This window comes from Thermomonas haemolytica (assembly GCF_004346265.1).
Taxonomy (GTDB): Bacteria; Pseudomonadota; Gammaproteobacteria; order Xanthomonadales; family Xanthomonadaceae; genus Thermomonas; species Thermomonas haemolytica.
Map to the genome: position 1 here is coordinate 1 of NZ_SMAP01000001.1, position 57,671 is coordinate 57,671.

Annotated in this window: 52 protein-coding genes and 1 pseudogene (1 of these 53 running past the window's edge); 33 read left to right on the top strand and 20 right to left on the bottom strand. The window is 63.9% G+C overall.

What is annotated here, in order from left to right; genetic code table 11:
• Positions 1-227: 227 nt before the first annotated feature.
• A complete protein-coding gene (locus EDC34_RS12505) occupies positions 228-410 on the top strand; it encodes an antitoxin Xre/MbcA/ParS toxin-binding domain-containing protein (RefSeq protein ID WP_425477429.1) in 183 nt (60 codons plus the stop codon).
• A 196-nt stretch (positions 411-606) separates the two neighbouring features.
• Here EDC34_RS12505 and EDC34_RS00010 read toward each other — a convergent pair whose 3' ends face one another.
• The 4 genes from EDC34_RS00010 to EDC34_RS00025 all read right to left on the bottom strand — a co-directional run bounded on the left by EDC34_RS00010 (position 607) and on the right by EDC34_RS00025 (position 4,453).
• The gene (locus EDC34_RS00010) at positions 607-1,791 is read right to left on the bottom strand and encodes a glutathionylspermidine synthase family protein (protein WP_114958823.1); all 1,185 of its coding nucleotides are present in this window, start codon (positions 1,789-1,791) and stop codon (positions 607-609) included.
• Positions 1,791-2,357 (bottom strand): DUF1190 domain-containing protein, encoded by a 567-nt coding sequence (locus tag EDC34_RS00015; protein WP_114958824.1) that lies wholly within the window; start codon positions 2,355-2,357, stop codon positions 1,791-1,793. Before EDC34_RS00015 ends, EDC34_RS00010 begins: the two co-directional genes overlap by 1 nt.
• Before the next feature lie 288 nt (positions 2,358-2,645).
• Positions 2,646-3,977 (bottom strand): Y-family DNA polymerase, encoded by a 1,332-nt coding sequence (locus EDC34_RS00020; protein WP_114958825.1) that lies wholly within the window; start codon positions 3,975-3,977, stop codon positions 2,646-2,648.
• An 8-nt stretch (positions 3,978-3,985) separates the two neighbouring features.
• A complete protein-coding gene (locus tag EDC34_RS00025; protein WP_114959241.1) occupies positions 3,986-4,453 on the bottom strand; it encodes a LexA family protein in 468 nt (155 codons plus the stop codon).
• Between the two features lie 338 nt (positions 4,454-4,791).
• Between EDC34_RS00025 and EDC34_RS00030 the strand changes: the two genes are divergently transcribed.
• Entirely contained in the window at positions 4,792-5,766 is a 975-nt protein-coding gene (locus tag EDC34_RS00030) for an SOS response-associated peptidase family protein (RefSeq protein WP_114958826.1), read from the top strand.
• Positions 5,767-6,453: 687 nt separating this feature from the next.
• Here EDC34_RS00030 and EDC34_RS00035 read toward each other — a convergent pair.
• Positions 6,454-7,404 (bottom strand): integron integrase, encoded by a 951-nt coding sequence (locus EDC34_RS00035; protein WP_114958827.1) that lies wholly within the window; start codon positions 7,402-7,404, stop codon positions 6,454-6,456.
• Between the two features lie 627 nt (positions 7,405-8,031).
• Between EDC34_RS00035 and EDC34_RS00045 the strand changes: the two genes are divergently transcribed.
• From EDC34_RS00045 to EDC34_RS00095, 11 genes are all read left to right on the top strand, one after another.
• On the top strand, positions 8,032-8,502 hold the full coding sequence (locus tag EDC34_RS00045) for a hypothetical protein (RefSeq protein WP_132982808.1): 471 nt from the start codon (positions 8,032-8,034) through the stop codon (positions 8,500-8,502).
• 59 nt (positions 8,503-8,561) lie between these two features.
• Positions 8,562-8,810 (top strand): hypothetical protein, encoded by a 249-nt coding sequence (locus tag EDC34_RS00050; RefSeq protein WP_132982809.1) that lies wholly within the window; start codon positions 8,562-8,564, stop codon positions 8,808-8,810.
• 507 nt (positions 8,811-9,317) lie between these two features.
• Positions 9,318-9,809, top strand: coding sequence for a hypothetical protein (locus EDC34_RS00055; RefSeq protein WP_132982810.1), 492 nt, complete (start codon positions 9,318-9,320; stop codon positions 9,807-9,809).
• A gap of 57 nt (positions 9,810-9,866) precedes the next feature.
• Complete coding sequence (locus EDC34_RS00060) at positions 9,867-10,406, top strand: hypothetical protein (protein WP_132982811.1); 540 nt, start codon at positions 9,867-9,869, stop codon at positions 10,404-10,406.
• A 90-nt stretch (positions 10,407-10,496) separates the two neighbouring features.
• On the top strand, positions 10,497-10,937 hold the full coding sequence (locus EDC34_RS00065; protein ID WP_132982812.1) for a hypothetical protein: 441 nt from the start codon (positions 10,497-10,499) through the stop codon (positions 10,935-10,937).
• Between the two features lie 1,260 nt (positions 10,938-12,197).
• Positions 12,198-12,785 carry a hypothetical protein gene (locus EDC34_RS00070; protein ID WP_132982813.1) on the top strand — a complete coding sequence of 196 codons (588 nt, stop codon included), beginning with the start codon at positions 12,198-12,200 and terminating at the stop codon, positions 12,783-12,785.
• A 194-nt stretch (positions 12,786-12,979) separates the two neighbouring features.
• A complete protein-coding gene (locus EDC34_RS00075) occupies positions 12,980-13,276 on the top strand; it encodes a hypothetical protein (RefSeq protein WP_114958830.1) in 297 nt (98 codons plus the stop codon).
• Between the two features lie 121 nt (positions 13,277-13,397).
• Positions 13,398-13,868, top strand: a complete 471-nt coding sequence (locus EDC34_RS00080) for a hypothetical protein (RefSeq protein ID WP_132982814.1) — start codon at positions 13,398-13,400, stop codon at positions 13,866-13,868.
• 60 nt (positions 13,869-13,928) lie between these two features.
• Positions 13,929-14,234 (top strand): hypothetical protein, encoded by a 306-nt coding sequence (locus EDC34_RS00085; RefSeq protein WP_114958831.1) that lies wholly within the window; start codon positions 13,929-13,931, stop codon positions 14,232-14,234.
• A gap of 95 nt (positions 14,235-14,329) precedes the next feature.
• On the top strand, positions 14,330-14,734 hold the full coding sequence (locus EDC34_RS00090) for a lysozyme inhibitor LprI family protein (protein ID WP_114958832.1): 405 nt from the start codon (positions 14,330-14,332) through the stop codon (positions 14,732-14,734).
• A gap of 343 nt (positions 14,735-15,077) precedes the next feature.
• The gene (locus EDC34_RS00095) at positions 15,078-16,313 is read left to right on the top strand and encodes a hypothetical protein (protein WP_240311019.1); all 1,236 of its coding nucleotides are present in this window, start codon (positions 15,078-15,080) and stop codon (positions 16,311-16,313) included.
• Between the two features lie 35 nt (positions 16,314-16,348).
• On the opposite strand, the gene EDC34_RS00100 is transcribed toward EDC34_RS00095, so the two are convergent.
• The 13 genes from EDC34_RS00100 to EDC34_RS00160 all read right to left on the bottom strand — a co-directional run bounded on the left by EDC34_RS00100 (position 16,349) and on the right by EDC34_RS00160 (position 34,158).
• Complete coding sequence (locus EDC34_RS00100) at positions 16,349-17,452, bottom strand: acetate/propionate family kinase (protein WP_162797638.1); 1,104 nt, start codon at positions 17,450-17,452, stop codon at positions 16,349-16,351.
• Positions 17,453-17,471: 19 nt separating this feature from the next.
• Positions 17,472-19,547, bottom strand: coding sequence for a heavy metal translocating P-type ATPase (locus EDC34_RS00105; protein WP_165921002.1), 2,076 nt, complete (start codon positions 19,545-19,547; stop codon positions 17,472-17,474).
• A 115-nt stretch (positions 19,548-19,662) separates the two neighbouring features.
• Positions 19,663-21,192, bottom strand: a complete 1,530-nt coding sequence (locus tag EDC34_RS00110) for an ABC1 kinase family protein (protein ID WP_223809477.1) — start codon at positions 21,190-21,192, stop codon at positions 19,663-19,665.
• Positions 21,193-21,280: 88 nt separating this feature from the next.
• On the bottom strand, positions 21,281-23,746 hold the full coding sequence (locus EDC34_RS00115) for a phosphoketolase family protein (protein ID WP_240311020.1): 2,466 nt from the start codon (positions 23,744-23,746) through the stop codon (positions 21,281-21,283).
• Positions 23,743-25,134: an MBL fold metallo-hydrolase RNA specificity domain-containing protein gene (locus tag EDC34_RS00120; RefSeq protein ID WP_114958835.1), complete on the bottom strand. Its 1,392-nt coding sequence runs from the start codon at positions 25,132-25,134 to the stop codon at positions 23,743-23,745. Before EDC34_RS00120 ends, EDC34_RS00115 begins: the two co-directional genes overlap by 4 nt.
• A 79-nt stretch (positions 25,135-25,213) precedes the next feature.
• On the bottom strand, positions 25,214-25,633 hold the full coding sequence (locus EDC34_RS00125; protein ID WP_132982815.1) for a hypothetical protein: 420 nt from the start codon (positions 25,631-25,633) through the stop codon (positions 25,214-25,216).
• A 125-nt stretch (positions 25,634-25,758) separates the two neighbouring features.
• Positions 25,759-26,424, bottom strand: coding sequence for a methyltransferase family protein (locus tag EDC34_RS00130; RefSeq protein WP_114958837.1), 666 nt, complete (start codon positions 26,422-26,424; stop codon positions 25,759-25,761).
• Position 26,425: 1 nt separating this feature from the next.
• A complete protein-coding gene (locus tag EDC34_RS00135) occupies positions 26,426-26,734 on the bottom strand; it encodes a DUF2933 domain-containing protein (RefSeq protein ID WP_114958838.1) in 309 nt (102 codons plus the stop codon).
• A 118-nt stretch (positions 26,735-26,852) separates the two neighbouring features.
• Positions 26,853-30,005, bottom strand: coding sequence for an efflux RND transporter permease subunit (locus EDC34_RS00140; protein WP_114958839.1), 3,153 nt, complete (start codon positions 30,003-30,005; stop codon positions 26,853-26,855).
• 1 nt (position 30,006) lies between these two features.
• On the bottom strand, positions 30,007-31,536 hold the full coding sequence (locus EDC34_RS00145; RefSeq protein WP_114958840.1) for an efflux RND transporter periplasmic adaptor subunit: 1,530 nt from the start codon (positions 31,534-31,536) through the stop codon (positions 30,007-30,009).
• A complete protein-coding gene (locus EDC34_RS00150) occupies positions 31,533-32,855 on the bottom strand; it encodes a TolC family protein (RefSeq protein WP_240311021.1) in 1,323 nt (440 codons plus the stop codon). The genes EDC34_RS00145 and EDC34_RS00150 overlap by 4 nt, the downstream gene beginning before the upstream one ends.
• A gap of 125 nt (positions 32,856-32,980) precedes the next feature.
• The gene (locus EDC34_RS00155) at positions 32,981-33,400 is read right to left on the bottom strand and encodes a hypothetical protein (protein ID WP_114958841.1); all 420 of its coding nucleotides are present in this window, start codon (positions 33,398-33,400) and stop codon (positions 32,981-32,983) included.
• A gap of 131 nt (positions 33,401-33,531) precedes the next feature.
• Entirely contained in the window at positions 33,532-34,158 is a 627-nt protein-coding gene (locus EDC34_RS00160; RefSeq protein ID WP_240311022.1) for a CopD family protein, read from the bottom strand.
• Positions 34,159-34,465: 307 nt separating this feature from the next.
• Between EDC34_RS00160 and EDC34_RS00170 the strand changes: the two genes are divergently transcribed.
• The 11 genes from EDC34_RS00170 (at position 34,466) to EDC34_RS00220 (ending at position 44,323) form a co-directional block, all read left to right on the top strand.
• Complete coding sequence (locus EDC34_RS00170; protein ID WP_114958842.1) at positions 34,466-34,894, top strand: CopL family metal-binding regulatory protein; 429 nt, start codon at positions 34,466-34,468, stop codon at positions 34,892-34,894.
• 112 nt (positions 34,895-35,006) lie between these two features.
• Positions 35,007-36,896: a copper resistance system multicopper oxidase gene (locus EDC34_RS00175; RefSeq protein WP_114958843.1), complete on the top strand. Its 1,890-nt coding sequence runs from the start codon at positions 35,007-35,009 to the stop codon at positions 36,894-36,896.
• On the top strand, positions 36,893-37,999 hold the full coding sequence (locus tag EDC34_RS00180) for a copper resistance protein B (RefSeq protein WP_114958844.1): 1,107 nt from the start codon (positions 36,893-36,895) through the stop codon (positions 37,997-37,999). The genes EDC34_RS00175 and EDC34_RS00180 overlap by 4 nt, the downstream gene beginning before the upstream one ends.
• A 15-nt stretch (positions 38,000-38,014) precedes the next feature.
• On the top strand, positions 38,015-38,899 hold the full coding sequence (locus EDC34_RS00185; RefSeq protein WP_114959247.1) for a c-type cytochrome: 885 nt from the start codon (positions 38,015-38,017) through the stop codon (positions 38,897-38,899).
• A gap of 17 nt (positions 38,900-38,916) precedes the next feature.
• Positions 38,917-39,399, top strand: a complete 483-nt coding sequence (locus EDC34_RS00190) for a YybH family protein (protein WP_114958845.1) — start codon at positions 38,917-38,919, stop codon at positions 39,397-39,399.
• A 17-nt stretch (positions 39,400-39,416) separates the two neighbouring features.
• On the top strand, positions 39,417-39,926 hold the full coding sequence (locus EDC34_RS00195) for a DUF411 domain-containing protein (protein WP_114959248.1): 510 nt from the start codon (positions 39,417-39,419) through the stop codon (positions 39,924-39,926).
• A 92-nt stretch (positions 39,927-40,018) separates the two neighbouring features.
• Positions 40,019-40,417, top strand: coding sequence for a heavy metal-responsive transcriptional regulator (locus EDC34_RS00200; RefSeq protein ID WP_114958846.1), 399 nt, complete (start codon positions 40,019-40,021; stop codon positions 40,415-40,417).
• Positions 40,414-43,029, top strand: coding sequence for a heavy metal translocating P-type ATPase (locus EDC34_RS00205; protein WP_114958847.1), 2,616 nt, complete (start codon positions 40,414-40,416; stop codon positions 43,027-43,029). The genes EDC34_RS00200 and EDC34_RS00205 overlap by 4 nt, the downstream gene beginning before the upstream one ends.
• Positions 43,030-43,056: 27 nt before the next feature.
• On the top strand, positions 43,057-43,335 hold the full coding sequence (locus tag EDC34_RS00210) for an EF-hand domain-containing protein (RefSeq protein WP_114958848.1): 279 nt from the start codon (positions 43,057-43,059) through the stop codon (positions 43,333-43,335).
• A 54-nt stretch (positions 43,336-43,389) separates the two neighbouring features.
• A complete protein-coding gene (locus EDC34_RS00215) occupies positions 43,390-43,944 on the top strand; it encodes a DUF305 domain-containing protein (RefSeq protein WP_114958849.1) in 555 nt (184 codons plus the stop codon).
• A gap of 10 nt (positions 43,945-43,954) precedes the next feature.
• Positions 43,955-44,323: a hypothetical protein gene (locus EDC34_RS00220; RefSeq protein WP_132982816.1), complete on the top strand. Its 369-nt coding sequence runs from the start codon at positions 43,955-43,957 to the stop codon at positions 44,321-44,323.
• A 408-nt stretch (positions 44,324-44,731) separates the two neighbouring features.
• On the opposite strand, the pseudogene EDC34_RS12510 reads toward EDC34_RS00220, so the two are convergent.
• Positions 44,732-44,818, bottom strand: a pseudogene (locus tag EDC34_RS12510) (hypothetical protein); the annotation flags it as partial.
• 37 nt (positions 44,819-44,855) lie between these two features.
• On the bottom strand, positions 44,856-45,296 hold the full coding sequence (locus EDC34_RS00230) for a MerR family transcriptional regulator (RefSeq protein ID WP_114958852.1): 441 nt from the start codon (positions 45,294-45,296) through the stop codon (positions 44,856-44,858).
• A gap of 188 nt (positions 45,297-45,484) precedes the next feature.
• On the opposite strand from EDC34_RS00230, the gene EDC34_RS00235 reads away from it, so the two are divergent.
• The 9 genes from EDC34_RS00235 to lspA all read left to right on the top strand — a co-directional run.
• A complete protein-coding gene (locus tag EDC34_RS00235) occupies positions 45,485-47,455 on the top strand; it encodes a cytochrome c/FTR1 family iron permease (RefSeq protein WP_165921003.1) in 1,971 nt (656 codons plus the stop codon).
• Positions 47,456-47,523: 68 nt separating this feature from the next.
• Positions 47,524-49,830 (top strand): heavy metal translocating P-type ATPase, encoded by a 2,307-nt coding sequence (locus EDC34_RS00240; RefSeq protein ID WP_114958853.1) that lies wholly within the window; start codon positions 47,524-47,526, stop codon positions 49,828-49,830.
• Positions 49,831-49,939: 109 nt separating this feature from the next.
• The gene (locus EDC34_RS00245; RefSeq protein ID WP_114958854.1) at positions 49,940-50,326 is read left to right on the top strand and encodes a hypothetical protein; all 387 of its coding nucleotides are present in this window, start codon (positions 49,940-49,942) and stop codon (positions 50,324-50,326) included.
• Positions 50,327-50,390: 64 nt separating this feature from the next.
• Positions 50,391-51,671: a TolC family protein gene (locus EDC34_RS00250; protein ID WP_114958855.1), complete on the top strand. Its 1,281-nt coding sequence runs from the start codon at positions 50,391-50,393 to the stop codon at positions 51,669-51,671.
• A gap of 11 nt (positions 51,672-51,682) precedes the next feature.
• Positions 51,683-52,828, top strand: coding sequence for an efflux RND transporter periplasmic adaptor subunit (locus tag EDC34_RS00255; RefSeq protein WP_162797639.1), 1,146 nt, complete (start codon positions 51,683-51,685; stop codon positions 52,826-52,828).
• A 40-nt stretch (positions 52,829-52,868) separates the two neighbouring features.
• Positions 52,869-55,994 carry an efflux RND transporter permease subunit gene (locus EDC34_RS00260; RefSeq protein WP_114958857.1) on the top strand — a complete coding sequence of 1,042 codons (3,126 nt, stop codon included), beginning with the start codon at positions 52,869-52,871 and terminating at the stop codon, positions 55,992-55,994.
• Positions 55,994-56,314, top strand: coding sequence for a P-II family nitrogen regulator (locus tag EDC34_RS00265; protein WP_114958858.1), 321 nt, complete (start codon positions 55,994-55,996; stop codon positions 56,312-56,314). The genes EDC34_RS00260 and EDC34_RS00265 overlap by 1 nt, the downstream gene beginning before the upstream one ends.
• 22 nt (positions 56,315-56,336) lie before the next feature.
• Positions 56,337-57,584, top strand: coding sequence for a sodium/calcium exchanger protein (locus EDC34_RS00270; RefSeq protein ID WP_240311023.1), 1,248 nt, complete (start codon positions 56,337-56,339; stop codon positions 57,582-57,584).
• Positions 57,577-57,671, top strand: partial view of a signal peptidase II gene (gene lspA, locus EDC34_RS00275; protein ID WP_425477422.1) — the 5' end (the start) only. It continues 415 nt past the right edge of the window; the window shows 95 of its 510 coding nt (coding positions 1-95); the start codon lies at positions 57,577-57,579; its stop codon lies beyond the right edge, outside the window. Before EDC34_RS00270 ends, lspA begins: the two co-directional genes overlap by 8 nt.

Below are 57,671 nucleotides of genomic sequence, written 5' to 3' on the forward strand. Positions count from 1 at the left end.
CACGACGCCCTCGACGGCATGACGCCCATCGAATACCGCAACCAACCCGCCAGATGTTCTACTTTTGAAATGTCCGCTTGACGGGGGAGCTTACGGTTGCGTTGGGGGGCGGGCTGTACTTGAAACGCGAGGCCATCCACGAGCGCGACCGCTTACGCGCTTCACGCGCGGCCGACGAATCTACCCGGTTTCAGGCGGTGGCCGAATCGGCGGCGGCCGGCCAGCTGGTGGCTACACGCGCCGTCGCTGTCTTCGAGGATGCGAACGCGGCTTGGCGATGGTTGGCTGCTTCCAGTCCGGTGTTAGGCGCCCGTCCGCTGGACTTGCTGGGCACCACGGCCGGCGTCGCGGCAGTTCTGGACGAACTGCATAGGATCGAGGTAGGAGACCTCGCACGAGCGCCCTCGTAGTTTTCGTCTTGCTTGTTTAGGCGGTATCGAACTACTTACGCCATGTATCAATGGCAGCCCTCGCATGGCAGGCTCACGCCTCAAGGTGTCCGCCAAGTGATCAGGTCAAGCCGATTAGCTCGAGGACGTGAGGCGGTATGTTTGCCGCGGATAGGTAGGGTGCACTCTTGGCTCACCCAGAGCGGAACGGCAGGGCCTAAGCTTCGATGGTGATGGGCCCGACTACCTCGTCGACGATCGCATGGGGCACGAACCGCGCCGAGTCACGCGTAATCGGGCTGGAGTCTTCGCGAATGCCGATGCCACTAGCCGCGTCTCCTATCACCCAACTGCCGATCAAGGGATAGTGTCCCGAAAAAGACGGCAGCAAATGCAACTGCTGCCGAATGGCCGTACCGCTGTATGGCCCGGCTTCGTGCAGGAACCGCCCATTGGCCAAGTGCATCTCCACGTTCGCTCCCTCGCGTGAGAACAGCGGTTTGCGCACCCATCCCGGCCTGAGCGGGGCGCCATCGTCGAAGTAGGCCTCAAGCAGGTTGGGGTGGCCGCGATGGCGTTCCCACAACAACGGCAGCACGCCCTTGTTGCTCAACACGAGCTTCCACGCAGGCTCCAGCAGCTGGAGGTTTGACCGTAGCAGCTCAAGACCAAACGGATCCGAAAACAGGTCTTCCAACGGATAGAGCTTGAACAGCGAACCGATGGCGATATCGTCCAGGTCCGTAAATCGTCCGTCCGAAGCAACGCCAATGTCTTCGAGTGCTATCGCGCCGGCGGACAGCCCGGCTTGAGTGGCGCAGTCACGCAGGTAAGCCGCCGTGCCCTGATCCTCTGCGCTGAGACCCACCGCGGCAAAGTAAAGCGGTGGATTCAGTCGCATTGCGAGTTCGGCGAAACGTTCCACAAGAGCTTCGTGCAGGCTGTTGAACTGATCCGCCTGGGCAGGCAGGGCACCACGCTTGCGCTGGTTCTCCAGCCACTCCCACTGGAAGAGCGCGGCCTCGTAGAGCGAGGTAGGGGTGTCATAGTTGAGTTCGTACAGCTTCGCGGGCCCATGACCGTCGTAGGCGAGGTCCATGCGTCCGTACAGGTGCGGATCCCGGCGGCGCCAGCTCTGCGCAACGTAGTCACGGAACGCCTCCGGTATGGCCAAGTGCTCCATCAGGGCGTCGCTGGCCATTACTTCGTCCACCAGCGCGAGCGCCATCTGGTGCAACTCGATGGTGGGTGATTCGAGGTGCTGTTCGATCTGCTCTAAGGTAAACGCGTAATACGCGCTTTCGTCCCAATAGGGCGCCCCGTCGATGGTGTGGAACTGGAAGCCGCAGGCCTCCGCGCGTCGTCGCCAGTCCGGCCGCGGGGCGATGGGAACGCGGCGCATCAGCCGCCGAAGCTGCCGGAGCGACGAGCAGCGGTGGTGCCGAAGCCACCACGGCGCACCGTCATGGCACGGTCGGGCTGGGCATCGACCCGGGTAAGAGCAGCCGCCCCGGCACCACCCGTCGATGGACCTGGCTTCAGCCAGTCGTTGTGCGCGGTGCGAAACGCGGGTTCGCCTTTGATCGTTCCCGGCGGCGGTGCGGAGCCAGCGGTCTGTGCCAAGCCTGCGCTGCGTCCGTTGAGCATCTGCGAGAGAAAGAAGCCGGTCATGAGCGGGCCGATGAACGACTGGCCGCCCGTCGTCTGCTGCGTGCCGCACTGTCCGTGCCCGAATTGGTTTTCGCATTCGAGCACGGACGAGAACTGAGGGGCCGCTCTTGCGGCCTGCTGTTGGGCCTGGGTGAAGGCCTGGTTGCACATGTAGGGGTTCTGGGTCTTGTCGATGCACGCCTCGACCGAGGTGAATAAGCCTTCCGCGGTCTGAAGCTGCGGCTCCTGCGAGCAGGCAGTCAGAAGCAGGGGCGCGGCACCCATTAGCACAAGCGCCGTATGGCGGGAGCGTTTCATGGGGGGAACTGGGCGGCGTGTCATGGGATCAAGGATAAGCGATGCGCGAAGGGTACGCGCGAACACGCAGAGGGGTACACCGTGCTTCCGAGCTAGCGCTGACGATCGATGCACAACACTCATGGGCGGGGTGGCACGACTGGCTTCCTCTAGCCGACGCACCCTTGAAGAAACCGTCGCGTGCGACCAAAACTAGGTGATCCCCGTCAAATTCGAACCCCGGTCAGGGCCCAATGCGTGGGGCTAAATCCTGGCCGCGGCGTTTACCTACTGCTCGTGAGCGGACGCCTACCTCACCGCCAACAAGTCTCCCCACTTCGTGGTGTAACTGGGCGACAAGGCCTGCAACGTAGGACGCCACTGAGCATCCTTTGACCCCATACGCCGCTCGCCAGCCATCGCGCCACCTACGCGCCAGCCCACGGTGCCAACACCTAAGGTGCCGCGGCCGAACTTGGCGTTGATCTTATCCAGCACTGCCATCCCTCTCTCGGCCTTTTCGTTGGGCCTGAAGAACAAGTCCGCTTGCCGGTCCTCGGCCCCGACGAGATCGGTCAGGCCGACACCGCCGCGTTTATATGCTTGAACGCCACGGCTTTTGCCTGTCTGGCGCATGATGGACATGGCAAGGAACCGCACGGCACGCAACACCTCGGCCGTGTCCTGCGTGGGAATGGGGAACGGCGCTGCACGGCTTGCATGGAAGCTATCGCCTTTGAACGGGTTGCCGTCCAGCCACACCCATAGCGCGCCGGCGGCCAGGCCGCGTTTGCGCAGCTTCTCGCAGGCAACCGTGGCAAAGGTCGCCAAGGCCTCCATCGGGTCCACCACGTCTCGTCCGAAAGTACGGCTCACCACCAACTGCTTGCGATCCGGCTCTTCGAGTTCCAGATCACCACAGGGCACGCCACGAAGTTCCATGTGGGTACGCGCCAGTACCACGCCGTAGCGGGCACGCACATGGTCAGCAGGGAGCGCGGCGAGCTCGGCGGCGGTCGTCACCCCTTCGGCATTCAGGCGGGCGGCGTAGCGTCGCCCAACACCCCATACGTCCTCGACTGCCAAGGCGTCCAGTTTGTGTGGAGTGGCATGGAACACTGACAGCGCACCGGCATTGACCGCGCGCTTGGATTGATCCTTCGCCAGCTTGTTGCCGGCTTTCGCCAAGGTTCTGGTCGCACCGAGACCAGCACAGCAAGGGATACCAATCCACTTCAGGATCCGTTCGCGGGCTTCCAGCGCGGCACCCACTGGATCTTTCATGCCCGCCACATCCACGAAATTCTCGTCGATCGAGTACACCTCGACCCGCGGAAACAGGTCATGCAGGATCGACACGATCCTCGCGGACAGGTCCCCATACAGCGCGAAGTTGGCAGAGCGCACTTGGACCTGGGTACGGATGTCTTTTGGCACCTGGAAGATGGGCACGCCGATTTTCAAGCCCAGCGCTTTGGCCTCCGGGGACAGGGCGATGCAACAGCCATCCCCATTGCCCAGCACGACCGTGGGCTTGCCACGCAATCGGGCATCGAACACCCGCTCGCAGGACACATAGAACGTGTTCCCGTCGATCAGGCCAAAACGTGGAGGTTCAACCTCTGAAGGGCGCCGCACCATGGCCGGGCTCAGAGGTGAAAGTGGATATTGCTCCGCACCACGCCCCAGATATCGAGTTCGATGTCCTCGGGGACGATGATGGGCGGGTAGCCAGCGCTTGAAGCCAGCACGATCCTGTTGCCGCGCACGTAGAGCTTCTTGCACACGAAGCCCCCTTCCCACAGAGCCACCACCGTGTGCCCTGGGCGCGGGGAAACGGATCGGTCGACAACGAGCAGGTCGCCGTCCTGGATCCCGTAGTCGACCATCGAGCCGCCACAGTCTGCCTTCATGAGGAAGGTGGCCGGAGGGTTGGCGATCAGGCGCTCGTTGAGGTCCAGCCGGTCGTCCTCCTGGAAGAAGTCTTCGGCCGGACTGGGGAACCCACAGGCGGCACGCGCAAGCAGCAGTGGCAGGACAGGGGCGCCGAGCGATGGCACCGGACCCAGCAACGTGGGAGGGGTGGGAAGGGGGCGAGAAGAGACGGGGATCAACATGGAGGCGAGCTTCAGGGGTCGGTGACTCACCCGATGAGATCGCAGCCCCTCAGCAGGAATGCTGGGGGCGCGCACCGGGGAGACAGGATAGCCGCGCAGGTAGTAAAAATACTAACAGGAGTTCCTGAACAGGGGTGTCGACCAGCCGGGGCCCAGACCGGCGATTGCGCCGCACCGAGCGAGGAGGCCCGAAACAGGCCGAATTCCGACTTTGGGCGCTCGACCGCATGTGCCTGCCACCCCATCACGTGCGTGTTATAGGCTTTTCCAGGATCGCGTCGGGATGCGACATCGCGCACTGGTTCGCGCCCAGCGCCCATCGACTTGAGGAAGATCGCATGTGCTACAGCGCAGAAGCTTGGACCCTCTACGACGGCTACGTGAAACGGTTCGGTGCCGACATCGACATCAAAGCGTTCTGGGAGTTATACCTGGGCCGGGAAGAGCGGTATCGAGTCAGGAACAAGCTGTCGGACGGCACCAAGATCCCCAAAGGGATGGATCTGAACTTTCTGCGTCCCCAGACCGACTTGGAGCGCTCGATCCAGGATCTGGTCGCCACTTGGAACGGTCGTAAGTTGGGAGAAAGTGAGACCGAGCTGGAAAAGCAGCAGGCACGGTTGGCTGCGGCCGAGGCCAAGCTGGCCACCAAGCCGACGAAGACCGCGGCCAACGAACAACGGATCGCTACCAACAAGATCAAGCAGATGGAGCGCTGGATTGCCGACGCCAAGCGGACGAGCCACAAGCCGACGCAAGACGATCGTATCTTCCCTCTGTGGTATGCCCCGGTCCTTCTGGTGGAGGACGGCAAGCCCATCGTTCGGCCGATGCGCTACCTGTGTCGGCCCCAAGGCATGGATCCCGGGACCGACTACACGAAGACGGGGCAGGTGTCGGGCAAGTACAACGCCCGAAGGGACAATCTTCAGAAGTTCTGGCGTCCACAGTTCGGGCACACCCATGCCCTCATGCTCGCCGAAACTTTCTACGAGAATGTGGATGACGGGCAAGGTGGGTCGAAGGAGATCCACTTCCAGCCCAGTACCGGCGAGACGATGTTCATCGCCTGTCTGTACTCCCACTGGACTGATCCCAGCGGGAAAGAACCTGACTTGTGGTCGTTCGCCGCCATTACCGACGAGCCTGAGCCCGAAGTGGCCGCGCAGGGCCACGACCGCACCGTCATCAACATCAAGCCAGAGCATGCAATCGCGTGGCTGACGCCTCAGGGTCGTTCAGACGAAGAGTTGTTCGCCATCTTCGACGACAAGCGTCATCCGTACTACGAACTGGTCCAGGAGGCCGCATGATTGATCCACGACTTCAAGCGTTGTCCGACTACATGGCACGTACAGAGGTATCGACCACGTATGTCGATTTTTGGACCGGTTGGGACGCGGTAGCGGGAGACTTGGCCTCACATGCTTGGGCCGATGGCGCATCGCCCGAACTTCGCGAGGCGTACACGGAACTGTTGGCCGAAGCAGATGATCGAGGCTGGGCGGTGCCGTTGGAACAGTGCCAGCCCTGAGCTATCAGCGAAAATCGCGCTAGCTTGAACATTAGACCTGCCGGATGGAATTTTGACATCAGGCCAGCGCGGCCGGCAGCCCCATCCTCCCAGACGGGGCGCGCAACGGGTGGATGTCCTGGCCAGATGGCTGGTCCCGTGCGTTGCCGACAGGGCCAGACTACGCAATGAGCCTCATGCTCGCGATCAGGCAACTTCGTACCGTCGCGTCAGAAAATTCCGAAACGTGAGTCCGACGATTAGCGCTTGGCTGGCCGGCTTGGATTAGAAGTTTTTCCGAGCAGATGCCACTTCGTTGCGTCGCACGGGTTCACGCTGGCGGATAGCAGACCGCTTGGGTCGGGAGGGGACTGTCAAGAGTCTGAGATTCGTGCACGTTGTTGATCGTGCCCGGGTTTGCAGGTGGCCGATCACCGTCGCTATGCGACCCGAAGCGGACATCCGTTGGATGTCCGCTTCGGCGGCTTCAGTCGAAGTCCAGATAGTCCAAGGGACTGGTGGTCTTGCGCGCAGCCTGCTCGACATGTGTGTAGATCATCGTCGTTTTGAGGTTGCGGTGACCCAACAACAGCTGAATCGTTCGGATATCGGTCCCTCCAGCTAGGAGGTGAGTCGCGAACGAATGGCGAAGTGTGTGGACTGACGCCTGCTTGATGACCCGCGCATCCTGAAGGGCTGTCTTGAAGGCCATCTGGACGCCGGATTCGGATGCGTGCCAGCGAAGCCACCGTTCAGTGCTAGGACAACGCCGCAGAACGCGCGATGGAAATACGAACTGCCACGCCAGACTACGGCTAGCACTGGGGTACTTGCGTTCCAATGCATTGGGCAGCGGAGCAAAGCCTGCGCCTCTTGCTACGTCTTGGCGGTGTCTACTCGCCACGCGAAGCAAATGACGCTGCAGCGGCCGCTGCAGCCGTGTCGGCAAAATGGTGGTCCTGTCCTTGCCCCCTTTTCCTGCACGGACATGGATCATCCCGGCCTTCATGTCGACGTCCTTGATTCGCAACGTCATGCATTCCGTAACACGCAGACCCGAGCCATAGAGGATATGGGCCATGAGCGCAGTCACTCCGTCCATCCTACGCAAGATGGCCGACACTTCATGCGCGGTCAGGACGATGGGCAAGCGATCCCGTCGCTGGATACGTTTCAATCCACTCAAGTGACCGATCTCAATCTCGAACACATCTCGATACAGGAAGAGCAGTGCATTGAGAGCTTGTGGCTGGGTCGATGCGGCGACGTGTTTGGCCGTCGCCAGATGGTTCACGAAGCCGACGATGCCCTCAGGTCCCACCGTGCGAGGATGGTGCGGCTTGTGGAAGTGGACGTACCGGCGGATCCAGAACCGGTACGCTTCTTCGGTCCTTCGGCTCAGGTGGCGACGTCGGCAGACAATCGACACCTGGTCCATCAGTCGCAGTGGGGGAGTAGAGGGGGGGACGGTGTCACCCCATGAGGGTCGCTCCTTTTGGGGTCAAACGACCGGAGCATACGGCAGGCAAGACTGATGCTGGGTCCGGTTATTCGTCACCTTGCCAGTTAGGCACTGAGAGCCTAAAGTCCAGTGAATTCATGCGGATAGCCATCCAAGCGTTATGGCTGGTGCATGTCGTATAAACGGATCAAGAGATCCGGCTAATAGGTAGTTAGGCCGCATGAGCAACATTCCGACAATTCCAGAGATTCCCCTTGAGCTCTCGCCGCGAACCGACGAGGCCAGAAATGTTGTGGGCTTCGAGTGGGCCGGGGGAGATGTTGGCTCGCGCAGCAAGCTCGGGGGCGCACCAGACTGGCTGCAAGACCCACAGGTTCCCAACTGTTCTTGCGGCCAGACTATGTCGTTCTATGGCCAGCTCGACTCAATCGGGGATGCCGTTAGCCTCGCCGATTGCGGCATGATCTATGTATTCGTCTGCTTTGACTGTTTCCAGACAAAAGCAGTCCTCCAATCCGGCTAGGCCAGCATGCGGCCTAACAATTCATTCAAGCCGAAGCCGCTTCGCGGCTCGGCTTAATTCAGGTGTTAGGGGGCACCCACATGAAATCGCTCATCGTCCTTTCCCTACTCGTGACTTCACCTGCATTCGGCCAGGAATTTCGTAACACCGCTATCCCCAATGCACAGATTGGCGCCGTGCTCCGCGATGTCGCTCAATGGCATGACATGCAGCACCCGGACTGTCCTTATCAAAAACCAGTCGGCTCTGTTGTCATTGAAACCAAGGGTGACAACACCGAAGAGCACTGGAGCATTGAAGCTTGTTCGGGCAAGTCCTTCACATACCACGTTGCTGTCTTTCCAACGCCTAACGGCGGCGTCACTGACAGCGTATCAAACGTAGACGGATCACCGATTGGCGGTTCAGACGCTGTCAGCCCGCCAAGTAGCGACGATTGTTCAAAAACCAAGGCTCGCTTCGAGATTCTGAACGCCAAAGAAGACCTGACGGATGAGGAAATGAGTGAAGTACCCCAACTCGCGGCAGACCTTGCGGCCTGTGCCCCCTAACAATTCATTCAAGCCGACGCCGCTTCGCGGCGCGGCTTAATTCAGGTGTTAGGCCTCACATGACTGATCAAGGCAATTCACTTCCCGAGATACTGGTGGTTGTTGAGCGCAACGGAATACACCAAATAGAAGTCCGTGAAGTTATTCGCGAAGGTGATTTGTACTTCTTACTCTTCGCTCGGTCTGACGGTTCGCAAGCCCGAGTTCCGGTTGACGGCACCAAATTCTCAAGGACACATCAAGGTCGGGTTGTGGCAGATATGATCTATCAAGGCGGATCAATCATCGCGCCCGAGCAGGACGCGTGATGGAAGTGAGGCCTAACAATTCGTTCAAGCCGAGCCCGCTTCGTGGCTCCAATAAAAACCGGTTCTCCTTGGGCGGGCCGGCTTAACTCAGGTGTTAGGCAGCATTGAAACGATCTCGCATGCCATCAAAGCTCTACAAAGCGAATGTCATTGCCGCCACCGCTCACTCGCTAGTGAGCCTTGCTATCTGTTGCGCATACAATTTGTGGCAACCTCACCCGGTCGGTTACATCTATCCCGCTGCTGGCGCTCTCACTTCCATGCTTTGGGCAACACACTGCTGGGCTCTCGGCGTTGCTTCCGGCTCCACAGGTAAGGCTTCATTACGCGTAGCATCCATTCCCTTAGCCATCTCACTCATCGCCGTAATTGCTTGCTTCGTCCGCTACCAGCAAGAACTACCCAGGCAATACAAGATGCTTGAATGGATTCACGAGAATGCTGCCTAACAATTCATTCAAGCCGACGCCGCTTCGCGGCGCGGCTTAATTCAGGTGTTAGGCGCGCATGTCACTACAACGGCTCGTGAAATGGCTTCTATCTCTTTCCTGGTCGGCCTTCGCCGTTTCTATTGTTGCACAGGCCATTTCGGCTGTTGGCGTCAACGCACCTGTGCAGCTCTACGTAGCCCTCTTTCTATCCGCTTTTGTGATTGGTGGCGTGACCGGCATCATTCAGTTCAAGATCGTACTTATCGAGCGCGACTGGTGGCTGGGCAGCCGTGAAACTTTGCTTAGACGCTTTCCGATCTGGATCGCCGCACTTTGCATTGCGTTGGGGATAGGCATCGTGGCACAGGCAGTCTTCTTGCCTAGTGATTACAGCCATCTCAGTCTCGCCCTAGTGTTCGCTATTGAGGCGGGAGCACTTACTTCTTTGTCACGGCAGCCGTGGCTGCTCACAAAGCACACCTGTCAAAATGGTCATAAGGTCAGCTTCTACAACCGATTCTGTCCGACTTGTGGCGTACTCCTACTTAGATCCTCGGAGCGCGCCTAACAATTCATTCAAGCCGACGCCGCTTCGCGGCGCGGCTTAACTCAGGTGTTAGGCCGCGTGGTGACCATTCAAGCGATCGGACTGCGGTGGGTTAAGGGCGAGGCTGACGACCCGGCTGACCAGTGTGCCCACGGCGAGATGTCGCTATCTGCTGGTGATGTCGAGTTCGTGACAGTTGGCGACGGGGAACTTACCCTCAGCGGTGCAGCGTTCTACCTGCTCCGCACGCTTGAATCGTCACATACGCCTACTGACCCGGTCGCGGAGGCTAATCTTCTTCTGCCTTGCTGTGCTTTCAACGCCTGGCCGGCCGGTGAGAATGAGAGCCTAATTCTCATGGGGTGTGGCGGCGGCGTAGATATGACTGTGGAGCACCTTCCGATTGCCCGGGTCCGGTTAATGCGGGGCGATAGAGCTGCCGTTGTAACCCTTGAAGACTGGCGCAGCGCAGTTGTTGGCTTTGCGCGGCAAATCGAGGTGTTCTATGGCTCCGCATCTCCGAAGGATCAGATCGATGACGAGTTTGAGCAGAGGGGTTGGCAGCTCTTCTGGGCCGAGTGGCGTGACCTCATGCGGAAGCACGCGCCCGCGGCCTAACAATTCGTCCAAGCCGACGCCGCTTCGCGGCGCGGCTTAACTCAGGTGTTAGGCCGCGGAAAATAATTTTTGCTACTTGAGGGAACAGCCATGGTGAACTTGCGGCGCGTTTCTTTGATTGCTGGTTTGCTCGTTGTGGCAGCAGCGGTAGTAGCTGTTTACGCGTACCAGGGCACGCCAAGCAATTCAGTGTCGCAAGTAGAGCTTCCTCCGCTCGTTGAGATCCCTCACAAGGAATTCTCGCCTGATGAGTACAGAGCAATTCAGGAGACGTTCTGGACCAAGATTCAAGGCAAAGAACGCCAATGCGCCGAGTCCTTTGTTTTCACGTACATGGGCACGCTTAGAAGGCGCTGTGAGATCCAAGGTGGTGCCAAAGACATTGGCGGTGGTTGCGCCCACATGACAAACGCTATGAACTACCCAGAGGTCTTGCAAGCGGGTCTAAAGCACTGCGACATCAAGTATTCAACCCATGTGCCGCGGCCTAACAATTCATTCAAGCCGACGCCGCTTCGCGGCGCGGCTTAATTCAGGTGTTAGCGCCCTTGAAAAGTAGCCGCCTTCCTCGAGTCCTGTCCATCACGCTTCTGTTCACTGGAGCGGTGGCAATTCTCTTATGGAAATTGATACCGCCTGCTCGGTTGGACCAATTGCCCAACTCCGGGCGAGAGCTTGATGAGCTCGCTGCATACCGCTACGACCACGAACGAGGCATGACTCCTTGCCAATCGGAGGATCGTGAAATTACCAACCGAGCTCGCATAGCGCTAAGAGGCGCTGGCATTCCTGACCCCGCCTTGATCGCTGTAGTCGCACCGACGTTTGAAGGCCCCAAGATCATCGCATTCGCCGATCACGAATTCAGCGTACTGACCTACAGGGACAAGTCAGGCTACACCCCTCCAGAGTCATGGTTCATGACACAAGAGGCTCGTAAGCTAAGAACCCAGGTCAGCCCTTCCGATCAATATAGAGTTGTCGCTCCGCTGATCCGACAAGCACGCTACGCTTCAACCGTGTCGCGTAGTGGTCATGACGGAACTATGTACTTCCTTGACTGGGGCGGAGAGTGTGCACTGACTTGGTCGCCGAACGAAAATGACGGCCCATCAGCGTACGTAGCCAGGATTCTTGACGAGACATCATCTGCAAAGCCTTCCATTCCAAAACTTGTTGGAATTGCGTCTGAAATGGTGAAGCAAGAGCAACGAACCGGGCGCTAACAATTCGTTCAAGCCGAGTCCGCTTCGCGGCCTCGGCGCTGGCGCTATGATCGTCCCATCGCCGCGGCCGCTGCGCTACCCGGCTTAACTCAGGTGTTAGCGCTCACTAGCTAGTAGCCGGATGCCGATGTTTCTCTCTGTAGCATTAGCCGCCTTGCTTGCCCAGTCGGACCAACCAGAGCCGCAGCCACCTGCCGAGCTGTCCGCCCAGGTTGCTGGGATCGCTGGCACCCTCGCGCCCTCCTGCAAGACCGTCATTTGGCCTGGACGAGACAGCGCCGCTCTTAGTTGCGTTGAGCAGCACTTGGCTAGTGGCGAGCCGCTCATTGCGTATTTCCGAGTGGCCGGCATCGACTCCACTCTCTGGCAGGCGGCGCTTCAGCTAGCTTCCGGCCACCTGTATCTTCTGGAGCACGACAGCTTTGGGAGCGGCAAGACTTCCAGCGCGCCTTGTCGGCGGCTCGTTGTGCAAAAATCAGCGCTCATACCAATCGCGTGTGAGCGCTAACAATTCGTCCAAGCCGACGCCGCTTCGCGGCGCGGCTTAACTCAGGTGTTAGGTGCCGTGACAGAGTATCGCAAGAACAAGATCGGCAAGCTCCACGAGACAGGGATTCCAGCCCAACAATTTGTTGCATTCGCATCGCCAATTTCATGGCACCGCTCATCTCAGCACCTGCACCGCGCAGCAAATGTAGTCGTAGAACAAGTTGTGAGAGATTGGCAGGATCAGGTAGCGACAGGACAACGACTTCGCACGCCAGACGATCTAAGCAAACCGCATCTCGATATATTCAAGCAGTTCTTCTTACTTGCCGCCTTCGCTCTAGAAAACGTCCTCAAAGGCATCGTTGTCGGCGCCAATCCAACGCTCGTACATGAAGGCACCCTACAAGGAATACTCACTTCGCACGACCTTGTTGCGCTCTGTCGCAGGGCAAGCATCTCACTCACTCCAGAAGAATCAAGGTTTTGCGAGCTCGCATCCTCTGCTTCGGTTTCATGGGGTCGTTACCCGGTGTCAACCAAAGCGCATCAAAACGTAACCTCGCTCTCGTTGAGCGGATCGTCGATTGCTGTCTTCAACGGCTTATATCAACGCCTATCAACTGGATTCTTTGAACACATACAGGCAGCAAAGAGCGGCACCTAACAATTCGTTCAAGCCGACACCGCTTCGCGGCGTCGTGATAAGTTCTCGCCAGTCGCCGTTGTCGCTTCGGCTGTCTTTACGCTGCGGCGCGGCTTAACTCAGGTGTTAGGCCGCTAAACAAGGCTCTCAGCTGGTGAGACAAAGGCGACAGAGACTACTCCTTGGCAAGTCCGCCAACCGCCGAGGAACGTCTAATGAGCTATCTCGTCTTTTGCACTTTTGACCTCAAGAACGCTACGAGCCAGAACTACCAAACTGCCTACGCCGACCTTGCTGGGATCGGCTTGCATCGAGTGCAGAAATCTGACGGCGGCAAAGACGTTGTAATTCCCACAACTTCCGTCATGGGCACGTTCACCGGCACAAACGCTGCGACCGTACGAGACGATATTCGTAGCAAGGTGCAAGCGGTCTTTCGCGCACGAGGATTCCGTTCGGAGATCTTCGTTGTTGTCGGCGGTGACTGGGCCTGGGGCGCTGCAACCACGTGACGCAGCCTAACAATTCGTCCAAGCCGACACCGCTTCGCGGCGGCGGCAAAGTCCCGCTAAGATTGTGACTCTGCCGCCGCCGCAAAGCGGCGCGGCTTAACTCAGGTGTTAGGTGGCCGTTGTGACAATCACGCTCGACGAACATCAGCACTGGGCTAACGGGATCGGCAAGCTCTTGCTCGCTTTCGCGGGCATCGAAGCTGCAACTCTCGAGCTAATCCAGCTCATCTCCTTGAGCAAAATCCATGATTCTGCTACACGCTTACAGCTACACCAGCGAGTCGAACTTCTCTTAGAAATATGCGAGGGACTGGACACGCCCGACCATCAACCTCTGATTGCGGTCTTGGAGAAGGTCAAAGGGCTGCAGAGCACTCGCAATCTGGTAGCTCATAACCCTCTAGTGATAGAAATATCTGTGCATCCAGAGAACGTCTTCCTGGCGAAAGAGGTCATCCGCTCGCGGCAGAACCGAAACAAAAGGATTACTCTGGAAGAGCTGCAGGACGCTGCCAAATACGCAGAGGTCCTGGAACGACAACTCTTTCAGCAAGTCGAGGCGGCCCGTACCCTACGTGGGACGGCCACCTAACAATTCGTCCAAGCCGACGCAGCTTCGCGGCGCGGCTTAACTCAGGTGTTAGGTGCGCGGATGGGGATCGACGTTTACTGGAAGGATGAGCGCGGTGGGATCTTGGCTGCCTTGCCGGATTCGAACGCCTTGGCACAAATGGCCGGCCTCCTGTCCAGACAGACCGGTAGCCGCTGTCTCCAATTCATCGACCCCGCCGGCGATACTTTCTTTAAGCAGCTTCAGCTGCCGGAGCTGTCCCTTGAACTCGCGAACCTATTGCCCTCGGTCGAGCAGCCGCGGTGGCGCGAGCATCTCATCCAGCTGCACTCACTTGTGGAGCGCGCTGTCGGGGTGCATACCTATGTCTGGTTCGTCGGTGACTAGCCGCGCGCCTAACAATTCGTCCAAGCCGACGCCGCTTCGCGGCGCGGCTTAACTCAGGTGTTAGACCTTGCAGAAAACATCACAGCGAGCCAACCATGAAAGCCAGTAACTTCGTGCTCCTTACGCTTCTGACGGTCGCCCCTGCATCTCACGCGGCCAAACACCACATCGACAGCTACTTGGAGTCGTGTATTGATGCAGACTCAACTACGGCCGGTATGGTCAACTGCACCAATCAAGCTTATTCGCTCTGGGACAAAGAGCTAAACCTCAAGTACATCAACTTGATGTCCGCCTTGGCTCCCGCCGATAAGCAGGCTCTTCGCAATGCTCAGCGCCAGTGGGTCGCGTTCCGGGATGCCGAGTTCAAGGCGATTGATGCGCTGTACAACGGCAAAGACGGCACCATGTACCTGCCAATGAGAGCGGCAGATCGCCTAGCGGTCGTTAAGGCTCGCGTTCTGCAGCTCTCGTCCTATGCAAATCTCGCCAATGACTAGCCCGCAGGCAAGGTCTAACAATTCATTCAAGCCGACGCCGCTTCGCGGCGCGGCTTAACTCAGGTGTTTGTCAATGCCCGCTTCTGGCCGCATGCGGACGTTGCCCGGGGAGGGCAGGGCGGCGGATAAGGGCCCGTTATCGGGGGTAGGCAGGCCAGCTTGCCGACCCGGAGACGCCCTACGTCTGTAGCCTTCCTGAAGCGGCGCTTGTTCCGAGAGCGGATACCAGACTGCTTGGGTACCCTGACGCAGCGGCGCAGCAATTAGGCCGCGTCGAGGCGTAGATCCAAGGAGCCCGGTAGTGATTGGTCAGTCAGGGTGCGATATCAACTGTGCCACCTCGATGGATGCATCGCTCAATCAGCGGTGCGCATGCGAGGTGGTCGACGTCTTGAGGTTGCACGAGTCGATCAGGTCCGACTTTCCGGAGTTTACGACTGATCCATCCGTGCACGCGCACCTGTTTTCCCCCTACGCGCTGTTCGTCGACCGTGCGGCGTTGGAGGCTATGGAGCGCGTGGCGGCGGCGCTCTTCGACGTTGCGAGCAATCCGCAATACCGCCAACACGTCCTGCAATGGGCTCCGAACATCGGCAGCCATGATCCGGGGTCGGCGGGTGGCGTCCTAGGCCTAGACTTCCACCTGACCGTCGACGGTGCGCGGTTGATCGAGGTCAACACCAATCCCGGCGGGCTGCTTCTCAATGCAGTGCTGCTCGATGCTGTGCAGACCTGCGCGCCGGCTGCGTGGACCACCTGGACAACGGCGGCGAAGGCCGGCGACGCGGCCATCGCCGCGTGGCTGGACGATGCGCGGCAGCAGTCCGGCCGCGCGCCTGCGCGCTTGGCCATCGTGGACAGCGTCCCATGGGAGCAGTTCCTTTACCCAGAGTTCGAACTGTACGCTGCCGCATTCCGGGAGCATGGCGTGGACTGCGTGATACGCGCGCCGGAAGAACTCCGCTTTGGGCCAGGCGGGCTTGCAGATGCCAACGGTCGGATCGACCTGGTCTACAACCGGCTGACTGATTTCGCCCTTGAAGAAGCCTCGCATGCAGACCTTCGGCAGGCTTACCTAGCGGGGAGCGTCGCACTCACCCCGCATCCGCGTGCGCACGCGCTTTTCGCGGACAAGCGCAACCTTACCGTGCTCGGAGATCCAGCTCTGCTCGAAGGATTTGGGGTTGATGTAGATTCGACGACTCTGCTGGCCCAAGTAATTCCGCCCACGTTTGAAGTCGTGCCTGGGAACCGAGATGCGCTATGGGCAGCCCGCAACAGTTACTTTTTCAAGCCTGCGGCAGGGTTCGGCAGTCGCGGCAGCTATCGAGGTGACAAGCTCACCAAGCGAACGTGGGAGTCGATGGCGTCGGCGACCTACATCGCACAAACCTTCGCGCCACCGAGCATGCGGATCGTGCATGGGGGCCAGTCCCTCAAGGCGGACGTGCGCTGCTTCGCGTCCGAGGCGGGTGTGCTGTTGTTCGCGGCCCGGCTTTATCAGGGCCAGACTACGAACATGCGCACCCCAGGTGGTGGATTCGCAGCGGTGCTCACGACGCCACTGATCGGCGAGTAATCCTGGCTGGGGCCGCCCTGGCGGTATGCCCTGGACTACAGCCAGGCCAATGCTGATTCGGCCAGCTCGCGTTCCTCATCGATCGCGACGTTCCAGATGGCCGGCCCGCTCGCGGCATCGATCCGCGTGGCCCCAGCATCGTTGTCGTCAGGTGCCAGCGCCAGGCCAAGCCAGCCCAAGCGCGCGATGATCCGCGCCCGCAGACCCGGCGCGCGGTGGCCGATGCCGCCGGAAAAGACGACATGGTCGAGTCCGCCGATTCCCGTGGCCATGGCCGCGATGGACTGCGCGATCCGGACTGCGAAGAGGTCCACGGCAAGCTGGGCCTGCGGGCCAGGATCGGCAAGCAGCACGCGCATATCGCCGTGCCCGGCGATGCCGGCAAGACCTGCAGTGCGGGACAAACCATCTTCAATCGCTTGCGCGTCCAGCCGTTCGTGCCTGAGCAGGTACAGCAACGCACCGGGATCGAGATCCCCGGAGCGGGTAGGGCTCGGGATTCCCCCCAGCGGAGTGAGCGCCATGGTGGTGTCGCGGCTCCGACCGTCCTCGACGGCGCAGACGCTGCAACCACCCCCCAGATGCGCGAAGACGGCGCGGCTCCGCAGGATTCCGGCGTCCTGGCTGGCCACGACTCGCAGTGCAGAGGCGAAGGCGAGTCCGTGGAAACCGTAGCGGCGGACGCCCAGCGCATCCCATGCTTCGGGGATGGGCAGGCGCTGGCTCCAGGGTGCGAGTGTCACGTGGAAGTCCGTGTCGAAGGCCACGCCCTGGCGGGCTTGCGGCCAACGCAGGCGCGCGGCACGCGCGAACGCGAGGGCGACCGGCTGGTGCAAGGGTGCGAATGGCACCAAGGCATCCAGTTTCGCAAGTACATCTTCGTCGAGCTCGCTGGCGTTGCGCAGGTCGCCGCCATGTACGATTCGGTGGACCACCACGTCGGGGCCGGGCGCCGGTATCGACAATATTTCGAGCAGGGTGGCAAGTCGCTCTTGCGCATCCGCGCCGACGGCAATCTCGGCCCGGGAGCGCTCCACGACGCGTGGCTGCGCGCCTGGCCCCTCAGCGTGCAACAGATAGCACGCGCCCTTGAGGGTGGACGAGCCAACGTTGAGTGCCAGAAGCCGGCGCGTGGTCATAGGTGTCGCCAGTTCATGTTCATGGGGACCGTACCGCCCGGCGCAACAGCTGCGCATTGATCGCCACCACGATGGTGCTCAGCGACATGAGCACTGCACCAAGCGCGGGTTGCAGCATGATCCCCCATGCAGCGAGAACGCCGGCAGCGAGCGGGATGGCGACGATGTTGTACCCGGCGGCCCACCACAGGTTCTGGATCATCTTGCGATAGGTCGCCTTGCTCAATGCAATGATCGCAGGGACGTCGCGCGGGTCGCTGCGCACAAGTACGACGTCGCCAGCCTCGACCGCGACATCCGTCCCTGTGCCGATGGCGATGCCGACGTCGGCTGTGAGCAGCGCCGGCGCGTCATTGACGCCGTCGCCCACCATCGCGACGCGCTTCCCTTGGGCCTGCAGTTCCTCGATCTTTGCCACCTTGTCCTCTGGCAGGACCTCGGCGAAGACGGTGTCGATATTGAGCTCCTTCCCGACCGCATTGCCGACTGCGGTGGAATCACCAGTCAGCAGCACAACCTCCAGTCCGTTGTCGTGCAGACGCTTGACCGCATCGAACGATTCGGGACGGATGGCGTCAGCGATCGCGAACACGGCGAGCACCCGGTCGCCTTCCACCAGGTAGGTTGCAGATTGACCATCGGCTGCCGCTGATTCGGCAGCCCGCCGAAGCGTCTCCGGCGGTTCGACCGCGAGCATTCTCAACAGACCCGGCCCGCCAACGTGGAGCGAGCGCTCCTCGACGACTGCGCGCACGCCGCGTCCCGGCATGGACTCGAAGTCCTGCGACATCGGAACGTCGATGCCATGTTCCTTGGCGCTGGTCATCAGCGCCTGCGCGATCGGATGTTCAGCGTCGCGCTGGACCGACGCGGCCACGCGAAGCACCTCGTCGTCGGTGAGTCCATCGGCGGCAGTGGTCTTTACGACGCGGTGCGAACCGAGCGTGAGCGTGCCTGTCTTGTCGAACACGACCGTGTTCAGCAAACGGGCCTCTTCCAGGCCGCGTCGATCGCGCACGAGCAGGCCGTTCCGTGCGCCAATCGTGGTCGAGATGGCGGTCACCAGCGGGATGGCCAAACCCAGCGCATGGGGACAGGCGATCACGAGCACGGTCACTACGCGCTCGATCGTGAAGCTCCACGGTCGACCGAGGAGTGGCCAGACAATGGCGGTAACCGCGGCGGAGACGATGGCGATGATCGTGAGGTAGAACGCCGCCCGGTCCGCCAGGGCCTGGGCGCGCGAGCGCGACGTCTGGGCCTGCTTGATGAGCCGCATGATACCCGCGAGCGCGGTCTCGTCGCCGGTTCCCGTCACCTCGACACGCAACGAGCCCTGTCCGTTGACGGTGCCGGCGATCACCCGGTCGCCCGTCGACTTGTCCATCGGCTTGGACTCGCCGGTGATCATCGCTTCGTTGACGGCGCTGGTCCCTTCCTTCACGACGCCGTCGGCGGGAATGCTCGCGCCGGGCCTGATGAGCAGCAGGTCGCCGCGCTTCAGTTCCGCGACAGGGACTTCCTTCGCGGTACCGGCCTCATCCAACCGCACCGCCATATCAGGCAGCAGCTTCGCGAGTTCCTTGAGAGCGCCCTGTGCCTGGTTGATCGAACGCATCTCGATCCAGTGGCCGAGCAACATGATCGCCACCAGCGTCGCCAGCTCCCACCACAGATCCAGTCCCTCGACAAGGCCGAGCGTGACCGCGGCGCTGTAAACAAAGGCGACGGTGATCGCAAGCGAGATCAGCGTCATCATCCCCGGCAAACGACTGCGCAGTTCCTGGTATCCGCCGCGGAGGAACGGCGAGCCGCCGTAGAAGTACACGACCGTGCCGAACATCGCGGGGATGTACGCCGCGCCCGGGAACTGCGGTGCGGTGTAGTCGAACCAATGCTGGATCATCCCGCTCCAGATCAACGTGGGGATGGTCAGCAGCAGCGTGAGCCAGAACTTGTCGCGGAAGCCCGCCGCGCTGTGGCCGGCATGCTTGTCGTGCCCGGCATGGGCATCGCCATCGCCACGCTTGCGGGAAACAGGCGATTGTTCGCTATGTGCCTGGTGATCTTGATGATGGTGGTTGTGTTGCGTCATGGGTCTGCCTTCCTGGATGCACTGATGCACTGGGCGTCAGCGGGGAGATAGATCAGGGGTTTTGAAACAGACTGTCGGGAAATCGGCCATTCCCGATGTTCGTTGCTCCGGCTGGTCACAGGTGCCCCGATCTGGCGATGGCCATTACCAGCCGCAGGGATAGCAGGCCCGCTGCAGTGAAGGCCAGCACCGCCATGACAGGCAGGTGACCGAACACTTGCGGGCCGTCGGAATGCAGGCTCAACAGCGCACCGCTTACGTACAGGCCCAAGGTGACCAGGGCCAACGCCAGCCGGTTGCCCGTGCGCGCGATTGCCTCCTGCGTGGAACTCAGGCCATGGTGGTGTACGGAGAAGGCGGGTCGTCCGTCGCTCAGTTGCGCCTGCCGCAACAGGTCGGTGGCGATCTGTGGCAGTTGGCGCGCAGTGCGGGCCAGCCGCATGGCAAGCGGCCTGTTGCCGCTGGGGCGGCTGGCTTCGGCAATGTCGGCGATCGCGGCCGCCTGCGCGGACAGCGTCCCCAGCAGGTCCAGATCCGGATCCAGCGCCCGCAGCGTGTTCTCGACCAGGAACAGCGTCCGGATCAGGGACAGCAGGTGGGCCGGAAGCCGGAAGCCAGCGCCCTGCCCAATGCGTGCCACGCGCCAGATTGCCTCGGCAATGGACCACTGCGCCAGCGGACGGCTGGCCATCTCGGCCAGGATCAGGTGGATCTCGCGCACATGCGAGCGGCGGTCGACCTGCGGCGGGAAGAAGCCCATGGCGATCGCTGCATCCAGCACGCCCTCGGCGTCGTCGGCCGCAATGGCCTCGACCATGCCGCCGAGCGCGAGCCGGGATGCAGGGTCGAGCACGCCGATCGAGCCAAAGTCATGCAGGCACAGGCGACCGTCGTCAAAGAAGAACAGATTCCCCGGGTGCGGGTCGGCATGGAAGACGCCGGCGCCGAAGAGCTGATGCACGTAGGCACCGAGCAGCGCCCTTGCCAGTGCGGGAGCGGCCGCTGTGCCGTACGCGGCCTCCAGACGGGTCCCGTGGCTTCGATCCTGCACAAGCACGTTGCGGGTGGCATACGGCTCGACGACGTGCGGCTGGGTGATGCCGGGCAGGGCATCCAGCACCTTGGCCATGCGCCGCATGTTCTGCGCCTCGTGACGCATGTCAATCTCGTCACGCAGGAATGCGCCTAGTTCGTCCACCAGTTCGAGCGGCCGGTGGCGTTTCAGTGGCGGCCAGATCCACTGGGCGACGCGCATCGTGCGCCGCAGGAGCAGCAGATCCGCCTGCACCTGGGCATGGATCCCGGGGCGGGTGATCTTGACGACCACATCGCGACCATCATGCATGCGCGCTGGATGGATCTGGGCCACTGAAGCCGCGGCCAGGGGCTTGTCATCGAAGCTGGCGAAAAGTTCGCCGACCGGCGCGCCAAACGCCTGTTCGACGATACGCATGGCCTCCTCCGCCGGGAAGGGGGGCACATCGCTGTGCAATCGCGACAACGCCTCGCGGTAGGGTGCCGGCAGCAGGTCCCAGCGCAGACTCAAGCCTTGGCCCAGCTTGACGAAGGTGGTGCCCAACCCCACCAGGGTGGTGCTGACGTATGCGGGGAGCAGGTCGGGTGCGCGCCGGCGCAGGCGCAGCACGGCGACTCCGAGCTTCAGTCCGGCCCAGGCAATCTGACCTCCGCGCCGCACTGTACCCGCCATCAGCGCGAGGTCCTGGCCGGGCGACTCACGACGCTGGCCCCGTGGCAGGGCGCAGGATCGTGGCCGGATCGCCGCGGCCATCCACTGCTGCCAGCTCCGCTTCGGACAGCAGCCTGCCACGGGACTGGCCGAGGACGTGCGCAGCCGCGTCGACCACGTGTGCCCAGGTGCTGCGGTTGGCGAACAGCAGGCCCGGCACGTCCAGCGTGCCGCCGCGGTTGACGAAGCCCAGCGCCGCGGTCGTAGTTGGGCCGGTATCGAGCCGGCGCAGGGCGCCGAGGAAGGGTTCGGGCCGGGTGTGGGTGACGAATACGCGCGGCCTCCTCACCGGGAACAGCGCCTGGACCGCGGTGTCGGAGTGCACGTACCGTGCCTCCTCCGGATCGCGCGGCGCGCGGAACCGGCCGGGCTCGGCGAGATAGACGATCGCGGCCGACACACCGCGTTCGACCAGACGCGCCTGCGCGCGGCGCACTTCCTGCAGCTGGTACGCGCCGGTGGCTACGAGCAGGATCGCCGCCTTCGCCGGATCGCCGGCCAGGCACGTCGCTCCGATCTCGGCCAGCGCCTTGGCCTGCTGTGGCGTCAACTCATGGGGCACCGGCCGCTTGGGGACGACCAGGGTGGTGACCGTGCCGCGTTGCGCGTAGGCGTGGGTGAGGGCTGCGGCGGCGCCGTTGGCATCGGGCGGAAACACCACGCGCGAGATGTCGGCCATCTCGCCCATGAGCGCCTCGGCCATGGTCGGATCCTGGTGCGACTGCTCGTTCTTCGAGTTTTCCCACGTGTGCGAAGTCAGCACCAGCGGCACGCCCAGCCAGCCGGGCGGGCGTCCGGCCTGCTTCTGATGGCGGGCAAAGATCAGTTCCTGGCGCACGGCGCCGAGCATCTTCGGCGCGAACGCCTCGTAGGTGACCACCAGGTTCAGCCCGCCCTTGTTGCCGAGCGCCGCGCAGACCACGGCCTCCTCGTTGAGCGCGGTGATGACCGCGCCGGTGGTCGATTCGGCGACACCGGGTTCGGGCTCGTGCACCCGGTGCTTCATCGCGTCCAGGGTGCGGTCGAGCTTGTTGCTGCGCAGCTCGTCGGGATTGCCCACGCGCACGCGCAGGCCCGGGTTCGCTTCGGCGATCGCGACAAACTGCTCGTCCAGCGCGGTCATCGGCGAGCTCTCGCCGCCGGCGCCGCGGTCCGCGATCGCCGGCACGCGGGGCGGTTCCACCTGGCGATCGGCCAGCGCATGGTCGCGCTCGCGCACCCGCTGCTGGTCATCGTGGCTGTTGAGTGCGGCGACGGCTTCCTCGAGTTCGGGGAAGGTCACGAACAGAGCTGCAGCGCCCTCATTGAAGAGCGTGCGCGCCTCTGCATCCACCGCCGGATTTCCGGGCAGGGGAAGATTGTGCGAGGCATTGGTCCCGGCGCCGGGGAAGCCGAAGCCCTTCACGGTTTCGGCGATGCCATAGGGCAGCCGCACGTCGGTATCGGGGACGGCGGCGCCCGCTTGCAGGCGCGATTCCATCACGTGGATGCCCCACGCGATGCTGGCCGGATCGCGCCCGTCCAGCGCGATCGGATCAAAGCCGTTCAAGCGCAGGTGCCGGTCCAACCAGCGCTCGCCGCCTTGCTGGGTGATCTGGCTGCGCTGTTCGATACGCCGCCCGTTGAGGATGATGATCGGGCTGACCAGCCCGCTGTCTTCGGCACGCCACCAGCGCGGCGCCCAGTCGCTGCCGCGCTGTTCTTCGAACGCACCGTCGCTGAGGAACGCCACCAGGCGTTCATCCTTGAGCGGCGCATGCACGTACTGAAGCTCGGCAAAGCCGAGATAGCCACCTTCCATCACGCCCCCGGCGGTATGCGCATTGACGTGGGAGCCCAGCGGCGACGCCGGCGTCCCGTCCGGATTGAGCGTGTAGGCGTAGAAGTCGCCGACGAACCGGCTCAGTCCGGCGTCGGAGCGGTCATAGCGTTCGGCGTGCCTGTCGGTCATGTTGCCAACCAACACGTTCAGCGCGTCGATCGCGGCCACGCAGTGCCCTTGGCCCATCATCCAAGCGCGGGTGACACCATCCAGGGCGTCCATCAGGAGGTAGCCGGCGTAGGCGGGCACCATGTTGAGGGACCCGCCGGTGTGGCCTTCAGGCGTGAGCTTGAAATCGTCGGCCTCAAGGACCGTGCCGTCGGTACGGACCCGCTGGCTGTAGGTCATGTGCGCCACCAGCCACATGCCGGCACTGGCGACGCGATCGGCCGCGGCGAGCCGCTGCCAAGCAGTGCCGGTATTGGGCGTGCGGCCCAGGGCCACCAGTTCGTCCACCATCTGGCGGACCCGCAGCTGGGTGAGCGGGTCATGCCGGATCACGCCGTAGCCGGCTGCCCAATGTGCGAACGCGCGATCAGCCTGCCGGTGGGCATCGGCCAGTTCAAGGATCCGCTGGCGCTCGGCGGCTGACAGCTGGTCGGCGGTGCAGCAGTTGGGGTGCAGGTTCATGGGGTCTCCGGGGAATCCAGTGCAACGCGGTCCAGGTGCTCCGGCACGCGTGCGCGCCAGCCCAGTTCGCGTTGCACGCGCCCGCGCAACGTGTCGGCTGCATCGGGCTCGCCGTGGGTGAGGTAAACGACGCGGGGCGCAGACGGTGCGGTGCGCATCCAGTCCAGCAGCTCGCCCGCATCGGCGTGGCCGGAGAAGCCTTCCAGCTGCACTACCTCGGCGCGAATGGAAACCTCGCGGCCGAACATGCGCAATGTTCGCTTTCCCGCCGCCAGCGCGGCACCGCGTGTTCCACCGGCTTGGTAGCCCGCCAGCAAGATCGCGTTGCGGTCATCCTGGCCGAACGCCTCGACGTGGTGCAGCACGCGCCCGCCGGTGATCATGCCACTGGCCGAGATGATGATCATCGGCCCGCGCTGGCGGTTGAGCGCCTTGGACTCATCCACAGTGTTGACGAAGGTGGCGACCTCAAACATCCGCTGGCAGTCCTCTTGAGACACGCGATGCTCGGAATGGTGAGCGTGGTAGAGGCCGGTGGCGTTGGCCGCCATCGGACTGTTGAGGTAGACCGGTATCCGAGGGATCTCTCCGCGCTCGCGCAGCCGGGCGATATGCAACATAAGTGTCTGGGCGCGACCGACAGCGAACGCCGGGATGACGATCACACCGCCACGGGCAGCCACGCGGCGGATGATCGGCGCGAGTTCCGCCTCTTGGTCGATCGCAACGTGTTCGCGATTGCCATAGGTGGATTCGCAGACCAGCACGTCACAGGCGGGCAGGGGGGTCGGCGGATTCATCAGCGACTCCTGCTGCCGCCCGAGGTCGCCACTGAAATGCAGGCGCTGGCCCTGCGCGTCCACGCTGACGTGGGCAGCGCCCAGGATGTGGCCGGCGGGATGGAAGCGGACTGTGATGCCCGGTGCGACCTCGACATCGCGCTCGTAGTCATGCCCCTTGAGCTGCTTCAGGCTGCGGTGAGCATCGTCTTCGGTGTACAGCGGCCGTGGTTCCTTGTGCTTGGAATAGCCCTTGCGCGCGGCGTATTTCGCCTCTTCTTCGAGCAGGTGCCCGCTGTCGGGCAGCAGCAGACCGCACAGGGCCACGCTGCCGTAGGTGCAGTGGATCCGGCCGCGGAACCCCTGCTTGACCAGCGCCGGCAGATAGCCCGAATGGTCAAGGTGGGCGTGGGTCAGGACGACCGCGTCGATGGTCGAAGGGTCGACCGGAAACGGCGCCCAGTTGCGCTCGCGCAATTGCTTGTAGCCCTGGAACAGGCCGCAGTCGACCAGCACGCGCTGGCCGTTGGCCTCGACTAGATAGCGCGAGCCGGTGACGGTGCCGGCGGCGCCGAGGAACTGCAGGGTGGGGCTGGAATACGTTGCCATGACGTGACTCCTGTTCGCGAAGGAAGTGATTGCAAATGACATGACGGACCGCCGCGGATCCTCGTCACTGCGCGCCCGGTCAGGGGCGAACCAGCTCCACCGTGTCGTTGACCTTGGGGCTGCCGGCGATCACCTCAGCCTCCGCGTAGTGACCGTCGAACAGCCCGGTGATGCGCACCTGACCGACGGATTCCCGGCGATAACGTGGCCCGACATCCCGTGGACCGCGATTACGGCGCTTGTGCCGGATCACTTCCAACACCTGTCCGACCTGGGCGCCGTCGGCCTGTCCGACGCAGACGACAAGCGTTTGGTCCTCTTTCTCCAGCACTTGGCCGCGCATCAAGACGTTGTGGCGGAAGCCGCCCTCGTTCGCGAACGCGACACCCGGCGCTGCGAACGAGAAGGCGAGTGCGCCAGCCATCGCCAGCGCGGCGAACCAGCGGTAGGGATTCGTACGTGGGGCTGCGGAACAGGCAACGGGTGTGACCGTATTCATTGAGTGGACTCCTTGGATGGGGCTTGAATGGAAACGACGATCGGGGACAAGAGCCAGAACGGAAGAGACATGCAGGTCGATAACTGGAACGGCCAAACGCTTTTCAGGCAGTTCCTCAACCTGGGTCACCGGGTTCCTCCCGCCGATGGGGCGAGGGCGCGCCGACGTCGCGGAATGAAGGCGGGGATCTCCTGCATGTAGCTGACGTAATCATTGCCGAAACGGCTCAGGCAGTCTTTTTCCTCACGGCGCGCCAGGCGGGCATAGGCCCACACAAGCACCGGATAGCTGGCGAGCGTGAGCAGCGTGGGCCACTGCAGCAGGAAGCCAGTCAACACCAGCACGAAGGCGACGTACTGCGGGTGGCGCATGCGGGCATACACGCCCTCTCGAGCTATCCGGCCCTCGCGCTGTGCCCGATACAGCACGGGCCAGGAAGCCGACAGCAGCCAGAAGCCACCGCCGATCAGGAAGAGGCTCGCGACGTGGAATGGACCAAAATGCGGGTTGGCGCGCCAGCCGAACCACATCTCGAACAGGTGGCCCGCGTCGTGACTGAGCCAATTGACCTGCGGATAGTTGGCGCTGAGCCAGCCGCCCAGAACGTAGAGCGTCAGCGGGAAGCCATACATTTCCGCAAACAGCGCCACGATGAAGGCGGAGAACATTCCGAACCCCCGCCAGTCCCACCGGGTCAACGGCTTGTAGAAGCTCCAGGCGAAGAAGATGAAGAACGCGGCGTTGACGGCCGCAAGGAGCCAGAGGCCATAGCCATCTTCAGATGCATGCATGTCAGTGTCCTCTGTGTGAGGTGTCGGACCTTTCGTCAGTCATTGCAGGCTTGCCACGGGTGTCGGGGCTGCCATTGGGTGTGTCGTCGGCATTGCCGCCGCGCCCGTGACCTCCATGCCCGCCATGTCCTTTGTGCATGAACATGTGCATGAACGGGCACAGCAGCAGGATGGCCAGCGGCAACCAGCGGAGCGTTCCCGCAAGGTGGGCGCGGTGCTCGAAGCCGAGATAGAACAAGGCCAGCACCAAGAACATCCAGAAGACCCAACGTCGGGACCCGGTCGCGTTTTGTGTAGGTTTGGCAGTCATGACGATCCCCTCGGGAAGCGGCGATGGATCACATTCCTCCGGACGCGCCGCGGACGACCGGAAGAACGGCTCCGCGCGTGCGCGAACCGCCCTGGATCAGGTGCGTGGAAAGTGGGCATCACGGCCCGTCCACGGGCAGTGCGGCGGGTGCCGGCGGCTTCCTGGCCAGTTGCCGCTGCTTGATCAGCGAGTACAGCGCCGGAATCACCGCCAACGTCAGGATGGTCGACGAGACCATCCCGCCCACCATCGGTGCGGCGATGCGGCGCATGACCTCGGAGCCGGTGCCGCTGCTCCACATGATCGGCAGCAAGCCGGCCATGATCGCGACCACGGTCATCATCTTCGGGCGCACGCGGTCGACCGCGCCTTCAATGATCGCTTCGCGCAGGTCCCGTGCATCCAGCGGGCGGCCTTCGGCCTGCCGCTGCGCGGCGCGCGCCTCCAGTGCGTGGTTGAGGTAGATCAGCATCACCACGCCGGTTTCCGCGGCGACGCCGGCCAATGCAATGAAGCCCACGATAACCGCGACGCTGGTGTTGTAGTCGAGCAGCCACATCAGCCAGATACCGCCGACCAGGGCGAACGGCACCGACAGCATCACGATCAGCGACTCGGTGACGCGACGGAAGTTGAGGTACAGCAGCAGGAAAATCTGCGCCAGCGTCACCGGAATGACGACCCGCATTTTTTCGGCGGCGCGTTGCATGTACTCGTATTGACCGCTCCAGGTCACGTAGTAGCCCGATGGGAACTGCACCTGTCGAGTGACCGCTTCCTGCGCCGCCTTCACGTAGCGGCCGAGGTCGCTTTCGCGGGTATCGACATAGATGTATGCGGCCAGCATGGCGTTCTCGGTGCGGATGCTGGGCGCCCCTTTCCTAACCTCGATCTTCGCCAACTCGCCGAGCGGCACCTGCGCACCGCCGGGCACCGGCACCAGCACCTGGGTCCCGATGCGCTGCGGGTCGTCGCGCAGTTCGCGCGGATAGCGCACGATCGCGCTGAAACGCTCGCGGCCCTGCAGGATGGTGGTGACCATCTCGCCACCCAGCGCTGCCGCCACCACGTCCTGCACCTCGCCCAGAGTCACGCCGTACTGGGCCAGGCTGGCCAGGTCGGGGGTGATGTCGAGGTAGTAGGCACCGGTCAGGCGTTCGGCGAAGGCGCTGGTCGTCCCCGGCACCTGCCGTACCACGGCTTCGATCTCGGTGGCCAGGGCCGCCAGCTGATCCAGGTTGTTACCGAAGATCTTGATGCCCACGGGCGTGCGGATGCCGGTGGCCAGCATGTCGGTGCGGGCCTTGATCGGCATCGTCCAGGAGTTGGCGACACCCGGGAACTTCAGCGCCGCGTCCATCTCGGCAATGAGCTTGTCGGTGGTCATGCCGTCGCGCCACTGGTCCTCGGGCTTGAGGTTGATGACGGTTTCGAACATTTCCAGCGGCGCCGGATCGGTGGCGCTCAGGGCGCGCCCCGCCTTGCCGAACACCGATTCCACTTCCGGGAAACCCTTGATGACCCGGTCCTGCTGCTGCAGCAGTTCGGAGGCCTTGGTCACCGACATGCCCGGTAGCGACGCGGGCATGTACAGCAGCGTGCCCTCGTTGAGCGTGGGCATGAACTCGCTTCCCACGCGCGATGCCGGCCACAGGCTGGCGAACAGGACGACCAGCGCGAGCACGATCGTGGCCATGCGATGCCGCAGCACGACGTCGATCACGGGCCGATAGGCCGCCACCAGGAACCGGTTCACCGGATTCTTGTGCTCGGGCACGATCTTGCCGCGCACGAACAGCAGCATGAGCACCGGTACCAGCGTCACCGACAGCAGCGCGCCACCGGCCATGGCGAAGGTCTTGGTGAAGGCCAGCGGCTTGAACAGGCGGCCTTCCTGCGCCTCCAGCGCGAACACGGGAAGGAAGGAGACGGTGATGATCATCAGGCTGAAGAAGAGCGCCGGCCCGACTTCGCGGCAGGCGTCGATGATCAGCTGGGTGCGGCTGCGGGAGCCGTCGCCGCGCTCGATGTGCTTGTGCGCGTTCTCGATCATCACGATCGCCGCGTCGACCATCACGCCGATCGAGATCGCGATGCCGCCCAGGCTCATGATGTTGGAGTTCATGCCCAGCACACGCATCGCGATAACCGCGATCAGCACGCCGACCGGCAGCATGACGATCGCCACCAGCGCGCTGCGCGCATGGAACAGGAACACCAGGCACACCAGCGCGACGATCAGGCTCTCCTCGAGCAGGGTCGTGCGCAGGGTCTTGATCGCACGCACGATGAGGTCGGAGCGGTCGTAGACCGCCTGCACGCTGACGCCCTCCGGCAGTCCACTCGCAAGCTGGGCGATCTTGTCCTTCACCCCGTCGATCACGGCTAGGGCATTCTCGCCGAATCGCGCAATCACGATCCCGCCCACCACGTCACCTTTGCCGTCCAGATCGGCGATCCCGCGGCGCTCATCGGGCACAAGCTCGACCCGGGCAACATCGCCGATCAGCACCGGTGCGCCGCCTTCGGCGCGCAGCACCAGGTTCTCGATGTCCTCGATGCCGCGCAGGTAGCCACGGCCCCGCACCATGTACTCCGTCTCGGCCATTTCGATCACACGGCCGCCAACGTCGCGGTTGCTTGCAGCGATCACCTCGGACACCCGCGAAATCGGGATGTCGAACGCGCGCAGCCGCACCGGATCGACTGTGATCGAGTACTGGCGCACGAAGCCACCGACGCTGGCGACCTCGGCCACCCCGGGCGCGGTGGTCAGCTGGTAGCGCAGATACCAGTCCTGCATCGCGCGCAGTTCGTCCAGCGAGTGGCGGTCACTCTTGAGGACGTACTGATAGACCCAACCCACGCCGGTGGCGTCAGGGCCCAGTGCGGGTGCCACGCCGGGCGGCAGGTTCTTCGACGCGACGTTGAGGTTTTCGAGCACGCGTGAGCGCGCCCAGTAGAGATCGGTGCCTTCCTCGAAGATGACGTAGATGAAGGAGGCGCCGAAGAACGAGAAGCCGCGGACGACTCGCGATTTCGGAACTGCAAGCAGGGCGCTGGTCAGCGGATAGGTGACCTGATCCTCGACCACCTGGGGCGCCTGCCCTGGGTACTCGGTGAACACGATCACCTGTACGTCCGAGAGGTCCGGCTGGGCGTCCAGCGGCGTGTTCGTCAGCGCGTAGATGCCCCCGGCGACGATCGCCAGCGCCATCACCAGCACCAGGAAGACGTTGCGTACCGACCATTCAATGAGACGGCCAAGCATGTCAGTGCCCCTCGTGCCCGGTGGGGGAAGTAGGTGCGGCGTGGTCGCTCATCATCCCGTGGCTGCCATGGCCGTCTTGACCGGCAGGTGCGTCAAGGGCGCTGGCGGGAGCCGGCGCATCCGCCGGCGCCGCAGGCATGGCATGGCCGGCATGTGGGTCAGCCGCCTCCTCGCTGTGCCCGGCGTGCGGATCCGCTGCCTCGGCACCATGGCCGGCGTGCGGGTCGGCGGAGCCATCGCCTGACTGTTCGCGCTGCGGATCTTCACTGGTGCCGGAGGGCGACCCGTGTCCTGCGTGACCCTCAAGCCCCTTGAGTGCCGACTGCAGGTTGCTTTCGGCGTCGATCAGGAAGTTGGCGGACACCACGACCTGTTCGCCTTCAGACAACCCGTCGAGGATCTCGATGCGCTCGCCGCCGCGACGACCCAGGGTCACGTCGCGCGGTGCAAAACGGCCCGCGCCGGTCTCAACCAGCACCATCTGGCGCGTGCCGCTGTCCAGCACGGCCGAACGCGGAACGGTGAGCACCGGGCCGGTCCCCGGCGCCTCGAGCAGCACCGTCCCGTAGAGCCCGGGCCGCAGGTCGCCGTTGGGATTGGGGAATGCGATGCGCACGTCCACGGTGCGCGTCATTGCATCGATGACGGGCTGCACGAAGGTGACCTTGCCCTTGGCCACCTGGCCTGGCAGGGCTACGGTTTCAAAGCGGGCGGGCTGGCCGATTGCTATGCCCGCGGCCTGCGCCGCCGGCACCTTGGCGACCACCCACACCATCGACAGGTCGGCCAGGCGCAGGATGGTCTCGCCCGCCTCAAACCGGGCGCCCTGGACCACCGGTTTTTCGATCACCACCGCATTTGCCGGCGCGGTGAGGACCAGGGCCTTCTTGCCCATCTGCGCATTGCTGATTTCCCAGTTGCGCAGGCGGGTACGGGCGGCATCGCGTAGGCGGGTCATCGATGCCGCGCTGGCGGGATCGGATCCGGCCAGCCTGCGGGCGGTCTCGTCAGCGAGCCTGTATTCCTGCTGCGCCGCAGCCAACTGCGGGCTGTAGACGGATAGCAGCGGCTGCCCGGCGCGGACTCGCATGCCGGTCTGGTTCGCGTACAGCCGCTCCACCCAGCCTTCGAAGCGCGGGGCAATGACGTACTGTCGGGTCTCGTCGACCTCGACCGTGCCGCTGGTGCGCACGGTGGCGGACAGTGCCCCGCGCGAAACCGCTTCCGTGCGCACGCCCAGCGCCTGCACCTTGTCCGGCGGCAGCACCACCGTGCCCTGCGCCGCCGGCGGCGCGTCGTCGGCATAGACCGGAACGTAGTCCATGCCCATCGGATCCTTCTTCGGCACCGGCGAGGTGTCGGGGAGCCCCATGGGATTTCGGTAATAAAGCACCTTGCGCTCCGCGGCAGGCGCCTCGGCGGATGTAGCTGCGGTCGGCGAATCGTTGGTCGCGCGGCCGGCCATCCAGCCTGTGGTGAGGGCGGCGAGTGCGACGCCGATGGCGAGCGACAGGGTCTGGACACGGGTCATCGGATATCTCCTTCGATGGCGCGCACGGCGGCGGCGCCCAACAGTTCGTCACGCAATGCATCGACCCGTGCGAGATCGGCGCCCTGCCATTCATTGAGTGCTTCCAGCAGCGTCCCGAAGTCGACTTCGCCGACCTGGTAGCTCGCCAGCGCCGACTGCCAGGTGGCGTCGGCCTGCGGCAGCAGCGTGTTCTGGATCAGTTGCCGGCGTTCGCGGGCGCTGGTCCACTGCGACCAGGCGGAAGCGCCTCGCTCCTCGACGGCCCGCAGCGTGGCGTCCCTGCGGGCCAGCGCGGCTTCCTCGAGCAGGCGCGATTCGCGCTCGCGCTCGCGGCGGGCGCGCTGCTGGAACGGGATCTCCACCTCGAGCATCAGCTCGGTACTCTGGATGCCGTTGCCCAGCTGCATCGCACCCACGCCGACGGTGATGTCGGGAAAGCGGTTGCGACGCTGCAACACCACATTCGTGCGCGCGGCCTCGGCGCGGGCCTGCTGCGAACGGACCGCGGGGTGCGTGTCGGCGGCGTCCAGAGCCTCGGCAAGCGAAGCGCTGCGGACGGCAAGGCGCGGCGCCTCGTCGGGAGCCGCCAGCGGTGCATCGGAACGGCGCCCCAGCACCGCGTTCAAGGTGGCGGCCGCCTCCTGCTTGGCGGCGAGGCGTTCGATCCGCTCGCGCTGCAGGCTGGTCTGCTCGACCTGGGCGCGGATGGCATCCTGCTGTGGCGCGCGGCCAAGGGCGTAGCGCACTCCCGCGATCTCTTCGACCTGGCGGAGCAGGGCGATGCGGCGATCGAGCACGGCTACCGCTTGATCGGCATGCCAATAACGTGCGTAGGCCGCCTCGGCGTCGGACAGCAGGTCGCGCGCCGCGGTGATGCGATCGAGCCCGATCGCGACCGCGTTCTGGCTGGCCGCAGTCCGCGCCAGGTCGCGCTTGCCCCAGAGCGGGAAGCGCTGGCGCAGCGCGTAGTTGACCTCACGCTCGGCACCGACAGTGCGCCAGGGTTTGTCCGGATCGAGGCCGCGAAATCCCACTGAGGCCATTGGGTCGGGCAGGGCGCCCGCCGGCAGGATCCGCGCTTCGGCAGCCTGGGTTTCCAAGCCCATGGCCCGAAGCTCGGGGTTGTGTTCGAGCACCCAGGTCCGGATCGACTCGAGACTGTGTCCCGGGATGGGCTCGGTTGCGGTCACCGGCAGCGCCAGCGCCCACAAGGCGCCGGCGAGCACGCAGGCGAGCAGGCGCCGCCGCGGTGGCCGCTGGCAGGACAGCGGGTGGCAGTGCAGGCGGCTGGCCTGCCACAGGTAGAACGGAGATGCCATATCAGTGTCCTTGGGCCGACGCGACGCAGTCGCTCGGCCGGGGCAGGAACACATGCCGTGACGCGCACGGCACGAACGCACAGCACTGCACCGCACAGGCGTGCGGCGCAGTCAGCGTTCGGGCATCAGATCAGCAGGAGGGCCGCGGGATGCGCGGTGGGTCGGTGCCAGGCAGGCGTGGGTGGCGAATCGACCCATGTGGACGTAACCCCGGGGCCACCGTCCGCGACTTCCGCGACCGCGAACCAGGAGAACCACACGCCGACAAGCAGCGGCGGAACCGGCGGGATGCGTCCGCTGTCTGCCGAGAGGTCGCCTTCGCTGCAGTGCGCGGTACACAGTGCCTCGTCAGCCGAGGGAAGCTCGGCGCCACAACCGTGACCGTGGTCGTGGTGGGTGTCCGCGTCGGCCGCGACTGCGGCGGTTGTGACCTTGAGATCCAGACAGCCGCCATGACCGGCCAGTGCGAACTGGGACCAGAGCAACGCCACCATCGCGAGGAGGGCAGTGCGCTTGAACCAGTTCCGATGGCGAAGGCGGATCATGGTCGGAGCTTACTCTTTTTCTGATCCGGTGAAACTGATCCAGATCAATTTCTGGTCAAGCACGGAGACGGCGGGGGAGTTCGTGCCGATGCTCGGCGGGGAGGAACCATCAAGACTATGCGCCATCGCGCTCAGGCAGCCGCGGGGCTGAGCGTTCCCAGCACCGAAACGACGATCAAGATCAGGATGGCCAGTGTGGCCTCAGCCGCGACACTCTGCCGCAGGGCCCGCACTTCCTGCACAGGATCGCCGCTGGCCAGGGCGCGTCCCAGACGCGGCACCAGCGTCCAGCGGTGCAATGCACCCAGGCCCAGCATTCCTCCGAACAGGGCAAGCTTCACCAGCAGCAGGTTCCCGTACGTGCTCTGGAGCAGTGTCGACAACGACCATGCGGTGAGATCACCGTAGTGCGCGATGCCAGACACGATGAGCGCAGCAACGAAGATCGTGCCGAGCGTCGAGAATCCGTGCAGAAGATCATGCGTCGCTCGAAGGCGCCTACTGCCGGAGACCGCCTCCCTGCGCAGGAGCAGGCCCAGGAACACCAGTACCGCGGCAACCCAGCCGCCTGCCGCGAGCAGGTGGACCAGGCCCGCAGCAAGCCGCAGCGCACCGGACGCGCCTTCACCGGCGGCGGCGTGGCCGTTCCATGCCAGCGTAGCAAGTGCGCCGCCCGCCAGCATTGCCAGCCGCGGAAAGGCGGACTCCACCTTTCCGCGGCGGCGCTGCCATCCGAGCACGACGAGCGAGGCAAACACGAGCCCCAACTCAAGACCGCGAAGCGGTTGGCGGAGGTGCTGGGGATTCCTCCCGCGTTCCTCTACACCGAAGACGATTTATTGGCCGCGCTGTTACTACGTTGGAATGAGTTGTCCCTCCGCCAGAAGAAGGACCTTCTCAAACAGGTCGAGGGTGTGGAACTTTCCAAGTCGAAGCGGGGTCGTCTTCCCGGCAAGTAGCTTCATTGGGCCGTGGGTGTTGAACCCTTTACCATAGTCCAGAGATAGGCTCGTGCTATTCATGATTCCTTTACCCCTGAGCACGCTCGCGAGTTAAAGTAAGGCCATGTCCACCCGCGCCATCCTGTTGCGTCTGTTGCTGTGCGTTGCCTTGGTATTCAACGGGGCAGCCTCGGCCATGGCGTCTGTGCAGATGATGCAGATGCACGCGGATGGGCATGAAGCCGCAAGTACTCCGGTCGCGCCTATGGCGAGTGCCGAGTCCGAGATGCCATGCCACCACGACGGGCAGCCCGCGCATTCGCAGGATGCGGCCGATGCGGCAACGGCTACCAAGGACAAGCAACCCGGCCAGTCACCCGATTGCTGCAAGTCGAGCACCTGTACCTGTGCATGCGTGCATCAGGCGGCCGCCATGGTGCCGGTGATGGCCTTCCAGGGCACCGCCCTGCTGCATGTCGGTAGCGTGCGATCGATGGCCTTGGGCCATGCAACACCACCGTTGCCCCATCTGATCCGACCTCCCATCGGCTAAGTGTCCTTTGGCGCCCCGGGCGCCGGTTCGCTTGCGCGCGTCGCCGTTCGACGTGCTTTGCAGGCAGTGGTCCAGCGCTTGTGCTGGCCTATGACACTTTGATGGAGTTCACATGTCTTCCGATGCTTTCGGCCGCAATGCCGACGGGTTGTTCAAACCGTCGCGGCGGCGATTCGTGCAGGGGTTGGCCGCGGGTGGTGCTGTGGCCAGCCTGGGTCTCTGGCCCAAACTCAGTTGGGCGCTCAAAGGCCCCGGTAATCCGAATGTCCTGTCGGGTACCGAGTTCGACCTGACCATCGGCGAGACGCCGATGAATTTCACCGGGCGCACGCGTCCAGCAGTCACCGTCAATGGCTCGATTCCAGCACCGCTGCTGCGCTGGCGCGAGGGTACGACGGTCAACCTGCGTGTCTCCAATGCGCTGCCGGAAGGCTCGATCTTTGGCCATGAAACCTCGATCCATTGGCACGGCATCCTGCTGCCGGCCAACATGGACGGTGTGCCTGGGCTGAGCTTTGACGGCATCCACCGGGGCGAGGCCTACCACTATCGGTTTAAGGTGAATCAGGGCGGTACGTACTGGTACCACAGCCATTCGGGATTCCAGGAACAGGCCGGGCTCTACGGCCCGCTCATCATCGATCCCATCGAACCTGAACCGTTCGCCTACGACCGCGACTACGTGGTGATGCTGTCCGACTGGACCGACATGGACCCCACACGGCTGTTCGCGCGGCTGAAGAAGATGTCGATGTACGACAACTACTACATGCGCACGGTCGGGGATTTTCTGCGTGATGCTGAGCGAAATGGTCTTGCGACCACGATCGACGACCGCAAGATGTGGGGACAGATGCGCATGTCGCCGACCGACCTGTCGGACGTCAATGCGAACACCTACACCTACCTGATGAATGGCGAGACCTCGCTGAGCAACTGGACCGGCCTGTTCCGCTCCGGCGAGAAGATCCGCTTGCGCTTCATCAACGGTTCGGCGATGACGCATTTCGACGTGCGGATACCCGGCCTGAAGATGACCGTAGTGGCCGCCGATGGCCAGTACGTGCATCCAGTCACCATCGACGAGTTCCGCATCGCCACTGCCGAAACCTTCGACGTGATCGTCGAGCCGTCGGGGCAGGATGCCTTCACGATTTTCGCGCAGGACATGGGCCGCACCGGTTTCGTCGCCGGCACGCTGGCCGTGCGCGAAGGGCTTCGTGCGCCGATTCCGCCGATCGATCCTCGTCCGCTGCTGACCATGCAGGACATGGGCATGGATCACGGAAGCATGGGTGGCATGGACATGTCCGGCGGCAAGGGCATGGAAATGAGCTGTGGCGCCAACATGGGCATGGCCGGCATGGATCATGGCGCGATGGCGCAGACGTCGAAGCCGGCCGATGCCGATCCGCATGCAGGTCACGACATGGCGACCATGAAAGATGGCTCGATGGCCGGCATGGATTCCGGGAGCACGGTCACGCACCCGGCCAGCGAAACGCGCAATCCGCTGGTCGACAACCAGGCCATGGTGGTCAGTTCACGGCTTGATGATCCGGGCATCGGCCTGCGCGACAACGGACGCAAGGTCTTGAGCTATTCGATGCTCAAGAGTGCCTTCGACGATCCAGACGGGCGCGATCCTGGCCGCGACATCGAACTGCACCTCACCGGTCACATGGAACGCTTCGCCTGGAGCTTCAATGGGCAGAAGTTCTCGGACGTCGAACCGCTGCGACTCAACTACGGCGAACGCATGCGCATCGTGCTGGTGAACGACACGATGATGACGCACCCGATCCACCTGCATGGCATGTGGAGCGACCTCGAGGACGATCAAGGCAACTTCCTCGTACGCAAGCACACCATCGACATGCCGCCCGGCAGCAGACGCAGTTACCGCGTGCGGGCCGACGCGCTCGGCAGCTGGGCCTATCACTGCCATCTGCTCTACCACATGGAAGCGGGAATGATGCGCACCGTGAGGGTCGACGAATGAAGACGATCATGACGCTCGCACCACTCGCTGCTGGCCTGCTGCTGGCCTTGAATGCCGCTGCACAGGATCACTCGCAATACCAGATGCCGATGCCTGCTGCGCAGGATCATTCCCAGCACCAAATGCCGGCGATGCAGGATCACACGCAGCACCAGGTCAAACCGAAAGCCGTACCGAAGGTAAAACCAAAGCCGAAGGCCAAACCCGCCGCCACGCCGAAGACGAAGGCAGCGGTACCCGCCGCACCGATGGATCACGCGGCCATGGGCCACGCGATGCCGGCACAGCAACCGGCTGCCGTGGACCACAGCGCCATGGGACATGACGCCGCCCAACCGGTGCCAATGGATCACGCCGCGATAGGGCATGCCATGCCGCGTCCCGCCGACCAACCCATCACGCCGATTCCGGTACTCACGGATGAAGTTCGTGCAGCGGCCATCCCGCCACCGAATTATCATCCTGTGCACGACAACGACGTGCAGCACTATGTGCTGTTCAACCGCCTCGAAGGCTTCGATACCGACGATGGCACCGGCATGGCATGGGAAGGCCAAGCCTGGGTCGGCACCGATCTCAACAAGCTCTGGCTGCGCAGCGAGGGCGAGCGAGTAGGGGGGCACACCGAAGGCGCGGATCTCGAAGTGCTGTACGGCCGTGCATTCGCCCGCTGGTGGGATGTGGTCGCCGGCGTGCGCCACGACTTCAAACCGGGCGCATCGCAGGACTTCGTTGCGATCGGCGTGCAGGGCCTGGCGCCGTACAAGTTCGAGGTGGAAGCGACCGCGTATCTCGGCCAATCCGGCCAGACCGCTGCGCGCCTGGAGGCCGAATACGAAACGCTGCTGACCAACCGGTTGATCCTGCAGCCGCTGGTTGAAGTCAGTTTCTACGGCAAGAACGACGAACGCCGCGGCATCGGTTCCGGTCTGAGCACCGCCGAGGCCGGTTTACGCCTGCGCTATGAGTTCACCCGGCAATTCGCGCCGTACATCGGCGTGGTTCATGAACGCGCCTTCGGTCGCACTGCAGATTTTCGTCGCGCGGCGGACGAAGGCGTCAACGACACCCGCTTCGTGGCGGGGATCCGGATCTGGTTCTGATTGGGGGAGACCATCATGCCGTTCGTTACCCGAAAGTCCCTGCTCACACTGAGCATCCTGTCCGGCGTCGCCCTCGCGGCGGCAGCCGGTTTTGTCTGGTCCGGTATTTACAACATCGGCGCGGACGACACCCACACCCGACCCGTGTACTCGACGCTGCAAGCCCTGCGCGAACGCTCCATCGAGGTACGGGCGAACAAGTTGCAAGTGCCCGCCGATCTCGACGACCCGGCGCGCATCCGTCAGGGGGCTGGCAACTACAACGCCATGTGCACCGGCTGCCACCTCGGCCCGGGCATGCAAGACACCGAACTGAGCATGGGCCTGTATCCGGCACCGCCGAATCTGAGTAAGGAAACGGTCGACGCCGACACTGCGTTCTGGGTGATTAAGCACGGCATCAAGGCCTCAGGCATGCCGGCCTGGGGCAAGAGCATGGACGACGAATACATCTGGAACATGGCGGCGTTCCTGCAGGCACTGCCCAAGCTCACACCCGAGCAATATCAGGCGCTCGTCGCCAGCAGCGGTGGTCATTCGCACGGTGGCGGTGAGTCCGAGGGCCACGCGCATGCCGAGGGCGGCGAGGACCATCACGACGAGGGCGACGCGCACGCGCACACCGAAGGAGAGGAGCACAACGCGATGGCGGGCATGCAGATGGATGCGCCCAAGCCGCACTCGCACCCTTCGGGCACACCGCCGCACGTCGATGCGCCGAAGGACACGAAGGCACCGTCCGGTGAAGTGCACATCCATGCCGACGGCAAGAAGCACGTCCACGACGCAAAACCCACGGCCACGCCTGCCACTGCGAAGCCGACCACCGCCGACCCGCATGCCGGCATGGACATGCCCGAAACAGAACCGGCCAGCGATGGCCACGATCACCAACACTGACCGGAGCCGCGAATCCCATGATCCATCGAATTGTTTTCCTCGCCTTGCTGGTGCTTCCATTTGCATCGCAAGCACATGACCCTGCGCAGCATGCGAAGACCAACGTACCTGCCATCGCCGCCGAGGCGAAGCCTGCGGTTGTGGCCGTGGATGCCTTCTCAAGCGCATTGCAGGCCGGTGATCTGAAGCGTGCTGGCACCTGGTTGGCCGACGATGTACTGATCCTAGAAAGCGGCGGTGCCGAGCACTCGAAAGCCGAATACATGGGCGGGCATGCAACGCACGACGCCGAGTTCCTGAAAGGCGCGCATGTGCAGTTGAAGCAACGCACGGCCAAAGTGGCGGGCGAGTTGGCGTGGGTTGGCACCGAAAGTGAACTGCACACCAGCAAGGACGGCAAGCCGGTGACCACGCTGAGCACCGAAACCATGGTGCTCAAGCGCGGTAAGGACGGCTGGCGCATTGTCCATATCCATTGGTCCTCGCGGGCGAAGCGATGAGGAGGAAGACCATGTCGATGCATGCTGCAACGGCCGTGTTGGTGCTGGGCGCTGTCGTATCGCTGGGCGCCTGCGCCAAACAGGCGCCAGCACCAGAACGCGCTGCCGAGGTCACAGCCGAAGTGGCACCAGTGCCCGCACCAACGCAAGCGCTGCCGCTCGTTGTCGTTCACAAGAGCCCGAGTTGCGGCTGCTGCGGCCTGTGGGTGGACCACATGCGCCAAGCCGGATTCCAGGTCGAGGTACGCGACGAGGACAACGTCAATCCGGTGAAGGAACGCGTGGGCGTGCCGTATGGCAAGGGGTCTTGCCATACCGCCGAGGTGGGAGGCTATTTCATTGAAGGCCACGTGCCGGCCGCGGACGTGAAGCGCCTGTTGGCCGAAAAACCCGACGCTAAGGGACTGGTGCTGCCCGGCATGCCAATGGGATCGCCCGGTATGGAGATGCCGGACGGGCATTCGGAGCCGTACACCGTCGAACTGGTGCGTCGGGACGGCACGACAGCGGCCTTTGCAGCGCACTGAACGTACATGGATGGCCGCATGCAGCAGGGCTTGACTCTGGACTTTACTCAAGGGTGGAGACTGGCGGCATTCCAGACGCAAGAGGTCCCTCAATGAAGATCGGTGAACTCGCCCAACGCACCGGTGTCCCCATCGACACCGTGCGCTACTACGAACGGCAAGGACTGCTGCCGGAGCCGGAACGTCAACCGTCCGGCTACCGTCGGTACCAGAGCGCCGATGTCTTGCGCCTGCGTTTCGTGCGTCGCGCGAAGGCACTGGGTTTCACCTTGGAAGAGATTCGCGAACTGCTCGCACTCTCCAGCCATCGCGAGAACGACATGGGCAGCCTCAAGGCAGCCGCCGAGCAGAAGCTGGCGGGCGTCGAGGCCAAGCTGGCGGAACTCACGAGGATTCGCGACGGATTGCGGACGCTGATCAAGGCATGTCCCGGGCATGGGGCATTGGGCGCTTGCCCGATCCTGCACGCACTCAACGAGGACGCCGCATGAACACGCACACGCATTCCGATCACGACGCGCATGGGCAGGGCAGTTGCTGTGCGAACAAGAAGCCGGCACCAGCATCCGACAACACCGTGATCGATCCGGTCTGCGGCATGCAGGTTGATCCCAACACGACATCGCATCACGTCAGTCATGCCGGCACCGACTACCACTTCTGCTCGGCACGCTGCAGGGAAAAATTCGTGACCGACCCCGAGCGTTACACGACGACCTCGGCCAAAGGGGAAGGGAAGGGCAGTTGCTGTGCGACCAAGGTACCGACATCCGATAGCGCCGTGATCGACCCGGTCTGTGGCATGCAGGTCGATCCCGACACCACGCCGCATCACGCCAGCCACGCCGGCACCGACTACCACTTCTGTTCGGCACGCTGCCAAGCGAAATTCGTTTCCGACCCGCCGCGCTATCTCACGCCCAAGGCCGAGACGGCGCCCGCCGCGCCGGCGGGCACGATCTACACCTGTCCCATGCACCCGGAAATCCGCCAGGAAGGACCGGGGACGTGCCCGATCTGCGGCATGGCGCTGGAGCCGGAAATGCCCAGCCTGGAGGACGAGGACAACCCGGAACTGCGCGACTTCTCGCATCGCTTCTGGTGGACGTTGCCGCTGACCGTCGTGGTCTTCCTGCTGGCGATGTTGGGCGACCGGCTGACGTTCCTGAGCATGGGTGCCCGCACCTGGCTGGAACTCGCGTTGAGCACGCCGGTCGTGCTCTGGGCCGGCTGGCCGTTCTTCGAGCGTTGCGTGCAATCGATCCGCAACCGCAGCCCGAACATGTTCACGCTGATCGGGATTGGCGTTGCATCAGCCTTCGGCTATAGCGTGGTGGCCACTGTGGCACCGGATCTATTCCCGGATTCGTTCCGTGAGCATGGCCGGGTCGGCGTCTATTTCGAGGCCGCCGCGGTCATCGTGTCATTGACTCTGTTGGGGCAGTTGCTGGAGTTGCGTGCCCGCTCGAAGACTTCGGCGGCGATCAAGGCTTTGCTGGGGCTCGCGCCGAAGACGGCCCGTCGCATCAACGACGATGGCAGCGAAGACGACATCCCGCTCGAACATGTCCACATCGGCTACAAACTGCGCGTGCGCCCCGGCGAAAAAGTGCCGGTCGACGGCGAAGTGCTCGAAGGGCGCTCCTGCGTCGACGAATCGATGCTGACCGGCGAATCGATTCCGGTTGAAAAGACCGCAGGCAGCCGCGTGATCGGCGCCACGATCAATGGCACCGGGAGCCTCGTCATCCGCGCCGACAGGATCGGTTCGGAGACCGTGCTGTCGCAGATCGTGCAGCTCGTCGCCCAGGCGCAGCGCTCGCGTGCACCGATTCAGCGCATGGCCGACAAGGTCGCGTTCTGGTTCGTGCTCGCGGTGTTGGCGATTGCCGTACTCACGTTCTTCGGCTGGGGCCTGTTCGGGCCGGAGCCGTCGTGGACATACGCCGTCCTCAATGCGGTCTCGGTGCTGATCATTGCTTGTCCGTGTGCGCTGGGATTGGCCACGCCGATGTCGATCATGGTCGCCACCGGCCGCGCGGCGCGTGCCGGCGTATTGTTCCGCGACGCCGAGGCGATCGAGCAGTTGCGCAAGATCGATACCTTGATCGTCGACAAGACCGGCACCCTGACCGAAGGTCGCCCGGCGTTTCGCGCGGTCATGGCCGCCGACGGGTTCGAGGACGACACCGTGCTGGGCTTGGCGGCAAGCCTGGAGCAGGGCAGCGAACACCCGCTGGCGAATGCGATCCTGACCGAAGCCAAGCGCCGGAACCTACCGCTGTCGACGACCGATGACTTCGATTCGGTTACCGGCAAAGGCGTGCGCGGGCAGATCGCAGGGCAGAAGCTTGCCCTCGGTAACAAGGCGCTCATGGCCGAGGTGGGCGCCGATGTCGCGCCGCTGCTTGCTCGTGCCGAATCGGCGAGGGGCGAGGGCGCCAGCGTGATGTTCCTCGCCGTGAATGGGCGGTTGGCGGGCGCGGTGTCCGTGGCAGATCCGATCAAGGCCACGACCTTGCCGGCTTTGAACGCATTGCGTGCGGCAGGCCTGCATCTGGTGATGGCTTCGGGCGATGCGCAATCGACCGCCGAGGCGGTGGGTCGCAAACTCGGCATCGAGGACGTGCGAGGCGAGGTGCGTCCGCAGGACAAGGCCGCGCTGGTACAGCAACTCAAGGCGCAAGGGCGACGTGTCGCCATGGCCGGCGATGGTGTGAACGATGCGCCGGCTCTCGCGGCCGCGGATGTCGGCATCGCCATGGGCACTGGCACTGACGTCGCGATGTCCAGCGCTCAGGTCACCTTGGTCAAAGGCGATCTGAGCCGGATCCTGGAGGCGCGGGCGATTTCGGATGCAACGGTCGCCAACATGAAGCAGAACCTCGCCTTCGCCTTCCTCTACAACGCCATCGGCGTGCCGATCGCCGCCGGTGTGTTGTATCCGGTGTTCGGTCTGCTACTCAGCCCGATGATCGCGGCGCTGGCCATGAGCCTGAGTTCTGTTTCGGTCGTCACCAATGCGCTGCGCCTGGCGCGTGTTCCCCTGGGCGCAACGCACGCAGCACCCGCGCTGTCCGCACACGGCGCGTCTTCTCACTAAGACTTTCCCCCCACCTGGAGTAGGTTCATGAACAAATTCGTTTCGCTGGCCGCTGTCGGCCTCCTGTCCCTGTCCGCGGTAGCCGTCGCGGCGGAACCGCAAGCGCATGGAAGCCATGCGGGTCACGCGGCGCCGACTGCAGAAATCACCCCGGCCCAAAAGGAGTTTCGTGCGCTCGACAAGAACCAGGACGGCAAGCTGTCGAAGGCAGAGATGCCGGCCAAACATCCCATGGCCGCGCACTTCGCCATGATGGACACCAACAAGGACGGTGTGTTGTCGGAGGCCGAGTACACCGGCCACTGACGCGCGAATTTCGGCGGCGCGGTTCGTCGCGCCGCCATTCAAGGAGGTTCAATCATGCAAGCGCACTCCAAGCACCAGACGACTCACGACGCCCGGACGAAGGACGGTCACGTCAGCCACACCGGCCACCAGACCAGCGACGGGCACTACGGGCGATTCGCGCTCATGCTGGTGCTGTCATTCGCTTGTATGTACGCGCTCATGTACGCCATGGTTGATCGCTTCGCGAATGTCGTGCCGAATATCAACCAGTTCTACATGGCGGCCCTGATGACCGCACCCATGGCGATCCTGGAGTTGGCGCTGATGGGCGCCATGTACCAGGACAAGCGAAAGAACGCGGTGATCTTTGCTTTGGCTGGCCTCGTTCTGGTCGGTAGTTGGTTTGGGATTCGCGCACAGGCCGGCGTCGATGACCGGCAGTTCCTTAAATCCATGATCCCGCACCATGCAGGCGCAATCCTGATGTGCGAGGAAGCCAGGATTTCAAGCCAAGATATCCAGGCGCTCTGCCGGAACATCATCGAAGGGCAGCAGGCCGAGATCGAGCAGATGAAATCCCTGCTGGATCCGACGCGCGGTCAGCCGCAACCTGCCACCCGGGACTAGAATCCTTTCCATGCCGCGACGCGTGTCCCGCTTGGTGCACTGGTTGGTGATCATCACCCTGATCGCCTCGACACTGGTCGAGCCAGCGCAGGCGGCAAACGAGGCGCTCCAGCAGATCGCGGCAGCGCAAATGGCCGCGGCCATGGCGGACATGCCATGTGGTGATGAGATGGCCCCGTCGCTCGACACGCACGAGATGCCTTGCGATTGCTGCAAGCCTGCCTCTTGCGATCTGACCGCCTGCTTTGGCACCGCCTATCTGCATGCGCTGCCGGATGTCGTGGCATCGGTTCCGCCGCATGCCACCCACGCGACCGGAAACACTCCGACGTATCTCTCGCGATCGCTCGATACGCTCCTGCGACCACCGATCGCTTAACACTCCGTTTTGTGCCATTCCGGACGCTTTTCGTCCGCATGCCGCTGCGTGCGGCATTCACGGAGATATGCCAATGACATTCCCACGACGTTGAGGGCCGGCAGGGATTCATGTAAAAAGCAGCCGTTCGCCTTTTAAGCTCTTGATGTTGCGGTGCTTTTGCTTCTGAGCCTAGTGCTTTGCTGAGGCCACGAAGTGGCCTATTAGCCTCCAAAAAGTCGCCAAAATCATAAGCCGGCAGGTCCCCACTTCCGACCTAGTTCGCCAGGATCCGGCTCGAATAATCGAGCGGCGCGATCTCCCGGCTCAAGTCGAGTGTGTAGTCCCCAAAGCGATTGATGTGACTGGTCCGGTACGGCTGAGTTCCGGAAACAGCACCAGGTCGGCGTGATAGCGATCGCGCGCCTCGGCGATCCGCTCGGCAATGCGCCCTGCGTTGCCGTCGATGTCCCCGACGGGAAAGTCCGCCTGGACCAACGCGATACGCAGGCTCACGGGCAGTTCCCATCAAGGCATCGCATCGCCAGACGCTTCATGCCGACCGCTTCCGACGCACGTCTGTCGTCTTGACCCGCGAGGCAGGCATCGGTTCCCGCAAGGTGGCCAGAATCGAGCACTGGCCCCGTGCGCCTCCGGAGCACGCATTGATCGTGCGGTCCAATTCCCGGGCAATGCGATTGAGCTCGCGGAGCTTGCTGCGGATATCTGTCAGATGCTCGCGGGCAATCGCATCGATCTCGCCGCAGGAGAGCGTGCGGTCGCTTTCCAGCCGTAGCAGGCTGCGGATCTCATCCAGGCTGAAGCCGAGGTCGCGGCTGCGGGTGATGAAACGCAGCCGATCCACTTCGTCATCGCGGTACTCGCGGTAACCGCTGGCGGTTCGGCGCGGTTTGGGCATCAGCCCCACGCGCTCGTAGTAGCGAATGGTTTCCAGATGACAGCCGCTGGATTCGGCCGCTTCGCTGATCTTCATCGACGCCTCTTGACCCTATAGCTGCTACGGACTTTACCCTGTGAGGCCTACGGGGGCTATGGCACACAGAGGGAGGGGCTGTCATGTCGTGGAGTCCTGCCCTTGACTCCGTAGCAGGTACGGGGTGTACGCTCGCTGTTGCAACTGGTTCCCATTCCCGTTTATTGCCCTTCACCTAGGCGCTCCCCGTGACCAACTCCCTCTGTCGTTGCCTGCTGATCGCGTTTTTGGCTTGGCTGTCCTTCCCGGCCTTCGCCGCCGCGCCGTCCGCGGTCAACCCGCGCCAGACCTGGCAACTGCTGGACTACGTGGCCGTCGACTATGGCGCGGCCGTGAAATCCGGCAGTGTCGCGTCCGAGGCCGAGTACGCGGAGATGCGCGAATTTGCGGGGGCGGTGCGAACCCAATTGGCCGCGCTGCCGTCGACGCCCGGCCAGGCCGGCCTGATCGCCCAAGCCGATCAGCTGGTGACCGCTGTCGAGTCCAAGGCCGACGCCAGGCACGTCGCCGATCTGGCGCATCGGCTGGCCGACGGCCTGCTGGCCAACTATCCGGTCGGTGCCGTGCCGGCGACGCCGCCCGATCCGGCCCGGGGGGCACAGCTCTACGCCGCGCAATGCACTGCCTGCCATGGTCCGGCCGGCCACGGCGATGGGCCGGCTGCGGCGAGCCTGGATCCGCCGCCCATTGCCTTCACCGATGCCACCCGCGCCGCCCAGCGCAGTCCCTTCGCCTTGTACGAAGCGATTTCCCAAGGGATCCAGGGAACGGCCATGACCGGCTTCTCGTCCCTGCCGGAAGCCGATCGCTGGGCGCTGGCGTTCTACGTCGGCAGCTTGTCGCATTCGCCGCAGATGCGGGCCGAGGGCGAAGCGCTGTGGCGCGACGCGCCGGCCTGGCACCAGCGCATTCCCACGCTGGAAGCGCTGACCCGCACCAGCGAGGCGGATCTGATCGGCGCCGGCAGCCAGGACACACAGGCGCGGGCCATCATCGCTTACCTGCGCGGGCAGCCGCAGGCCGTCCAGACCGCAGCCTCGGGCGTGGCAGCAGTCCAATCGCTCGCACTGGCTCGGCAACGGATGGCCGAGAGCCTCCGCGCCTATCAGGCGGGCGATGCCGGGCAGGCGAAGACGGCGGCTTTGTCGGCGTACCTGGATGGCGTCGAACCGGTCGAGCCCACACTCGCCGCGCGGGACAACGCGCTGATGCGTGAGCTCGAAACCACCATGGCGCGCTATCGCGATGCCATCGGCCGCCGCGTTCCTGCCTCCGATGCGACAGCGCAGGCGACGCAGGTGAGCGCGCTGTTCGATCGCGCCGAGGCGGTCTTGCAGGATGCGCACACCGATCGCACCACGGCGTTCCTGGGCAGCTTCACCATCCTGCTCCGCGAAGGGATCGAGGCGTTGTTGATCGTGATCGGCATGATCGCCTTCCTGCGCAAGGCCGAACGCCGCGAGGTCCTGCCGGCGGTACACGCCGGTTGGGTCGGGGCGTTGCTGGCGGGTGTGGCGACCTGGGCGATCGCGACCCATCTGGTCGATGTGAGCGGCGCCAACCGTGAGGTCACCGAAGGCGTGTCGGCGTTGTTCGCCGCGGTGGTGCTGCTCAGCGTGGGCATCTGGATGCACCAGAAGAGCCTGGCCGGGCGCTGGCAGCAGTACCTGCATGCCAAGGTCTCGGCCGCGCTGACCCGGCGCTCGGCGGTCTTCCTGTTCCTGGTGGCCTTTGTCGCGGTCTACCGCGAAGTGTTCGAGACGATCCTGTTCTTCATCGCGATGTGGAACCAGGAAAACAGCACCGCGATTCTGGGTGGGCTGGTCGCCGGCAGCGTCGTGTTGGCCGGGGTGGCGTACTGGATGCTGCGCATGAGCAAGCGCCTGCCGATTGGCCAGTTCTTCTCGATCAGTTCGATCCTGATTGCCGTGCTCGCCGTCGTGCTGGTCGGCAAGGGCATCGCGGCGCTGCAGGAAGCCGGCTGGGTCGGTCAGGCGCTGGTCGCCGCGCCGCGCATCGATTGGCTGGGCGTGTACCCCTCCTGGCAATCCCTGCTGGCGCAGTTGGCCGTGGCGGTGATTGCGATCGGTGGTTTTTATTTCAATGCGCGCAACTCGCGTGTGCCCGCGCAAGCCGTCAAGGGAGACCGCGCGCAATGAGCACGTCTTGCAACAGCTGTGATGGCTCGGTGACCACGGCGCAACTTCCTGCGCCTTCACCCCAGGCTATGCGTTATCGCATCGAGAACATGGACTGCCCCACCGAGGAGGCGCTGATCCGGAACAAGCTCGGCCAAGTGCCGGGCGTGACGGACCTGCAGTTCAACCTGGTGCAGCGCACGCTGACAGTGCTTCACCAGTTGCCTGCGCTGGCCCCTGTGGAAGACGCGCTGGCGGCGATCGGCATGCAGGCGGTGCCTTTGGATACGGCTGTGTCTGCCGTCGAAACGGCGCTGCATATCGCGAAGATGGATTGCCGCACCAAGGAAGGCCTGATCCGCGGCAAGTTGAGTGGCATGCCGGGGGTGGACGCGCTGGCCTTCAATCTCGTGCAACGCACCCTGACCGTCCGCCACGCGACCGGCGTCTTGCCGGATGTGCTGGCCGCCTTGAAGTCGCTGGGCTTCGAGGCCGAAGCGGTCGCCACGGCCGGCGGCGCAGAGTTGACTGCACCGGTGCGGACCCGGACAGCCTGGTGGCCGTTGATCGTTTCCGGTGCGGCGGCACTGCTCGCCGAGGTCGTGTCGTGGCTCGGGGCCCCTGCGTGGCTGGTCATTGCACTGGCGCTGGTGGCGATCGGTACCGGCGGCCTGTCCACCTACAAGAAGGGCTGGATTGCGCTGAAGAACCGCAATCTCAACATGAACGCCCTGATGTCGATCGCGGTCACCGGCGCGATGCTGATCGGCCATTGGCCGGAAGCGGCCATGGTGATGGTGCTGTTCGCGCTGGCCGAGGTGATCGAGGCCAAATCGCTGGACCGTGCGCGCAATGCGATCCGGGGCTTGATGGACCTGGCGCCCGAGCGGGCCACGGTGCTGCAGGATGGCAACCGATGGGTCGAGGCGGATGCCAAGACGGTCGCGCTCGATAGCCGGGTGCGGGTCAAGCCGGGCGAGCGCATCGCGCTGGACGGCGTGGTGGTCCTGGGCCGCTCCACGATTAACCAGGCGCCGATCACCGGCGAGAGCCTTCCTGTCGAAAAGGCCGAGGGCGATCCGGTGTTCGCCGGCACCATCAACGAAGCCGGTTCGCTCGAATATCGGGTCACGGCCACGGCCAATGATTCCACCCTCGCGCGCATCATCCACGCGGTGGAGGCGGCGCAGGGCAATCGTGCGCCCACCCAGCGCTTCGTCGACCAGTTTGCGCGCTGGTACACCCCGCTGGTGTTCGCCGTCGCCATCGGCGTCGCGGTGGTGCCACCCCTGCTGATGGGGACGGCGTGGCTGGAATGGACCTACCGGGCATTGGTGCTGCTGGTAATCGCCTGTCCTTGCGCACTGGTGATCTCCACCCCGGTGAGCATCGTCAGCGGACTGGCCGCGGCGGCACGGCACGGCATCCTGATCAAGGGCGGCGTGTACCTGGAGAATGGTCGCAAGCTGCGATGGCTGGCGCTCGACAAGACCGGGACGATCACCCACGGCAAACCCAAGCAGACCGATTTCGCCGCATGGGGCGAGGCGGACCCAGGCCTGGCTCGCGCGATCGCGGTCAGCTTGGCCGCTCGCTCCGACCATCCCGTCTCCAAGGCCATTGCCGTGGCGGGACAGGACGATGCGGTGACCGTGCGTGAAGTCGAGGACTTCGCCGCCTTGCCGGGCCGCGGTGTACGCGGCCAGGTGGCAGGTGCGCATTACCACTTGGGAAACCATCGGCTCGTGCAGGACCTGGGTGCCAGCTCGGCAGCGTTGGAAGCGCATTTCAGCAGCTTGGAAGCACAAGGCAAGAGCGTCGTGGCGCTGCTGGCAAGCGATGGCGTGCAGGCGATCTTCGCCGTGGCCGACACGGTCAAGGACAGCAGCCGACAGGCCATTGCCGACTTGCACGCGCTCGGGGTCAAGACCCTGATGCTGACCGGGGACAACCCGCACACGGCGCAGGCCATCGCCGGTGAGGTCGGTATCGACCGCGCCCAAGGCAACCTGCTACCCGAAGACAAGCTGCGGGAAATGGAAGCCCTCGCCGCACAGGGCACCAGCGGCATGGTCGGCGACGGCATCAACGATGCCCCGGCGTTGGCGCGGGCTGATATCGGCTTTGCGATGGGCGCGGCCGGGTCCGACACCGCCATCGAAACCGCCGATGTGGCCTTGATGGACGACGATCTGCGCAAGATTCCGGCCTTCATCCGGCTCTCGCGCGCCACCGCTCACGTGCTGATGCAGAACATCACCTTGGCCCTGGGGATCAAGGCGGTTTTTCTAGTGCTGACCTTTGCAGGCCAAGCCACGATGTGGGCGGCGGTGTTCGCCGACATGGGCGCCAGCCTGTTGGTGGTGGGCAACGGCATGCGCCTGCTGAGGAAGTGACGTGGATACCGTCGCGCATGTGTCCACGAGCGAGGAACGGCATGACCCGCTCCCGGGAACCGGCCTGATGAGATTTTATAACGTCCGTGGCACCGGCTAGGATGGCAGGATGAACCCGGTCGCCTCCTCCTGCCTGCTGCTGGCCCGCCTGCGCGCTTCCACGCGGCTGGCGGTACTGGTGCTGCTGATCTTCGCTCTGAAGATCGGCGCGGCGGTCGCCTGCGCGAAGCACGATTTCGCGGACATGGGCTTCGGCACGGATGGCAGCCATGCCGTGGCGGTGAAGGCATCGCCGCTGGATAGCGGTAATGACGATTCCACGAAGCTCAAGCTCGGGCATGCCGCTTGCAGTCACTGCGGTTGCCATCATGCTGCCGCCATGGTGCCGGATACGCAGATCGTGGTTGTGCTCGTGCCGCAGGCGCTGCCTATGCGTACGTCCGGGTTGCCGCCCAGCGCGTCGCAACCCTTGGAACTGAGGCCGCCGATCGCCTGAGTCAGGTGTTTTGCCCCTTTGGCGCGGAGCGCCAGAGGACACCGCCGACTCAGAGGATCTTCCAATGCACCTTGTTCGTTCGCCGCGACGACGTCGCGTCGCGCGGCTGGCCGTCCTGGTTCTGGCAGCGAGTTTGCTGTCGGGCTTGGCCATGGCCGCCCAAACCCCCGATACACAGGCCCCAGTCGCACTTCGCGAGGCGCTGCAGGCCGCCTGGCAACACCATCCGAGTTATCGCGCCACCGAAGCGCAACTGGCCGCAGCCCGTGCCCGGTACGATGCGGCCGGACGACCGCTCTACAACCCCGAAGTCGAGTTGGCCGGCGACGATGAAGGCCCGGATCGCACCACAACCGCTGGCCTCAACCTCACGCTCGATCTGAGCGGCAAGCGTCGCGCGCGTCGCGACGCGGCCTCCGCGCGGGTCGATCTAGCCACCGCTGAAGCCAAGCTGCGTCGCCGCGATTTCGCCAAGCAGTGGTTCGCCAGTTGGGCTGAGCTACAGACGGCGCAGCAACGTGTGCGCACCGGTGAACGTCGATTGGCGTTGGTCACGCGCTTTGGCGAGTTGGCACAAAAGCAGTTTGCTGCAGCCGACATTTCCGGGTTGGAGCGCGATTTGGCACTGCTGGCCCGCGATGAAGCGCAAGCCCAGCAGTCGCAACTCGTCGCCGAACAGGCGGAGGCCGAAGCGCGTTTCCGCGCGGTCGGCGGCTCGCCGGAACTCCTGGCGAGCCTGACGCTGCCCAGCGACGCATTGCCGCCGCCGATGTCCTCCCATACCGGCATCGAACAGTTGCCCGACTGGCAAGCCGCACAAGCCGCTGCGCTGGCTGCCGAACGCGAAGTGACCGTTGCCCGCCGCAATCGGGTGGCCGATCCCACCGTGGGCGTGCGCGGCGGACGCATCGACTACGGCAATGTGCAGGACAACGTGGTCGGCGTGTCGCTCAGCATTCCGCTGTTCGTGCGCAATTCCTATCGCGCCGAGGTAGTGGCAGCTCAGGCCGATGCCGATGTCGCGATCGCCGAGGCCGAGCGCGTGCGCGTCGAACTCGATGCCGATCGTCGCCGTGCGATCGACAGCTACGCCGCAGCGCAATCGGCCTGGTCGCGCTGGCAGGCGAGCCGCGGCACGGATGTGGAGCGTCGCGCCACTCTCCTTGAGCGCTTGTGGCGCGAGGGCGAGCTGTCCACCGCTGACTACCTGCTGCAACTCAAGCAGACCCTCGACACGCAACTCGCCGGCGCCGAACTCGAAGCGCGCCTGTGGCGCAGCTACGCCGATTACCTCGCCGCCACCGGACAGCTTGAACGCTGGGCCGGCCTGGAGGGCACCCCATGAGAGAACTTTCGATGACCCCGTTCCGTCTGATGTCGCCGTTGCTGGCCGCGGCGTTACTGCTTGCCATGGCCGCATGTTCGAGGTCCCCCTCGACCGAGTCGGCCCCGACCGAAGCCGAAGGCGCTGAAGCGCCCACCGAAAGCGAAGCCGGCATCGCGCCCGTCAAGCTCGATGCCGCAGCGATGAAAGCTGCCGGCATCGTCGTGCAGGCGTTGCAGCCCGCTTCGATGAGCGAACAGCTGCGTGCGCCCGGTGAAGTGCTCGACAATGCCTACGGCACGGCGCTGATCACGCCCAGTGTCGAAGCCCTGGTCGTGCGTCGCCATGCCAAGCTCGGCGACGAAGTGCGCGCCGGCGCACCGCTGGTGACGCTGTCCAGCGTCGAAGTCGCCAATGCCCAGGCAGAGTTGCGCATCGCCGAACAGGAATGGCGCCGCGTCTCTGCACTCGGTCGTGAGGCCGTGTCCGGGCGCCGCATCAACGAGGCACAGGTCGCGCTCGATCGCGCTCGCGCAACGGCACAGGCGTATGGCTTGCCGGGCACGGCGGCCGGGCGCAGCAACGGCCAGTTCACCTTGACCGCGCCGCATGCCGGGCGAATCACCGAGGATGCCGTGGTCGTCGGCGAGAAAATTGAACCGGGCAAGACGCTGTTCCGCCTGGTCGATGAATCGGTGGTTTGGGTCGACGCCAAGCTGCCATCGGGGATCGTTCCGCGCATCACACCCGGCACGGAAGCGACGGTGGTGTTCAACGGCGGGCGCCTGAAGGGTACCGTTCAGCATCCCGCGCATCGCACGTCGGACACGACCCGCAATGCGGTGGTGCGGATCGAGGTTCCGAACCGGGACGACCGCCTGCACAGCGGCGATTACGTCGATGTGTTCTTCGAGGCCAGCGATGTCGCCAAGGACGGCAACGCCGCCGCGACCACGGTGTCGGTGCCGACCGACGCGTTGGTGCAGTTGGAAGGCGACACGGTGGCGTTCCGCCGCAATGCGGCAGGTGCGCTGGAACCGGCGCCGGTTCGCACCGGTGAAGCCATCGGTGATCGCACCGTCATCCGCGAAGGCCTCAAGCCCGGCGATGCCGTCGTGGTCGAAGGCGCCTTTGCCGTCAAGGCGCAGATGCTCAAGTCGCAGTTGGGAGAAGAGTGATGACCTCTGACGCCAATCCCGCCCGCGCGGGAGGTGCGCCATGCTGAATCGCCTGGTCGAACTCTCCCTGCGTTACAAGTTCCTGGTCCTGATCGTGTTCGCGGTGGTGGCCTTCCTCGGCATCAGCGCGGTGCGCAACGTGCCGATCGATGCGTTTCCGGACGTCACTCCAGTCCAGGTCAATGTCTACACCGAATCCCCCGGCTTGGCCGCCGAGGATGTCGAGCAACTGCTCACCACCCCAGTCGAGTCGGCCTTGGCCGGCTTGCCGAAGGTGCAGGAAATCCGCTCGGTCAGCCTGTTCGGGTTGTCGTACGTGTCGGTCTATTTCAAGGACGACATGAACATCTACTTCGCCCGTCAACTGGTCAACGAGCGCCTGCAGGAAATCGGCGACCGCCTGCCAGAGGGTTACGGCAAACCCAGCATGGGCCCGAACACGTCGGGCCTGGGGCAGGTCTACTGGTACACCGTCGAACGAGCGCCCGGCGTCAGCAAGGATCAGGTCACCGACATGGACCTGCGCACCTGGCAGGAATGGACCGTGCGGCTGATCCTGCGCACGGCACCGGGCGTGGACGACGTTAGTTCCTGGGGCGGTGGCGAACGCCAGTACCAGGTGCAGATCGATCCGCAACGCCTCTACGCCCGCGGGCTGGGCTTCGGCGATGTCATCAACGCGCTCCCCGCCAACAACGGCCAGGTCGGCGGTAACGTGATGGACGTGGGCCGCGAGCAGTTCCTGGTGCGCGGTCTGGGTTTGCTGAAGTCGACCGAGGACATCGGCGCGATCGTGCTCAAGTCGGAGGACGGTGTGCCGGTGTATCTGCGTGACGTGGCAACCGTGGTCGAAGCCCCCGCGCCGCGCTTCGGTGCGGTGACCCGCGACGGCCAGGAAGTCGTGATGGGCCAGGCGCTGGCCCGCATCGGCGAGAACGCCAAGGACGTGGTCGAGGCGGTCAAGGGCAAGCTTGACGTGGTGCGCGATGCACTGCCGAAGACCATGGTGCTCAAGCCGATGTACGAGCGCACTGACCTCGTCAACAAGGCGGTCGAAACCGCGGTGCGGGCGCTGGTGGAAGGCTCGCTGCTGGTCGCGGTAATCCTGTTCCTGTTCCTGGGCGAGGTCCGCTCAGCGCTGGTCGTGATCGTCACACTGCCGCTGGCCATGCTGATTGCCTTCATCGGCATGGGGCAGGTCGGCTTGTCCGCCAATCTGATGTCGCTCGCGGGCCTGGCGATCGGCATCGGCATGATGGTCGACGGCGCGGTGGTAATGGTGGAAAACGCCTTCCGGATCATGGCGGAGCGGTTGGAACACGGAGAGAAGGTCGACAAGACTTCTGCGGTGTTGGCCGCGGCTAAGGAAGTGGCCAATCCAATCACGTTCGCGATCGGCATCATCATCGTGGTGTTCCTGCCGCTGTTCGCGCTGGAAGGCCTCGAAGGCAAGATGTTCAAGCCGATGGCATTCAACATCGCCTTCGCGATGGCCGGTTCGCTGATCCTGAGCCTGACGCTGATCCCGGTCTTGGCGTCGATGATTCTCAAGCCCAAGCCCGAGCGCGATACGTGGTTGGTGGCCAGGATCAAGCGTGGTTATCAGCCGCTGTTGGCGAAGGCGCTGGGCCGCAAGAAAGTGGTCGTGATCAGCGCGCTTGTCGCCTTGGTCGCGAGCCTGGCGCTGTTCCCTTTCCTGGGTAAGGAGTTCATGCCGCAACTGCAGGAAGGCTCGATCATGTGGCGCGTGACGGGCATCCCGTCGACCTCGCTCAACGAATCGATCAAGACCAGCAACACCATCGCCGCGGCCTTCAAGCAATTCCCGGAGGTCGAGACCACGCTGGCGATGATCGGCCGTGCCGAGAAGGGCGAGACCGCCGACGTCAATTACATGGAGATCTACACCGCGCTCAAACCCGAGGAAGAGTGGAAGTCGGGCCGCGACATCAAGCAGCTCGAAGCGGCGATGCAGGAGACGCTGGAGAAGGTCGTGCCGAACGTGGTGCCCGGCTACACCCAACCGATCCAGATGCGCGTGGAGGAACTGATCTCCGGCGTGCGCGCCACCTTGGCGCTGAAGCTTTACGGTGAAGACCTGGGCGAACTCGACAAGCTGAGCGGCCGCATCAAGCGCGTGCTGGACAAGGTGCCGGGCGTGGCCGACCTTGCTTTGGAAGCCAACATCGGCAAGCCGCAGATTCGCATCGCGGTCAAGCGCGACGAACTGGCCCGCCATGGCATGAACGCTGAGGAGGTGCTCACCATCGTCCGCAATGGCCTGGGCGGCGAACCGGTGAGCGTACTGCTCGATGGCGTGAAACGCTTCGATATCGCAGTGCGGCTGGATGACGCGACACGCGATTCGGTCGAGTCATTGCGTCGCATCCCGCTCCGCACGGCAACCGGCGCCTTGGTGCCGCTGTCGGAGGTAGCCGACATCAACGTGGCCGAAGGTTACTCGTTCGTCCGTCGCGAGCAACTGCAACGCTATGCGGTGATCCAGATGGACGTCCGAGGCCGCGACGTCGATAGCTTCGTCCAGGACGCTGAGACGGCGATTAAGCAGCAGGTGAAGCTGCCGCCGGGCTACTGGATCGAGTGGGGTGGGGCGTTCGAGAACCAGCAGCGTGCGCTGGCCAAGTTGGCGCTGATCGTGCCAGTCACGATCTTTTTCATCTTCGTGTTGCTCTATACCGCCTTCAACTCGGTCAAGTACGCGGCGCTGATTCTGGCCAACGTGCCGTTCGCCACCATTGGCGGATTGTTGGCCTTGTTTGTCACCGGCCAGTACCTGTCGGTGCCCTCAGCGATCGGCTTCATCGCGGTATTCGGCGTGGCGATGCTCAACGGCATCGTGCTGGTGAGCTTCCTCAACGAGCTGCGTGAGAAAGGCCTGTCGGTGCGCGAAGCGGTGGTGCAGGGCACGGCTCTGCGTCTGCGACCGGTGCTGATGACCGCGAGCGTGGCGATCCTCGGTCTGGTGCCGATGCTGCTGTCCAGCGGTGTCGGCGCGGAAACGCAACGTCCGTTGGCGACGGTGGTGGTGGGTGGCCTGATCAGTTCGACGCTGTTGACGCTCGTGCTGTTGCCCGTGCTGTACGAATGGCTTGAAACCCGCGCCGAACGCAAGGGGGCCGGATCCAACCCGCAGGAGACCGTGTGATGAAACAGATCAAGGCGTTCGTGCACCGCAACCGGGTCTCCGACCTGATCCACGCGCTGGAAGCCGCCGGCTTCCAGCGCCTGAGCCTGTTCGACGTGAAGGGCCTGCTGCGTGCACTCAGTGCACGCGAGCAGGAGTATTCGGTCGAGTTCGGCGACCAGGTGATCAACGAGGTGCAGATGGAGCTGTTCTGCGAGGATGAAGACGTGGCCCGGGCTGTGGAAATCTTCCGCCGTGTCGGGCGGACGGGGCGACCGGACGCGGGCTGGGTCTATGTCAGCCCGGTGGAGCAAGCATTCCCCATCGACGGCACCGCGTAGGACCCAAGGGAGCTGGCACGTCATGCGAACACACAGCGCAGTCCGAGAATTCGTGGTTCCAGTGGGGTTGGCAGCGCTGGCCGTCGTGCCCGCGCTGTACCTGCGTGTGACCGGGAGCAGCGTCGGCGCCCTGGGCGACATGGTGCTGTTCGGCATGGCGATTCTGGCCGCCGGCTTCCTGCTGTCGTGGGGCGCGGAGGCTGCCGAGAAGTACATCGCCACCGGCTTCGTGCTGGCGGTGGTCGCACTTATCACGGTGCTGCCCGAATACGCGGTGGACTTCTACTACGCCTACCGCGCCGGCCAAGATCCGGCGTCCGGGTATGTGGCCTACGCCGCCGCCAACATGACCGGTGCCAATCGCCTGTTGATCGGGCTTGCCTGGCCGCTGCTGGTGGGGTTGCACTGGTGGCGCTCGCGGCAACGCGGGATTGCGTTGCAGGTCGAAAATTCGGTCGAAATCGTCTTCCTTGCGTTGGCGAGCGCGTATGCCTTCGTCATCATCCTCAAGAACCGCATCGGCCTGTTCGATTTCGTCGTGCTGGGTGCCTTGTTCTGCCTGTACCTGTGGCGCACATCAAAGGCCGAGAACGAAGAAGAGGAAGAAGACGAAGAGCCGGGCCCGGGCGCGGTGATCGCGCAGTTGTCGCCCGGCAAGCGCTGGACGGTGATGGCAGTGATGAGTGTGGCGGCCGCAGGCGTGATCCTGCTGGCGGCCGAACCCTTCGCCGAATCGCTGGTGGCTTCGGGTCGACGCCTGGGGATGGACGAGTTCCTGTTGATCCAGTGGCTGGCACCGCTGGCCAGCGAAGCGCCGGCGGTCACCATCGCGATCCTGTTCGTGCTGGATGGCCGCGCCCGCGCCGGTCTGACCACGATGATCAGCGACAAGATCAATCAATGGACCCTGCTGGTGGGCATGCTGCCGATTGCCATGAGCATTGGTGCCGGTGAGTTGACCTCGCTGCCATTGGACGCACGCCAGCACGAGGAATTCTTCCTGACCGCCGCGCAATCGATGTTCGCACTGGCATTGCTGCTGCGCATGCGGCTGAGCCTGGTTGGCGCCGTGGCGTTGGCGGTGCTGTTCGTCGGGCAGCTGATGCTGGCGTTCTTCTATCAATCCAACCCCGAGCAGGAAATCTTCGTGCTGACGGCCATCGCCTGGCTCTATCTGGCACTGGCGGGCATGCTCCTGGCGCGTGACGCCCGGCGCCTTCCCGCGCTGCTGCGAGCGGCGTGGCAGACCCGTGAGCGCAATCATGCGTGAGAGACGCACCGCGCAGGGTGGCGTGCCGCGAATGCCAAGCGCGCTGCCGTGGCTCGGTGTGTCCGCCGCCGTATTGGCCGTCGATCA

Coding starts and splice junctions, on each gene's coding strand:
- EDC34_RS00095 (WP_240311019.1), top strand. CDS start 15,078: ATGGATGCATCGCTCAATCAGCGGTGCGCATGCGAGGTGGTCGACGTC.
- EDC34_RS00090 (WP_114958832.1), top strand. CDS start 14,330: ATGAAAGCCAGTAACTTCGTGCTCCTTACGCTTCTGACGGTCGCCCCT.
- EDC34_RS00155 (WP_114958841.1), bottom strand. CDS start 33,400: ATGATCCGCCTTCGCCATCGGAACTGGTTCAAGCGCACTGCCCTCCTC.
- EDC34_RS00010 (WP_114958823.1), bottom strand. CDS start 1,791: ATGCGCCGCGTTCCCATCGCCCCGCGGCCGGACTGGCGACGACGCGCG.
- EDC34_RS00120 (WP_114958835.1), bottom strand. CDS start 25,134: ATGGCAACGTATTCCAGCCCCACCCTGCAGTTCCTCGGCGCCGCCGGC.
- EDC34_RS00190 (WP_114958845.1), top strand. CDS start 38,917: ATGATCCATCGAATTGTTTTCCTCGCCTTGCTGGTGCTTCCATTTGCA.
- EDC34_RS00115 (WP_240311020.1), bottom strand. CDS start 23,746: ATGAACCTGCACCCCAACTGCTGCACCGCCGACCAGCTGTCAGCCGCC.
- EDC34_RS00265 (WP_114958858.1), top strand. CDS start 55,994: ATGAAACAGATCAAGGCGTTCGTGCACCGCAACCGGGTCTCCGACCTG.
- EDC34_RS00025 (WP_114959241.1), bottom strand. CDS start 4,453: ATGTTGATCCCCGTCTCTTCTCGCCCCCTTCCCACCCCTCCCACGTTG.
- EDC34_RS00105 (WP_165921002.1), bottom strand. CDS start 19,547: ATGACGCAACACAACCACCATCATCAAGATCACCAGGCACATAGCGAA.
- EDC34_RS00030 (WP_114958826.1), top strand. CDS start 4,792: ATGTGCTACAGCGCAGAAGCTTGGACCCTCTACGACGGCTACGTGAAA.
- EDC34_RS00020 (WP_114958825.1), bottom strand. CDS start 3,977: ATGGTGCGGCGCCCTTCAGAGGTTGAACCTCCACGTTTTGGCCTGATC.
- EDC34_RS00260 (WP_114958857.1), top strand. CDS start 52,869: ATGCTGAATCGCCTGGTCGAACTCTCCCTGCGTTACAAGTTCCTGGTC.
- EDC34_RS00035 (WP_114958827.1), bottom strand. CDS start 7,404: ATGGACCAGGTGTCGATTGTCTGCCGACGTCGCCACCTGAGCCGAAGG.
- EDC34_RS00205 (WP_114958847.1), top strand. CDS start 40,414: ATGAACACGCACACGCATTCCGATCACGACGCGCATGGGCAGGGCAGT.
- EDC34_RS00075 (WP_114958830.1), top strand. CDS start 12,980: ATGAGCTATCTCGTCTTTTGCACTTTTGACCTCAAGAACGCTACGAGC.
- EDC34_RS00140 (WP_114958839.1), bottom strand. CDS start 30,005: ATGCTTGGCCGTCTCATTGAATGGTCGGTACGCAACGTCTTCCTGGTG.
- EDC34_RS00185 (WP_114959247.1), top strand. CDS start 38,015: ATGCCGTTCGTTACCCGAAAGTCCCTGCTCACACTGAGCATCCTGTCC.
- EDC34_RS00170 (WP_114958842.1), top strand. CDS start 34,466: ATGTCCACCCGCGCCATCCTGTTGCGTCTGTTGCTGTGCGTTGCCTTG.
- EDC34_RS00245 (WP_114958854.1), top strand. CDS start 49,940: ATGAACCCGGTCGCCTCCTCCTGCCTGCTGCTGGCCCGCCTGCGCGCT.
- EDC34_RS00085 (WP_114958831.1), top strand. CDS start 13,929: ATGGGGATCGACGTTTACTGGAAGGATGAGCGCGGTGGGATCTTGGCT.
- EDC34_RS00135 (WP_114958838.1), bottom strand. CDS start 26,734: ATGACTGCCAAACCTACACAAAACGCGACCGGGTCCCGACGTTGGGTC.
- EDC34_RS00270 (WP_240311023.1), top strand. CDS start 56,337: ATGCGAACACACAGCGCAGTCCGAGAATTCGTGGTTCCAGTGGGGTTG.
- EDC34_RS00125 (WP_132982815.1), bottom strand. CDS start 25,633: ATGAATACGGTCACACCCGTTGCCTGTTCCGCAGCCCCACGTACGAAT.
- EDC34_RS00130 (WP_114958837.1), bottom strand. CDS start 26,424: ATGCATGCATCTGAAGATGGCTATGGCCTCTGGCTCCTTGCGGCCGTC.
- EDC34_RS00250 (WP_114958855.1), top strand. CDS start 50,391: ATGCACCTTGTTCGTTCGCCGCGACGACGTCGCGTCGCGCGGCTGGCC.
- EDC34_RS00240 (WP_114958853.1), top strand. CDS start 47,524: ATGCGTTATCGCATCGAGAACATGGACTGCCCCACCGAGGAGGCGCTG.
- EDC34_RS00055 (WP_132982810.1), top strand. CDS start 9,318: ATGTCACTACAACGGCTCGTGAAATGGCTTCTATCTCTTTCCTGGTCG.
- EDC34_RS00180 (WP_114958844.1), top strand. CDS start 36,893: ATGAAGACGATCATGACGCTCGCACCACTCGCTGCTGGCCTGCTGCTG.
- EDC34_RS00145 (WP_114958840.1), bottom strand. CDS start 31,536: ATGACCCGTGTCCAGACCCTGTCGCTCGCCATCGGCGTCGCACTCGCC.
- EDC34_RS00150 (WP_240311021.1), bottom strand. CDS start 32,855: ATGGCATCTCCGTTCTACCTGTGGCAGGCCAGCCGCCTGCACTGCCAC.
- EDC34_RS00230 (WP_114958852.1), bottom strand. CDS start 45,296: ATGAAGATCAGCGAAGCGGCCGAATCCAGCGGCTGTCATCTGGAAACC.
- EDC34_RS00100 (WP_162797638.1), bottom strand. CDS start 17,452: ATGACCACGCGCCGGCTTCTGGCACTCAACGTTGGCTCGTCCACCCTC.
- EDC34_RS00200 (WP_114958846.1), top strand. CDS start 40,019: ATGAAGATCGGTGAACTCGCCCAACGCACCGGTGTCCCCATCGACACC.
- EDC34_RS00220 (WP_132982816.1), top strand. CDS start 43,955: ATGCCGCGACGCGTGTCCCGCTTGGTGCACTGGTTGGTGATCATCACC.
- EDC34_RS00175 (WP_114958843.1), top strand. CDS start 35,007: ATGTCTTCCGATGCTTTCGGCCGCAATGCCGACGGGTTGTTCAAACCG.
- EDC34_RS00255 (WP_162797639.1), top strand. CDS start 51,683: ATGACCCCGTTCCGTCTGATGTCGCCGTTGCTGGCCGCGGCGTTACTG.
- EDC34_RS00050 (WP_132982809.1), top strand. CDS start 8,562: ATGACTGATCAAGGCAATTCACTTCCCGAGATACTGGTGGTTGTTGAG.
- EDC34_RS00015 (WP_114958824.1), bottom strand. CDS start 2,357: ATGAAACGCTCCCGCCATACGGCGCTTGTGCTAATGGGTGCCGCGCCC.
- EDC34_RS00215 (WP_114958849.1), top strand. CDS start 43,390: ATGCAAGCGCACTCCAAGCACCAGACGACTCACGACGCCCGGACGAAG.
- EDC34_RS00195 (WP_114959248.1), top strand. CDS start 39,417: ATGCATGCTGCAACGGCCGTGTTGGTGCTGGGCGCTGTCGTATCGCTG.
- EDC34_RS00045 (WP_132982808.1), top strand. CDS start 8,032: ATGAAATCGCTCATCGTCCTTTCCCTACTCGTGACTTCACCTGCATTC.
- EDC34_RS00065 (WP_132982812.1), top strand. CDS start 10,497: ATGGTGAACTTGCGGCGCGTTTCTTTGATTGCTGGTTTGCTCGTTGTG.
- EDC34_RS00210 (WP_114958848.1), top strand. CDS start 43,057: ATGAACAAATTCGTTTCGCTGGCCGCTGTCGGCCTCCTGTCCCTGTCC.